A 40,742-nucleotide genomic window follows, 5' to 3' on the forward strand; every position below is an offset into this window, starting at 1 on the left:
TCCGCTACGTGGAGTCGGCACGCATGCTTCTGGGTGAAGCTGCCGAGCAGTCAGCGCAGTGAAACTCGCTCGACCTGCATACCTCCTAGAAGAGACGCTACGGGCATGGAGTTCTTCTGCTACCACCGCGACCGACCCGGCTCCGTGGCATTGCGCGACGAGCTACGGGAACAGCATTGGTCCTACATGGACCAGTACGCGAAGGAGCTGATCGCCCGGGGGCCGACCCTTACCGGCGACGGGGACGACGACGCTCCGACCGGCAGTGTGCACATCATCGACCTGCCCGATCCCGTCGCCGCCCGCGCGTTTGCCTTCGACGAGCCGGGCTACCAGGCCGGCGTCTACCGGGACGTGCTGCTGCGACGGTGGCGCAACACACTGGGGCGTAGCATGTGGGACTTCCCCGGTGGCCGGACCGGCGGCAACCGGTACTTGGTGCTCGGCCTCGGCACCGGGCAGGCCGCCGACCTCGCCGTGCCGACCAACCGGGACGAGCTGATCGCCTACGGGCCGCTGTTGTCCGACGACGGCACCACCTGGCTGGGCACGGCCGCGCTGCTCCGGGCGCCGGACCCGGATACGGCAGGAGCCATACTGACCCGGGACCGATACGCCGACATCGAGGTGCACGACTGGCAGTTCGGTGGGCGGCCGTCATCACCCGAGGACGTCTAGACCGACGTCACACCGGAAGCCTCGGATCGCTCCGCCCTCGTGTTTCATCCGAACCCACGGGGGCTCACCGGGCGCCGGCCCGACGTCGACGTGCGCCGGCAGGCGCGTCCGCTCGCAGCGGACGGCCAGGACAGCCCCGCGGTGTCCGCCACCGAGGTGTTCCGGGAAGACCACGCCATGTGCGTCTGCCCACAGCCCTCGCCAAGACCGTAACCGGTGACCTGCGGCAGGTTGGGCTCCTCGACGAGTTGGGCGCGGACTTCGTCCGCCATCCGCCATCCGCCATCCGTCATCCGCCACGCGCCGGAGCGTCCTGGCCGGTGCTGGTCGACGGCCTCGACGAGATCCCCGGCACCGATACCCGCAGCGCTGTTCTGACGGCGCTCTCCGGCGCGGCCGCGGCAGGGCGGGAGTTGCGACGCCAGGAGTCCACCGGGCGGGCACCAGCCGCACATGCTTTCACGGCACGGCGTCCCCGCTCGGGCAAGCATCACCGCGCAGGCGCGGGGCGGTGGTTTCACTCGTCCGGACGACAGACCCCGCCGCCTCCACGCGCGGCGCGCCACGTCACCCGAGGGCGTCTGTGCCGCGCGCTTAAGGTGACGCCCGGAGGTGGAGCATGCGAGTGGGGTTGCACGCGCTCGGTATCGGTGACGGTGCCCGTCCCGAGGTGATCCGCGCGGTGGCCGCAGCCGCGGAGACGCACGGCTTCGCGAGGCTCTGGTGCGGCGAGCACGTGGTACTCGTGGATGCGTTCGCCTCCCGCTACCCCTACTCCGTGGACGGCCGGATCGCCGTGCCCGCGGACGCGGACTGGCTGGACCCGCTGCTTGCCCTGACCTTCGCGGCGGCGGTCACCAGCCGGATCGAACTCGCCACCGGCGTACTCCTGTTGCCTGAGCACAATCCGATCGTGGTCGCCAAACAGGCCGCCACACTCGACGTGCTCTGCGCCGGGCGGTTCAGCCTTGGTGTCGGAGTCGGCTGGTCGGCCGAGGAGTTCGCAGCGCTCGGAGTCCCCTTCGCCAGTCGCGGGCGGCGGGCCGAAGAGTACCTCGCCGCGATGCGCACTCTCTGGGCCGAGGACCCGGCTTCCTTCGCGGGGGAGTTCACCCGCTTCGACGCGATCCGGGTCAACCCGAAACCACTGCGCGGCGGCCGGCTCCCGGTCGTGGTCGGCGGCAACAGCGACGCCGCCTTGCGCCGCGCGGCCACGCTCGCCGACGGCTGGTACGGCTTCAACGTCCCGGCGGCCGAGGTCCCGACGCGTATCGCCGTTCTCGCCGACGAGTGCGCCCGCCACGGTCGCGCTTTTGACGAGCTGACAGTCGCCGTCGCGCTGAGCGACGGCACCCCGGAGCACCTCCCCGCACTCGATGCGGCAGGCGTCACCGAACTCGTCGTCGTCGGCGCACCTCCGCCCGCTCCCGAGGCGGCGGCCACCTGGGTCGCGGAAATCGCCCAGACCTGGATTCGCCGCTAGGGCCTGTCCGGCATGATCCGCCGGGCGGCCCCTGACTAGCTGCCGGACAGGTGCTCGAGTGTGCCGAGGAAGTCGCGGAAGGCCCGGTCGGTGCGGGTGGTGTCGCCGGTGGCGTCGAGGTCCATGAGGAGACCACGGATGACAGCGAGGACGAGCGTCGCGAGATCCGGCCGACCGATGCTGCGCAGGCCGTCCTCGAGCGGCCCGAGCCAGTCGGTCGTCGCGGTGCGCCGGAAGTGGGGCCACAACTGCTGCTCCGCGCTCTCGCGCAGCTGACCGAACATCCGTAGGTACGGCCGCCCGTCCGGGCCGGTGATGGAGGTCCAGGCGCGATCAAGGGTGGCCGTGTAGGGCTCGTCGGGTCGCACCCGCAGGAGGGCGCCGAATGTGTCGAGTTGGCGTTGCCGCGCGCGCCCGAGGACGGCCCGCAGCAGGGCGTCGCGGGTGCCGAAGTGATAAATCAGCATGCGGGCCGAGGTGCCGGTGGCGGTGGCCAGCGGCTCGAGCCGGTCGGGGAGGCCGTGCGCCAGGGCGTGATCAGCGCAGGCATCGAGCAGCCTCTCCTTGATGTGCGGTTGCGGTCGTCTGCCCACGGCGCGACTTTTTCACGTAACAGCAGCTACGTCTACCGTTGATCGAAAGGCAGTCGAGGCAGTCGAGGCAGTCGTGGAGGTAGCGATGAGGGTCGTGTTCGTGCATGGGGCGTGCGTGCGGGACGGGTCGTGGTGGTGGCACCGCACCGCCGATCTGCTGCAGGAGCGAGGGGTGTCGAGCGTGGCCCCGGCGCTGCCGAGCTGCGGCGAGGCGGGCCTGCCCGGCGGCGTCGGCGGTCCGGGGCTGTCCGAGGATGTTGCCGCGGTGCGGCAGGTGCTGCAGGCCGGCGACGAGCCGACCGTCGTGGTCGCCCACAGCTACGGCGGCATCATCACCGCGGAAGCCGCCGCGGGAATCGGATCGGTGCGCCACCTGCTGCTGGTCTCCAGCTACCTGCCCGAGGTCGGGCAGAGCCTGTCGGAGTTCGGGGACGGCGGCCCCGCCCCGTTCCTCGACGTCGACACCGACGCCGGCACGTTCGGGGTCCGCCCCGAGCTGCTCGTGGACACGTTCCTGCAGGACTGCGACCCCGAGGTCCAGGCGCAGGCGGCGGACCACCTCGCCCGGCAGAGCGTCCAGGTGACCGGGCAGTCGGTCGGGGCGGCCGCATGGCGGCAGGTGCCCTCGACGTACCTCGTCTGCGCTCAGGACCGGGGCACCCCGCCGCGCCTGCAGCGCGAGTTCGCCCGCCGGGCCGGCAGCGTCGTCGAACTCGACGCCGGCCACCACCCGTTCCTGTCCCGGCCCGCCGCGGTCCGGGACCTGCTGCTGAGCCTGTGACGGCAGCCGCGGACGAGCCAGGCCGGCGATCCGAGGACCTCAAGGGCCCTCTCACCTGACGCGCGGCCCTCCAAGGTCAACCGCTTGGCGTTGTTCTTTCGCTGCAAAGGGAGCCCACGCGCTTTCCTGCATGTGGCGCGGATCACGTTGGGGGGAAAACCTGCGGCGCGACTCGGGCGTCTAGCCGGTGTGAGATCAGTCAGGAAGGCACCGCGCGCGCTGGACGAGGAACAGCTCGTCCGGCTGGTGGCGAGGGGTGACCGCGCGGCGTTCGAGGAGTTGTACCGGCGTACCGCGCCGTGGATGGCGTTGCGGCTGCGCCGTCGCTGCGCCGACGAACAGATCGTCGCCGAGGTCATGCAGGAGACGTATCTGGCGGTGTGGCGCGCGGCGGGGGCGTTCGCGGGGTCCTCGACGGGCGGGACGGCGGCCGGATGGCTGTGGACGATCGCGGCGCGCCGCCTCGTGGACGCCTTCCGGCGCAGAGCCCACCACGCCGAGCCGCCGACGGTCGCCGCTCTCCCCGACGCGGCGCCCGCCGCCGAGGAGGAGGCACTCGCGACGACCGTCGGCGGTGACGTCGGCGACGCGCTGCGGCACCTCGCGCCAGAACTCAGACAGGTACTGCAGGCCATGGTGCTCGACGGGCTTTCCGTCCGGGAGACCGCGGTCCTGCTCGGACTGCCCGAGGGCACGGTCAAGACCCGTGCCCGCCGGGCTCGTATCGAGATGCGGAAGGCGCTGGCATGAGCGGGGAACACGCGTCGACGCGGATCATCGACGGTTACGCACGCGGCGGCACGGACCTCGCCGCCGACGAGGTCTGGGCCCTGGAGGCCCATCTGGAGGCGTGCGGGGTGTGTCGTGACCGGCTGTCGGCCGCCGTCACCTTCGAGGTGCCCGCCGTGGCGGTGCTGGTCGGTACCGTGTGGGCCGACCTCGAACCCCAGCTGGCCGCCACCGCCACGATGCCGCGCCGACGGCGCCGGTCGGCGTGGTTGTCGAGGTGGATGACGCCCACGATGGTGCCGTGGCTGGCCATGGTCGTGAGCGTGACACTGCTCGCGCTCCTGCTCGACCTGGTCGGCACCGGCTTCGGCGAGGTGTCGCTGGTGCTGCTGCTCGCCCCGATCCTGCCCGTCCTCGGCGTCGCGGCGTCGTGGTCGCGCGGCCTGGACCCGGCGTACGAGCTGACGGCCTCCGTGCCGAGGGCGGGGCTGTACCTGGTGCTGCGGCGCACCGCGTCCGTGCTCGCCGTGGTCGTCCCCGCGCTGCTGGTGGCCGGGTGGACGACCGGTGTGACGGCCGGGCAGTGGCTGCTGCCCTGTCTGGCCTTCACCTCGACGACCCTGGCGCTCGGCGGTCTCGTCGGCGTGACCCGCGCCGCCGTCGCGCTGGCTGCCGTGTGGGTCGCGGCGGTCCTGGCGCCGACCCTGGCCACCAGCCGTACGGCCTTCACCCTGCAGACGGGCAGCCTGCCCGTGTGGGGACTGCTCCTCGCGCTCGGCACCGCCGTCGTGATCGCACGCAGGGGCGCGTACTCCGTGCTGGGAGCTCATCGATGACCATCGGAAAGGAACACCACACCATGTCCGCGGCAAACGCGGCCGACATCGCACCGACGGCCTACGCCTGGCAGATCCAGGCCACCGGGCTGAAGGTCAAGGTCGGCAGGAACCGGATGGCCGTCGACGGGCTCGACCTGTCGCTGGGCACCGGCGTGCACGGCCTCCTCGGCCCCAACGGGGCGGGCAAGACCACCCTCATCCGGACGCTCGCCACCGTACTGCGCCCCACCGAGGGCACCCTGGAGCTGCTCGGCGAGTCCGCGGGCGGCATGGGCGAGCATCGTGCGCTGCGCCGCCGTATCGGCTACCTGCCGCAGGAGTTCGGCTACTACAAGCGCTTCACGGTGCGCGAGTTCGTCGAGTACATGGCGTGGCTGAAGGAGGTGCCCAAGGCGGACATCCCCGCCGCCGTGCAGCGCGCCGTGGAGAGAGTGGGTCTGGCGGACCGCGCCGACGAGAGGATGAAGTCCCTGTCGGGCGGCATGGTGCGCAGGGCCGGCATCGCCCAGGCCATCGTCAACGACCCGACGATCCTGCTCCTGGACGAGCCGACGGTCGGCCTGGACCCGGCGCAGCGGCTGCGTTTCCGCGAGCTGCTGCAGGAGTTGCGTACGGACACCTGCGTGGTCGTCTCGACCCATCTGGTGGAGGACGTCGCCGCCGCCTGCACCGACGTGGTGCTCATCGCCGAGGGGCGACTGGTCTTCCAGGGCCCTCCGGACGAGCTGGCCTCGGTGGGCGGCCCCGAGCACGTGGGGGACAGCCCCCTGGAGCGCGGCTACTCGGCGCTGCTGCTCAACCCGGAGCAGGGAAGGGGCACTTGGTGAACGTCCGCGTCCTGCGTATCGAGCTGAAGCGTTCCGTCGCCCCGTGGGCCGGCGCGATGGTCCTGGCGCCGGCGCTGGCGTTCCTGTACCTGATTCCCGGATCGTGGTGGACGGGCACCACGGCGTGGACAGCCCAGTGGACGTCCATGGCCCTGTGGACCCGCTCCCTGTTGTTCTACCTGTGGCCGCTGGCCGTGGGGCTCGGGGCGCTGCAGGGCCTGCGCGACCACCGCTCGAAGATGTCCGAGCTGCTGACGAGCACGCCGCGGCCCGCCCGGCACCGCGCGGCCACGCTGGCCGGCGCGACGGCGATCACGCTGACCTCGGCCTTCGCGCTCCTCGTCCTCGTGGGCGCGGTCCAGGTGGTCGCCCACACCGAGTACACCCACCTCGGGTGGCTGCCGATCTCGCTCGTAGGGGCACTCTCCCTCGTCGCGGGGGCCGTGCTGGGCATGGGGGCCGGGCGGGCCCTGCCGTCCGTGCTCACCCCGCCCGCGCTGGCCATGGGCGCCTTCGTGTTCACAGCCCTCATGCAGATGTCGTTGGGCCGGACGGAGACGACCACGGCGACGGGACTCTCGAGCACGGAGCCGAACCAGGTCTCCCTGCTGTCACCGGCGGTGGGCGAGGTGCGCGACACACTCGTCACGCTCTCCGCCTCCGTTCACGTCGGGCAGACGATCTGGCTGCTCGCCATGGCCGCGACCGGCTTCGCGCTGCTGATCGCCGCGACCCCGCGCGCCCGGCTGCTCGCCCTGACGCCCGTCCTGGCGGGCGCGGTGATCGCTCTGCTCGTCCTCCCCTCCGACCCGCGCCGGATGTACGTCGTCGACCAGGCCGCCGCGGAGCCGGTGTGCGACGGCCCGGTGTGCGTGACGAAGACGCAGCAGGCACGACTCGCCGACCTCGCCGGTCCCGGCAAGGAGGCGCTGCGGCTGCTGCACGGCGCCCTGGGCAGCCAGGCGCCGGTCTCGGTCCGGGAGAACACCGCCGTACTGCCGCAAGGCTCCACACGGCACTGGTCCCGCAAGACCGTGCTCTTCGACTTCGACGACGACATCATCGCCGCCGCGAAGGGCGAGGAGCTGACCTGGGCCCTGATCGCCAAAGGCATGGTGCCAGGGTGCGCCCCCGTCGGCTGGAGCAGCTTCGGAGGAGATGAATTCGCGCAGACCGTCGCGGTGGGCTGGGTCCTCGGGGACCTCGGACCGCTTCCCGGCACCTGGTCAGCGAGTATGCGCCGCGAGGTCGACGCCGAGACCCGCCCGGTGTGGAAGAAACTCAAGGCGCTGCCGAGGGCCGAGCAGCTCTCCCGGATCAACGCGATGCGCGCCGCCGCGCTCTCCTGCAAGGGCGACGCGTTCGCCGCGCTGAAAGGCGGTGCGTCCCGGTGAGATGGCTGACGCTGTACGCGCGCTCGCGTCAGGTACCCGCGTCGCTCGCCGCGGTGGTGATCAGCGCGGTGGCGGTGTGGGCACTCGCCAGGGACGGCAGCGGGGTGACCGGTGATCCGCGGCTGCCCGTGCTCGCCCTCGCTACGGGGGCGATGGCAGCCTCGATCGGGCTCAGCGGGCAGGACCTCGCGCTGGACCGGACGGCCGCGATCCGCTGGGTGCCCCGCAGGACGGCACACGTGCTGCTCTCCGGCGCGGTCGTGGGCGCGGTGCTGCTGACAGTGCAGGCGATGGGCGAGGACATGGCCGCTACCGCGTTCGTCGTCCGGGACAGCGCGGGCCTGATGGGACTGGTCGCCCTGGGCGCGGCGCTCTCCGGCGGCCAGTACGCCTGGACGCTGCCGTTCGCCTGGCTCTCGTTCTCGTTCTTTGCCCCGCCCCCGACGAGTGCGCCGACGCGGGTGGCGAGCTGGATGCTGCTGCCGCCCGGCACGGCAGCGGGCACCTGGACGGCCCTGGTCCTCTCGGTGGCCGGCACCGCGGCCTACGCCGTCGCGGGACCGAGACGGTGACGACCGCAGCGCGGTCGCGTGCCGCACGCGCACGCATCGGATCGAGCGCCCACCACGCGGCCTCGAACATCCGCAAACCGGGAGTACTTCAGCGTGTCTCCGTGACCGATCCGTCAGCGGTGTCCGCCCAAGTGCGGGGGCGGGGCGGGCACCGCCGGGCAACCCACGGCTGGATGACGGGCGACTGCAGAGTCGCCCCGCCCCCGCACTGGCGCCCCTGGCGGATCGGCTGAGGGCGGGGGCGGGGCGAAGGCGTGGCCCTGCGGGAGGCCGGCGGAGGAGGCGGCGAGTACCGCGAGCTCCGGTGTTTCGTGGTTCGCCGATCGGCTGACGGTCACCAGTACATGACCGACGCGTTCCCGGAACCCCACGTGGAGTACATCCGGACACGGAGGACATACCGGCGTTGCTTGAAGAGTTTGACCTCGAAGCGGCCGTTGCGGTCCTCGCCGCTGTCGTCCTCGCCGGTGACGTAGTGCAGGTTCTCACCGTCGGCTTCCTCGAAGAGGACCATCTTCACATCGGCGTCCCCGAAGGTGCCGAACTGATACTTCTGGCTCTTCTCCGGGATCACCTCGTAATCGGCCTGCTTTCCTGAGCCTAGGCTGAGGACAGTCGATTGGTACGGCTTCAACTCGTCCATGTGAGGAGCGAGCGGCGGATACCACATGTTCACGTACTCTTTGTCCTGCTCGGACAGTTTGAGCGGGGAAGGAATGCCGCTCTGATAGGCCTCCGGTCGCTTGATCAGGCCGGGCCCGAACCCGTATTCCATGATCGACTTTACGTCCCACTGCGAACCGCTCACCTGGTCCGTGGAAAGTTTGCGGATGATGTTTTGGTAGGTCGTCTCCCGTGGCCAGAAATTGGGCGAGCCCGCCATGTACGCGTAGACCTTCTCCTCGTCCCACTCGATGCCGGCGAACGGATTCTGGTGCTCATGGCAGAAACCGATCGAGTGCCCTATCTCGTGCCTGACCGTGGCCTTGCCGTAGGGCGACGTCGGGTCCCACCCGAAGTTCATCGTGGCTTCTTCGGCGCTGATGCCGAGACAGTCCGTGCCGACGTACGACCAGGATCCGTCGTCGGCAAAGGCGATCCGGATCTCCGAGTCCGCAGGGTTGTCCGCGGGACGGAACTGCAATCCGATGCCAAGGCGCTCCCACTCCTCGAAACCGTTGTGGACCTCGGTCAACCACGCCTTCGGCACACCGTCGTCGGCGCCGTCGAGGAAGCTGTAGCGCAGTTGAGTGCCGTTCACCCACTTCGCATGATTGGCCAGTATCGCCCTGGTCCGCGGAAGGCTGAGGTCCGAGGGCAGCACGGGTATTCTCTGCGGAGGTTGGGCGCAGTACCGCTGAGCGTCCTTTTCCTGCTGAGCAGTCATGGTGATGTTCCTGACGTAGTTGCTTGTGGCGGGGGGCGAGGGGCGGGGAGCTCGCGCGTCCACGTTCACGCCATCGGGACAGGCGTACTGGTCGTGCTGGCGCATCGTCACCGTCTTCCAGGCACCGGTCGAGTCGATACCCAGGCAGGAGTCGAACGGGTACGACACGACGGGAGGCGGCTGCGCCGCCGCGGCATTGGCGTCACGGCCGCCGGGCTCTCGTCTTCATGGACTGTCGAGTCGGGCCCGCTCCAGGCGTCCTTCCCCGTTGCCTGTTGCCTCCTGGAGCAGTTCGACAGCTGGCTCGAAGTTCTGGAGCGGTGCCGGGACACCCGTCGGTTGATTGTTGGACATAGCGAAACACCCCATCGTTTCTGCTGATGGCGGCATTTCCCGGTGCGCGGCCGGGTCGAGAGTTATTGACCATTGAAAGGCCATTCCTGACCTGGCGTAGGATTCTGAAACGCTCGACGGGTGATTGCAGTCGGCGGATCCCGGTCGAACCAATGCCCCTGATTCGATGCTGCTCCAGATTTCGCTGTTGTGCATCCCGGGGAACCGCGTTCACCACGGTGTTCTCGGGCTCCGGCGGTTTGATGGAACTTTCACACGATCCCGTTCGGGACCGTCCGGATGTCCAGCTTCTTCCGGCCCCGCAGCGACTCAGCATGCGCGGCCGGTCACGCCGCATATTGGTCAGGGGGACGGCGTTCGCGATGCCTCGATGGGGCCGACGGCCGTCGTAGAAGCTTTCGAACTCCCGCAGCGCGTGGAGCAGATGGCGCTGGTTCCAGATCAAGGTCCGGGTCCGCTCAGGTGCGAGGAGCGCACGGTGCGCGGTCGGCCTGGGTGCTTCGGCCTGGACGTCTGCGCGTACCGACGTCTGACCAGGTCGCGGTGCCCACGCGGCACCGTGTCCGGGCGCACCAGCAGCCGCCATCTCCGCGCAACGTCCAAGGGCAGCGGGCACGGCAGCGCCGCTGGGAACGTCCGGTCGCTCGGAGTGAACCGCACGTTCCCTGCGCCGAGTTGGCGCTCCAGCACCGTGATCTGATGGCGCAGGACGAGGATTTTCGCGCCGTTGACACGATCGCTCATCGGCAGCAGCCGCAGCGTGGCGAACGCGTTCACCACGCCCAGGCGGGTCAGTCGGAGCAGCGCGGTCGATTGTCCTGCTGCGTTAGTCGCCAGCCGCGCGAGAATGCCGACTCGAGCGGTCCGGACCCAGGGCGCTACCAGATCAGGCACCAGTAGTTGCCGGCCTGCCCGGTGCCGACCGATGTGAGGCCCGTTGGAAGCTGCGCCGGGTCCGGCTCGCCGACGGCCGCCAGTGAACAGGCAGGATCGCCGACTACTCCTGCTGCGGCCATGCGCTGAGCAGCGGCCGTCGCTGCCGCGCTCGTGTACCACCGTGTCGGCGAGGGTGACGGCGACGGCGGCACGGGGGACACCGATGGCACGGGGGGCGGGGGCGATACCGATGGCAGGGGCGGCACGGGCGGCACAGGCGGAAGGGGCGGCACGGGCGACACGGGCGGCACGGGCGGAGGGGGCGACGCGGGCGACACGGGCGGCACGGGCGGCGGGGGCGACGCGGACCGCGACGGCGGTGGGGGCGGCGTGGACTTGGGCGTAGGCGGCGTTGGTGCTGGCTTCGGTGTTGTCGTAGGCGGCTTGGGCGCAGAAGGCCGTATCGGTGTGGGCCTGGGCGGGAGCGGCGCGCTCAGTGTGGGTATGGGCTTTGCTGTTGCTGTTGCAGTTGTCGGTGGTTTGGGTGATGGAGGCTGCGTGGGGGTGGGCGTGGGCTTGGGGGTGGGCTTGGGCAGGGACGGTGCAGGCGGTTTCGGCGTGGGCTTCGGCACTGCTGTTGCCGACGGTTTGGGCATGGGGAGCCGTGTTGCCGGTGGCTTCGGTTTCGGCCCCAACGAGGGGGCTGTCGCCGTCTTGTGGGGCGTCGGCTGAGGCCGGTTGCTCGAGGGTGCCGATTGCCGGGGATGAGCCGTGGCTGTCGGCTTGGGCTTCGGGGTGCGTGGAGACGTGGGCAGTGTTACGTGCGACGGCGTGGGCCGAGCGGCTTCATGGTCGGGCGTCACTGTCGCCCACACGCCGACGCCGATGCCACCGGCGACCAGCACGGCGGCACCGCCCGCGATCCAAGGGGCTCGACGGGGTGAGCGTCGGTGACGGTTCATATCTCTTACTGTCTGCAAGGGGTGGCGGTACCGCCACTTGGGTGAGTGGCGTCGGGGTTTCCAGCTGATGAGGGACACGGCCGTGAGAGCCGGTTGTCGCGATGAGCCGGTGGGGCCGTCGGCGAGACACTGGAGGCGCTGGAGCTCGGTGCACGAGGCAATCTCGAGAGGGCGGGCCGGGGCCAGCCGGCGACCGGACGGCAGACACTCCGTCCGCGGAACGGACGGCACGCCTGCATGCCGGACAGCACCGGCCGCAGTGACCATCACGACCAGCAGCAGTCCCAGGCAGTCACACGACGTGCCGCTTGGGCCCGCCCACCTTCTTCCCGTCCCATCACGCTGCTGCGGCCCGCAGCATCGTCTCCAGCCAGTAGGCCTGCGCAGTTGCTCACCCGTCGGCTGGAGGACTTTGCGTTGCCTGGCCTGCGACTTCGCGACCTTCCTCCTACGGCATTGCCGGCCTAAACCCTTTTCGGGCACCGTCGAAACGATGGTCAGAGCGGCGGCGCGCAGCCGATAGTTATGTCCTTTCCGTCGACCGGTTCAGACATAGGGGGAATGGCATGCGCAAAATCTTGCGCGGGGTCGCCGCGTTGGCGACCGCGGCGACAGCCGTCGTGGCGATGTGCGGCGCGGCGCAGGCGAAGCCCGCTGAAGGCGACTGGAATGGTTGCCCGTACGGTGCCGTCTGCATCTGGGGCCAGGACCGCAACCCGTACCTCGACCCCCACCCGACCAACGTGTACTGGAGCTACGGCGCCCACAACCTGAGCAATCAGTATGGCGACCATTACGTCTTCAACAACCAGTACGGCGGCGCCAGCATGAGCCTGTGCACCGGCTCCAACGGCGTTGGCTGCCACGTGGCGCTCAAGATGCAGGAAATCGGGAGCTTCAACCTGACGCCCTACAACTCGGTCACCCTCAACCGGTAGCCCATCCACTGCCCGGGGGCCGCATTCGAAACCGCGAACGGCGGTGCCGAATGCTACGCGTATGGCTGTCCGCTGACCGCTGACCGGTCAAGGTATCGGGAGGAGTGAGGAAGAGGGGGTGGCCTCAGCTGCATGCTGGGCCTCAGCGGGCCGTCATACGGTGATGACGACCTTCGAGCGCGCGTGCTCCACTTCGAGGTACCGAATGGCCTCGGGTACTTCACTCAACGGGTAGGTCCGGTCGATGACTGGGGTGAGTTTCCCAGACTCGGCGAGTTCTCTCAGCGCTGCCAAGTTCTCCTTGCTCGGCGTCGCCGTGAGGATGAGCAGCCGCTGGTGGACAAAGTGAGACATCACTTGCCCCTTGAGGATGAGACCCATCGGCCCGATAAGACTCCCGCCTTCGGATACGCCCCCACCGGAGAGAACGAGCCTCCCCGTGGGTGCCAGGGCACGGCGGCACTCGGTCAACGAATGGTTCCCCACCAGGTCGAACACGACGTCGTACCGCCGTCCGTTCCGGGTGAAGTCTTCCCGGGTGTAGTCGATGAGGTGATCCGCGCCCATCGACCGGATCAGTTCTATGTTTCTCGTACTGCACACGCCGGTCACTTCCGCGCCGAACGCCTTGGCGATCTGTACGGCGAAGGTACCTACGCCACCTGACGCACCATTGACCAGTACCTGCTGTCCCGGCTGTACCTGTCCCAGGTCGCGCAGGCCCATCAGTGCGGTGTTCCCCGCCAGCGGCACCGCGGCCGCCTGCTCGAACGACAGGCCGGCTGGTTTCGGCTCCACCACGTTGTCCTGGGCACACACGTACTCGGCAAATGCCCCGTCGACCTCACCGAATACCTCGTCACCGGGACGGAACCGCTTCACGTTCCTGCCCACCGCTTCCACCCGACCCGCGAAGTCCGTGCCCCGGATCTTCGTCTTTGGGCGGCTCAACCCGAGCACCAGGCGTGCCAGGTACGGGTCGCCCCGCATGAGGTGCCAGTCGCGGGCGTTGACCGCGGCCGCGTGGACTCGAACCAGTACGTCATGGTCGGCGACGACCGGCTTGTCGACCTCCCTGAGTTCCAAGACGTCAGGTGAGCCGTACCGGTCCTGGGCGATCGCCTTCATCGGGCCTCCACGGCATACGAGTTCGATGTGGATGGGATCGGCTGACCGGAAGTTCAGCACTACTCATGACGGTAGGCGAGCGACCTCGGTGCGGGCATCGGGGCGAATCCCTAGGTGACGCACAGAACCAGGCGGCGACGGGGCTGGTCTTGTGTCCCGGTCTTGTCGATGACGTCGGCGAACTCCCGGGCGAGGTCCGCGTCCAGGGCGGACGCGCACAGCAACAGGTGCGGCTGACGCGGAGTTTCGGGCATCTGGTGGATCCCGACGCCACGTCTGTGACCAACTGCGCCTGCCCCCACGCATCCTGGGCGCCACTGCCGTCAACCGACTTCCGCCGGCGGGACGACGACTTGCGCCGGAGAGGGGATCACCCGGCGGGCGGACGTCCCCGGACGGGCGGGGCGTCGAACGTCCGCATGCGATCGGGCTCGGTGTACAGGGGGGGAGAGCGGCCTGCTCGGCTCGGTGGCGCCTCAGGGTGCGCTGTCGACGTCCATGGCCGCCGGGTTCAGTGACGCCAGGAGTTTCAGGAGCAGTGAGTGGGCCTGTTCCTGCTCCGTCGGTGTGAGTACTTCCAGGGCTTCGGCGTGGGTGGCGTCCACGGCGGCGCCGGCCTCGGCCGCGAGCCGCAGGCCGGCCTCGGTGGCGTGCAGTCGATGCGTACGTCTGTCGCCGGGAGCGGTCCGCCGTTCCAGGAGCCCCCGCTCGACGAGCCCGTTGACGGCGGTTCCCATGGACTGGGGGGTGATCGCCGCCCGGCGCGCGGCGGTCGCGCTGGTGACGCCCGGGTCGAAGGCAGCCTGCACCAGGGCGCTGTTCTGGGCGAGGGTCAGCTGGAAGGGGCGCAAGCTGCGCTCGATCCGGGTCGCCATGATCTGGCCGATCTGCCAGGCCACATAGCCCGTACGCCGGTCGGGATGTTTCACGTGGCGGACCCCTTTTGTAAGGCAGCTGATTGTGGTGTAGAACAGATTATCAGTTGACTTCTATTCTTCCTATTCTTCGAGGATCCTGCCTCTGATGTCCCAGCACGCCTCCACCCGACAGCACCACAAGCACGCCCTGGACGTGGCCCATGCGCCGCCGCGCCCCGGGACCCCGCGCGCCGTCCTGGTGCCCGTGGCGGTCGTCCTGCTGATCGGCACCGTGTTCGTCAGCGTCTACCTCGCCGCCTTCCACGCGCCGCGCCCGCACGAGCTGCGGGTGGGCACCACGGAGATCGGTACCCATCAGGCAAGCCTGCGCCAGGACCTCGCGCGCGCGGTCCCGGACGGCTTCACCCTGGAGACCTACCCCGACGAATCCGCCGCCCGGCGCGCCGTCCAGGACCGGTCCGTCTATGCGGCCTACCTCGGCAAGGGGGATCTGCTCTACGGCAGTGCCAACGGAGCCGCCGTCACCGCCACCGTGACCACCGCGTTCGGCTCCGTGGCCCGCGCGGAACACCACCGCCTCTCCGTCGAGGACGTCGCCCCTGCGTCGGCGGGGGACACCCGGGGGCTGTCCGTCTTCTACGCGGCGTTCGGCCTGGTACTGGCCGGATACCTCTTCGGCATGACCACCTACCAGCTGGCTCCCCGCCTCCAGTACCGCTGGCGGATGGCCAGCCTGGCCTTGTTCGGTGTGGCCGGCGGCGTACTGGTCTCCGTCATCGCCGGAAGTACCGGCTTCGGCGCCCTGCCCGGCCCCTTCCTGCCCCTCGCCCTCGTCGTCGCACTGATGGGCGCCGCGGTCGGCGCCACGACCATGGTGCTGCTGCGCCTGTTCGGCTCGGCCGGCGTCAGTCTCGCCTCGATCCTGCTGCTGATCCTCGGCAACAGCAGCAGCGGCGGCATCATGCCCGCCGCCTACCTCCCCTCCTGGCTGCGCCCGCTGTCCGAGATCCTGCCCGTCGGGGTCGGCGTCCGCGCCATGCAGGGGCTCTCCCGATTCCAGGACGACGGCCTGGCCCGCGCCCTGGTGATCCTCCCGCTGTGGGTGCTGGGTGCCGCCGCCGTGCTCTACCTCAAGGACGTCTTCCGACGCGAGGCCGTGAGCCGCGTGCCGGACACGGCCGAGCCCCAGCCCGCAGCGGCCTGACAGGGGACGCTTCCGCACCCGGCCGTGGCGGCGACGGTGGCGGAATGAGCGCGGACGCGCAGTCGGGGATCGGGCGGGGCACGTCAGGATCGATGAGCCCGCCGTATGAAGAGCGGGGCCGCCGGCCGAGGGTTCCGGGACGACACCGGACGGCGGTGCCGCCCCTCAGCCGGATCAGTCGGCCCGGATGAAGCGGGCCATCCCGATGGACTTGGGCGCCCTGTCGGTGAACCCGAACTTCCGGTAGAGATGGTGGGCGTCGCCGTCGGCGATGAGGGAGACGTACGAGAGTGCCGGTGCGCGGCGTTCCAACTCGTCGTTCAGGGCCTGCATGATGCGGCGGCCCAGCCCGCGGCCCTGGTGCTCGGGCAGGACGCAGATGTCGACGATCTGGAAGAAGCACCCTCCGTCGCCGATGACCCGGCCCATGCCGATCGGATCGCCGTTGTGGACGGCCACCACCCCGTACCAGGTGTGGGCCAGCCCCACCGCCGCTCCCTCGTCGGACTTGTCGCTGAGACCGGCGCGGGTGCGGAGCCGGCGGTAGTCCTCCACCGACGGGACGCCGGGCTGGATCTCGTACGCGCTGGGATCGGGCAAGGCGGTTCCCCTCACGGATCGGTCATGGCTCGGTGTGACGCGGGGCGTAGTAACCCAGGAACATGTCTACCCCACCCGTGAGCAGACGGTCGGTGAGACCGTCGTCGATGTCGGTCCCGTAGGCACTGAAGACCAGGTACGGGAAGACCAGCAGGGAGGAGAGCTGGAGCACGGCCACCTCGATGTCGGGGACGTCGAGCCCGCCCTGCGCGACCAGCTGCCGGAGTGCTCCCGCGACGGCGGGGTAATGGCGCTCGGGACCGGCGTCGTGCCGGCCCCTGCCGAGTTCGGCGGTGGGTCTTCTACGTCAACGTGCCCGTCGGTGTCCTCGCGCTCGTCACGCTGCCGGGCCTGCTCCCGGCCCGTCCGCCGCGGCCGCTACCAGGTGCGCTGCTGGTCACCGCGGGCACCGGGGCGCTCATCCACGGCCTGGTCAAGGCGGGCGACACGCGCTGGAGCGGAACCGCCACACTCCTGTCGCTGCTCGCTGCGGGGCCGCCCGGGGGCGCTGGCGGTGCGAGTGGAGGCCGCCGACGAGGAGAACCTGCGGCGGTTCCAGGAACTCGTGGGCGGGCATGTCGAGAGGTTCGGGAGGCGCGAGCGGGTGAAGGTGGTGTGGCGAGGCGGCCTGGCCTCGACGGCTGTTCCCGGCAGCCCGGCCCGTGGTGCGGCTTCCACGACCGCGGGGGCGGTTTCCGCGACCGGCGGGGGTGTCACAAGGCGTCGATGGGTCGCCAGGACCACGGCTGTCGCGGCGGTCGGCGTACTGACCGTTGGCTGACATCCGCGTCGGCGCCACGTGATCCGGCTGCTGGTCAGGGTGCGGTGGAAGCAGGACGTGCCCGGCCCCGACGGCGGTGACGCCAGGGCCGGGCGTGACCGCTCCAGGCGCCTCACGGCGGCCGAGGGAGCCCGGAACGGTCAACGGGTACCGCGGATCAGAGCCGGCCGAGGATGCTCCGGAGTTGCTTGACCTCGGCGGACTGGCCCGTGACGATGGCGTCGGCCATCTTCTTGGCGTCGGCGTGCCGGCCGCTCTTCTGCTCGGTCTTCGCCATGGCGATCGCGCCGTCGTGGTGGTCGATCATCATCTGGGCGAACATCTTGTCGAACTCCTTGCCCTGCATGGCCTTGAGTTCCTTCATGTCCTTGTCGGACATCATGCCGTCGCCGCCCATGTCCATCCCGGGCGTGTCGCCCATCGCGGTGGGCTTGCCCCAGGACTTGAGCCAACCCGTCATGGTCTTGATCTCGGGATCCTGAGCCTTCTCGATCTTCGCGGCCAGGTCCTTGATCTCCGCGTCGGAAGCGCGGCCGTCGGCCAGTTCGGCCATCGCCACGGCCTGCTCGTGGTGGGGGATCATCATCTGCGCGAACGTGACGTCCGCCTGGTCGGCGTCACCGGCCTCGGCGGCCGCCGTCGCGGTCGCTGTGGCCGAGCTCTTGCTGCCGCCGTGGTCCATGCCGCTCATGCCGCTCGCGCCGTCGCTGCCGCAGGCGGAGAGCATCAGGGCCCCCGCGGCTACGACGCCGACGGCCGCGACACGGCGGACGGGCTTGCGGTGGAGGTGCTTGCCGTGGAAGGCGCGTGTGAAGGCAGTCATCGTGAACTCACCTCGTGTGTTGGTTCTTGCTGTGTGGGCGTACGCGTCGTCGCGGGAGCGCGCGTGGTGCGCGTCCGCGAGGGCGGTTCGGCCTACAGCCGCAGGACCGACAACTCGGTGAGATCAGGGCCGCGGGGTGGGGGATTGGGCCGCAGCACGACGGGCGCCTCGGCGAGGAGCTTCGCCAGCCAGTCCGGACGGCGGGCGAGGGCCCTCCTCAGCAGTGCCGTGAGTACCCACGCACCGAACATCACCGCCACGCACAGCGAGACCATGTCCATCGCCATGGCCGGCCTGTCCTTGGATGACGTGTGCGTGGAGTGCGCGGCGCTGCTCCGCTCCGGTGATGCCGGAGCCCCCATGGGGTCGTGGGCGGCCACCACCGTGGACGTCGTCGAGACCTGGGCCGCGGGGCTCATGCCGTCGCCGGGCGGCTGGTCGGGGTGTCCCACGGTGTGCATGACGAACACGCCCAGCGCGAGAACGACGACGAGCAGCAGGTGCCCGTAGGCCCCTCCCGCCCGTACGTATCGGTTCACGTGCACGTCGGCAGTCTCCGTCTGTGATCGCTCCGGGCCGGCTGTCCGACAGTATCGACTGGCTTTCCGACAATATCGAAAGGGAGTGGAGCGTGCCGTCATGGGCGCAGGGTTCCGGCCAGCGGGGCGTCCTTCACCCGGTCGGGCCAGGGCATGATCTTCAGTGAGCGGAGCGCGTTGGCTGCGATGAATGAATGACGGACCGACCGAGATGAGTGATGTGCGGACCGCCGTGGGTGACGTACGGCCCGGTCGGCTGAAGGTCTGTCTGGGTGCGGCCCCGGGGGTCGGCAAGACTCACCGCATGCTCGACGAGGCGCGCCGCCGGGCGGCACGCGGCGCCGACGTGGTGGTGGGGTTCGTGGAGTGCTACGGCCGCCCGGGCACGGAGGCGCTGCTCGACGGTCTGGAGGTCGTACCGCGTGCCCGCTGCGGCCACCGCGGCGGGGAGTTCGAGGAGATGGACCTCGCCGCGGTCCTCGAGCGCCGGCCGCAGGTCGCGATCGTCGACGAGCTGGCCCACACCGACGTCCCCGGCGACGGCCGCAACGCCAGACGTCGGCAGGACGTCGAGGAACTGCTCGCCGCCGGGATCGACGTCATCACGGCCCTCACCATCCGGCATCTGGAGTCCCTCAACGACGTCGTCGAGAAGATCACGCGGATGCCGCAGCGCGAGACGGTGCCCGACGAGGTCGTACGACGGGCGCAGCAGATCGAGTTCGTCGACATCACGGCGGAGGGACTGCGTCGTCGGATGGCGTACGGCAACATCTACGCCCCCGAGAAGATCGACGCGGCCCTGGCCGACTACTTCCGGCCCGGCAATCTGACCGCGCTGCGCCAACTGGCCCTGCTGTGGGTGGCCGACCGGGTCGACGAGGCACTGCAGTCGTACCGCTCGGAGCACGGCATCGGCGGGTGTGGGAGATCCGGGAGCGGGTCGTGGTCGCCCTCACCGGCGGGCCCGAGTGGGGCACCCTCATCCGGCGGGCCGCCCGGATCGCCGACCGGTCGGCGGCCGGGGCGTGGCCGCCGCCCTCTTCTTCGTACCTGCTCGCCGTGCATGTGACCCGCAGCGACGGTCTCGCCGCCGGCGCCTCGCACGCCTCACTCGGACCCCGGGGTACCGCTCGTCCAGCTCACCTCCGAGCGCCGCACCGTGGGGCGCCCGATCGCCGAGTACGTGGGAGAGGCGGCCGCCGCAGAGCCCGGCACCCGGGTCACCGTGCTGATCCCCGAGGTCGAGCCGGACCGGCTGTGGCTGGGGGTCCCCCGCGTGAGCGAAGCCGAGTGTGGGCGAGGCTGATGCAAACCAGCGGGGCGCGGTCGTCGCCCACGCGGTGCGCCGTGACACGGACGCGGTGATCTGCCGACTGCGGTTCCGCATCCACTGAATCCTTTGACGCCCTGCTCCGATGCCTTGCTCCGATGCCTTGCTCCGATGCCCTGCTCCGACGCCCCGCTCCGGACGGCGGGACCCGTTGCCGCACGTTGAGCAGTTGCCCGTAAGGGTTCCGTCAAAGGCGGACCGGCGGCCGTATGGGAGGTGTCAACGGCGGCCAGATCCGGCCAGAGAGGCGGTTACCTCTAACCGTCCGCTTCATTTCTGAACCTCACCCAGGAGTTCGCGATGGCCGATCTGGCCTTCGTCGTCACCACGATCGCGGTGTTCGCGCTGGTGGCCCTTGTCGCCAAGGGGGTGACGAAGCTGTGACCGCCGAGAACATTGTCGGCCTGGTCGTGGCCGTCGCCCTGCTGGGCTATCTCGTCCTCGCCCTGATCTTCCCGGAGAGGTTCTGAGAGCGCCATGAGTCCCGTTCTTGCCGGCGTGCTCCAGCTGCTCGCGCTCATAGCGGCACTGGCCCTCGCCTACGTCCCCCTTGGCGACTACATGGCCAAGGTCTACTCCTCCGACAAGCACTGGCGTGTGGAGAAGTGGATCTACAAGGGCATCGGCGCCAATCCGAACACGGAGATGCGCTGGCCCGCGTACCTGCGCGGCGTCCTCGCCTTCTCCGCCGTCAGTGTCCTCTTCCTCTACCTGCTGCAGCGCCTCCAGGGCCACCTGCCCGGCTCGCTCGGCTTTGCCGCCATCGACCCGGACCAGGCGTTCAACACCGCCGCGTCCTTCGTCACCAACACCAACTGGCAGTCGTACTACGGCGAGCAGGCCATGGGCCACGTCGTGCAGACCGGCGGCCTGGCGGTGCAGAACTTCGTCTCGGCCGCGGTCGGCATCGCCGTCGCCGTGGCGCTCGTACGCGGCTTCTCGCGCTCGCGCACCGGTGAGCTCGGCAACTTCTGGGCCGACCTGGTGCGCGGCACGGTCCGTATCCTGCTGCCGCTCTCGGTCGTCGCCGCGATCGTCCTGGTCGCCTGCGGCGCGATCCAGAACTTCTCCGGGATCCACTCCGTGGGCCAGTTCATGGGCGGCTCGCAGCAGTGGAACGGTGGCGCGGTCGCCTCGCAGGAGGCCATCAAGGAGGTGGGCACCAACGGTGGCGGCTACTTCAACGCCAACTCCGCCCACCCCTTCGAGAACCCCACCCCGTTCTCGAACCTCTTCGAGATCTTCCTGCTGCTGGTCATCCCGTTCGCGCTGACCCGCGCCTTCGGTCGCATGGTCGGCAGCCTGAAGCAGGGCTACGCGATCCTCGCCACGATGGCCACCATCTGGCTCGGCTTCATCGCCCTGATGATGTGGACCGAGTTCGCCCACCACGGTCCGGCGTTGCAGATCGCGGGCGGCGCGATGGAGGGCAAGGAGAACCGCTTCGGTGTCGGCGCCTCGTCGATCTTCGCGGTGTCGACCACCCTGACCTCGACGGGTGCGGTGGACTCCTTCCACTCCTCGTTCACCGGCCTCGGCGGCGGTATCACCATCCTGGGCATGCAGCTGGGTGAGATCGCACCCGGTGGTACCGGCTCCGGTCTCTACGGCATGCTGATCATGGCGGTCATCGCGGTGTTCATCGCCGGTCTGATGGTCGGCCGCACCCCCGAGTACCTGGGCAAGAAGATCGGCACCCGCGAGATCAAGTTCGCGGCCTGCTACATCCTCATCACTCCGGCGCTGGTGCTCGTCTTCACCGCCGCGGCGATGGCCCTGCCCACTCCGGGCCACTCCATGACCAACAGCGGGGCGCACGGTTTCTCCGAGATCCTGTACGCCTACACGTCGGGTGCCAACAACAACGGTTCGGCGTTCGCGGGTCTGAACGCCGACACGCAGTGGTTCAACAGCACGATCGGCATCGCGATGCTGCTGGGCCGTTTCCTGCCGATGGTGTTCGTGCTGGCGCTGGCCGGTTCGCTCGCCGAGCAGAGGCCCGTTCCGGAGACCGCGGGCACCCTGCGCACCAACAAGCCGCTCTTCGTGGGTCTGCTGGTGGGCGCGATCCTGATCATCACCGGTCTGACCTACTTCCCGGCGCTCGCGCTGGGTCCGCTGGCCGAGGGGCTGGCGTCATGACCACGCGCACAGATTCGCCTTCAGAAGAGGACTCGATGTCCACAGCCACTCCGACCCGGGCGCCGCACAGCGATGTGCCGACCGGTCACAAGGACGAAGACAAGGTCGGCGCGGGTCTGTTCGACCCGAAGCAGCTGCTGAGGTCGCTGCCGGACGCCTTCCGCAAGCTCGACCCGCGGGTGATGATCAAGTCGCCCGTCATGTTCGTGGTGCTGGTCGGCTCGGTCCTGACGACGATCTTCTCCTTCAAGGACCCGGGCGACTGGTTCGGCTGGGCGATCAGTGCCTGGCTGTGGCTGACCGTGATCTTCGCCAACCTGGCCGAGGCGGTGGCCGAGGGCCGCGGCAAGGCGCAGGCGGACACCCTGCGCAAGGCCAAGACCGACACGGTGGCCCGTCGCCTGACCGGCTCCGTCGAAGAACGGGTGCCCGGCACCGAACTGCGCGTCGGCGACTTGGTCGTCTGCGAGGCGGGCGACATCATCCCCGGCGACGGTGACGTCGTCGAGGGTGTGGCGAGCGTCGACGAGTCGGCCATCACCGGTGAGTCGGCCCCGGTCATCCGCGAGTCCGGCGGCGACCGCAGCGCCGTCACGGGCGGTACGAAGGTGCTCTCCGACCGGATCGTCATCAAGATCACGACGAAGCCCGGCGAGACCTTCATCGACCGGATGATCGCTCTGGTCGAGGGCGCGGCCCGGCAGAAGACGCCGAACGAGATCGCGCTGAACATCCTGCTCGCGTCGCTCACGATCGTCTTCCTGCTCGCGTGTGCCACGCTGCCGCCGTTCGCGGACTACGCGGGCACACACCTCACGATGGTCGTCCTGGTGGCCCTGCTGGTCTGCCTGATCCCGACGACGATCGGCGCACTCCTCTCCGCGATCGGCATCGCGGGCATGGACCGGCTGGTCCAGCGCAACGTGCTGGCCATGTCCGGCCGCGCGGTCGAGGCCGCCGGTGACGTCTCCACGCTGCTGCTCGACAAGACCGGCACCATCACCCTCGGCAACCGTCAGGCCTCCGAGTTCGTGCCGGTGTCCGGCACCACCGAGGCCGAGGTGGCCGACGCCGCCCAGCTGTCGTCGCTGGCCGACGAGACGCCCGAAGGCCGCTCCATCGTCGTACTGGCGAAGGAGAGGTACGGGCTGCGCGAGCGGCACCAGGGCGAGCTGTCCGGGGCCGAGTGGATCACCTTCACCGCCCAGACCCGTATGTCCGGTGTGGACGTCGACGGACGCAAGATCCGCAAGGGCGCGGCCGGTTCGGTCATCACCTGGGTCCAGGAGCGGGGCGGCGAGGTGTCAGCCGACGCCGACACCCTCGCGGGCCGTATCTCCGAAGCGGGCGGCACGCCGTTGCTGGTGGCCGTCGAGGACACCGACGGCGCGCGCGTCCTCGGAGTCATCCACCTGAAGGACGTCGTCAAGGCGGGCATGCGCGAGCGGTTCGACGAGCTGCGCCGGATGGGCATCAAGACCATCATGATCACGGGTGACAACCCGCTGACGGCCAAGGCGATCGCGGACGAGGCCGGCGTCGACGACTTCCTCGCGGAGGCGACTCCCGAGGACAAGATGGCGCTCATCAAGCGCGAGCAGGCGGGCGGCAAGCTCGTCGCGATGACCGGTGACGGCACGAACGACGCCCCGGCCCTCGCGCAGGCGGACGTGGGCGTGGCGATGAACACGGGTACGTCGGCCGCCAAGGAGGCCGGCAACATGGTCGACCTCGACTCGAACCCGACCAAGCTCATCGAGATCGTCGAGATCGGCAAGCAGCTCCTCATCACCCGGGGCGCGCTCACGACGTTCTCGATCGCCAACGACGTCGCGAAGTACTTCGCGATCATCCCGGCGCTGTTCGCGGCGGTCTACCCGGGCCTGGACAAGCTGAACATCATGCACCTGTCCTCGCCCGACTCGGCGATCCTGTCGGCGGTCATCTTCAACGCGCTGATCATCATCGCGCTGGTGCCGCTCGCCCTGCGGGGTGTGCAGTACCGGCCGGTGAGCGCCGACAAGATGCTGCGGCGCAACCTCGGGATCTACGGCATCGGCGGCCTGATCGCCCCCTTCATCGGCATCAAGGTCATCGACCTGCTCATCTCCCTCATCCCCGGGCTGTAACTTTCTGAAAGCGTGCTGATCGGCTATGAACAACTCGGTTACGAACACTGCCCGGTTGCTGTGGGCGGGCCTGCGCGCGCTCCTCGTGCTCACCGTGGTGACGGGCGTCCTGTACCCGCTCGCCATCACCGGGGTCGCCCAGGGCCTGTTCTCCGACAAGGCGAACGGCTCGGAGATCAAGGCGAACGGCAAGGTCGTCGGCTCCTCGCTGATCGGCCAGTCCTACAACCTGCCGCTGAAGAAGGGCCAGGAGACCCCGGATGCCGACCTGAAGTGGTTCCAGGGCCGCCCCGCGAACGGGCTGGGCGCCAACAGCGTCAACACCCGGTACAAGCTGATCCTGTCGGGCGCCACCAACCGTTCCGGTGACAACGCCGACCTGATCAAGTGGGTCAAGGACGCCAAGGCGGCCGTCATCAAGGACAACTCGGTGAACGGCTACACGGTCAAGCCGTCCGACGTGCCCGCCGACGCGGTCACCTCGTCCGGCTCGGGCCTGGACCCGGACATCTCCCCGAAGTACGCCGACATCCAGGTGCACCGGATCGCGGAGAAGAACGGCCTGTCCGTCGCCCGGGTGCAGAAGCTGGTCGACGAGCACACCGACGGCCGCACCCTCGGCTTCATGGGCGAGCCCCGCGTCAACGTGCTGGAGCTCAACATCGCGCTCAAGGGACTTGTGGCGAAGAGCTGATGGACTTAGGGCCTGTCCGGCGGATCATGCCGCAGACGCGGGGTCTGGCACGCCCATCTGCGGGAGTTGGCGGACGGGGAACAGACCCCGGTTCGTCAACTCCCGCGTTCACGAGGCCGGTTCCGCGGGTTCCGGCCCGCCGTACAACAGGAAAGGCACACACCGATGACCCGGGTACTGGTGGTGGAGGACGACCCTCAGCTCGTCCGGGCCCTCGTGATCAACCTGCAGGCCCGCAGGTACGGAGTGGACCCGGCCCCCGACGGCACCACCGCCCTGCGCATCGCCGCCGCCCGGCAGCCCGACGTGGTCCTGCTCGACCTCGGACTGCCCGACATGGACGGCACGGACGTCATCAGGGCCCTGCGCGGCTGGAGCCGCGTACCGATCCTCGTCCTGTCCGCCCGCCGGGCCTCCGACGAGAAGGTCGCGGCCCTGGACGCGGGCGCCGACGACTACATCACCAAGCCGTTCAGCATGGACGAACTCCTCGCCCGGCTGCGCGCCGCCGTCCGCCGCACGGACGACGTTCCGCTGGCCCCCGAGGCGACGCTCGTCATGACGGACGGCTTCACCATCGACCTGCTCGCCAAGAAGGCCACCCGCGCCGGACACGACGTACGCCTCACACCCACCGAGTGGCATCTGCTGGAGATCCTGATCACCAACCCCGGCCGGCTCATCACACAGAAGCACCTGCTGGCCGAGGTGTGGGGAGTCAACCAGAGCAACAAGACCAACTACCTGCGGGTCTACATGGCCCAGCTCCGCCGCAAACTGGAGGCGGACCCCGCCCACCCCCGCTATCTGATCACCGAGCCGGGCATGGGATACCGCTTCGAGAGCTGAAGCGTGCGTACGAAACCGACGAAGAGAAGAGAAGACGGCACGCGGCAAGCTTCGGATCTACCTCGGTGCGGCACCGGGCGTCGGCAAGACGTACGCGATGCTCTCCGAGGCGCACCGCCGGTCGAGCGGGGCACCGACTGCGTGGTGGCGTACGTGGAGCACCACCACCGGCCGCGCACCGAGGTGATGGTGCACGGCCTGGAGCAGGCGCCCCGCAAGGAGTTGGAGTACCGCGGCACCACGTTCGGCGAGATGGACATCGACGCGGTGCTGGCCCGCCGCCCCCACGTGGCCCTGGTCGACGAGCTGCCCCACACGAACATCCCCGGCTCCCGCAACGCCAAGCGCGGGCAGGACGTCGAGGAACTCCTCGCCGCCGGGATCGACGTGGTCTCGACCGTCAACATCCAGCACCTGGAGTCACTGGGCGGCATCGTCGAGTCCATCACCGGCATCCGGCAGCAGGAGACAGTCCCGGACGAGGTCGTACGCCGGGCCGACCAGATCGAACTGGTCGGCATGTCACCGCCCGCGCTGCGCCGCCGTATGGCGCACGGCAACATCTACAAGCCGGACAAGGCCGACGTGGCCCTGTCCCACTACTTCCGGCCCGGCAATCTGACCGCGCTGCGTGAGCTCGCCGTGCTGCGGGTGGCCGACCGGGTCGACGAGTACCCGACCGCTGCCCAATGACGGCTGACTGACCCTCAACTACCGCTGTACGCACCCGAGTTCAACCCTGCCCGGGATGTGTGGTTCAACCCCGTCCAGGATGTGTGGTTGCCGGCGTCCCTGCCCGTGAACCCGCCCGCGGTCGTCGCGCTGCTCGATGGCGCCGGCGCGGTCCGGCGGCAGAACGTCGCAGCCATGGTGGTCTGCCGCACCCGCCAGGATCTCCCCAGCGGAACACGACCGAGCTCGGACCAGCAGTCACGCATCCCTCCGCCCGGATGCGACGGGTGAGGCGGAGGCGCATGGTGGTTTTGGCGGCATATCTCGCTGGAGGTAAGGGTGATGAGGCATCCGCTCACTACTATGACTACTGCCGCAGTCCTACTGGTCTCCATCGCTTCTGCGGGAGGCGTGGGGACCGCGGCCGAGGCACAGACGGCCCGGGCCTCTGCTCCGGCGACACTGTGCACGTACCGTGACGCATTCCCGCCCGCCGGCGGCACCAACATCGGAGGTGCCCCGACTCGGTACCGGCATACGGGCAGCCCGTACGTCGGCGCCCGCTTCGACGGCTGCACCAACACGCTCAAGCTGTACTACGGCGGCTTTTCCAGCCCCCGTTACGCCTACTACGACGTCCGCTACACCTATCCGTCACAGCTCGGCTGGTTCAGCTGGCAGATGCAGATGGGGCCGAACAGGGTCGCGACGCTCCGCGCGCCCGCTCACGGCGACTGGAACTTCAAGGTGCGGGCCTGCGCCAGAACGATCGACGGCCCGGGTCCCGGCACCTGCACGGCGTGGTCGCCGCAACTCTTCCTGCACGCCGTCTGAACGCACCGGAGCGGGGTGACGTCGTCCTCCGGCTGGCCACAATCCCGGCCCATGGTCCTCAGTCGCTGCCACGCCACTGGAGCAGATCGAGGGCGACGGCCACCTTGACGGTGTTGTCCTCGAGTGGCTTCGGGAGCAGTTGGTCGGCTCGGTCGAGCTGCCGGAGCAGGGTGTTGCGGTGGGTGTAGAGCCGGCCGGCGGCGCGGGTCGTGTTGCACTGGGCCTGGACGTACGTGAGGACGGCGTGCCTCAGTTCCGGGCTCGCCGTGGCGAGGTCGCCGAGGGTGGCCTTGACGAAGTCGTCGGCCTGTTCGACGTCCTGGCTGATCAGGCTGCTGAGCTGGACGTCGTCGAAACCGGCGACACGACGCGGTGAACGGAGCCTGGCGAGCATGCGCTGGGTGGTCAGCGCGGCGAGGTGGCTGCGCCGGAAGCCTTCTCTGCCCCCGGCGGGCGGGCCCACGGCGATCCGGACGCCCGGCAGCGGGTCGAGGAGCCGGCTCAGCAGGCCGGTGTCGGGTGCGGCGGGTCCGGGCAGCCACACCCACGAAGTGGCAGCGCCGACGATCACGGTGAGCGGTTGCTGCACTCCGGCCGTCTGCGCCAGAGCCTCGGTCGCACGCTCGAGGTGGCCCGGTTCGGGGGACGGTTCCTCGCTCCACACGACGGCGGCGGTGTGTGTCCGGTCGAGGGCGTAGCCCAGGCGTGCTTCCGCCCGTTGCCGGCTGATGGGTGCCCCCTCGACGAGCAGGGTGACGACCTCGCGACGTTCGGCGTGGGTGCCGTGGGTCAGCTCTTCGCGCTCGGCGGCCATGCGTGCGGCGATGTCGACGATCGTGGCGTCGAGGAAGCCCGAGACGGAGCGCGCCGACACATCGAGCAGCTCGCGCAGTTCGTCGGGGTCGGAGGTCAGGGTGAAGGCGGTCTGCATCCAGCGCCGCCAGGCCGCGTTCTGTCCGACGCGGTAGGAGTCGAGGGCCGATTCGTCGAGCCCCCGGCGCACCAGGTCGCGGGCGTGGCTGAGACTGTCCGGGCCGGTGTACGCGGGTACCGGCGCGCCGGGGTCGCGCACGGTCTCCGACGCCCAGAACGCCAGGTGGGCGCGGTTGATGCGCCGTGTGGCGGCGCGCAGGGCGGGGTCCTGCGCGATGGCTCGCATGGTCGCCGCCGCCAAGGTCGCCTCGTCGATCTCGTCGAGCCACTCCTGCAGACTGTTGAGTGCGATCGCCGCACCCTGCCGAAGCAAGTCGCTTGTACGTTCGGAAGGGCGCTGCCAGGTCATGTCCGCACGTTAGCCCGCAGTGGTGCAAAATGCACTGGTCTTTTCCGATGGAGGTGCGAACTGCCACACCGTACTGGCCGGTATGCGAGGTCATCATCGAGGCACCACCCAGCGAACGCCTCATCAACGGAGTTCCCGCCCATGACCCGTCAGAGCGAGCACATCGACGTGCTGATCATCGGCGCCGGCATTTCCGGCATCGGCGCTGCCCACTACCTGCAGACCGAGCGGCCGGGCAGCAGCTACGCGATCCTGGAGGCCCGTGGTGTCTCCGGCGGCACGTGGGCGCTGTTCCGCTATCCGGGCATCCGGTCGGACTCCGACCTGCACACCTTCGGCTACGCCTTCAAGCCGTGGCGCAACGACAAGTCGATCGCCACCGCCGATCTGATCCTCGACTATCTGCGGGAGACGGCGGGGGAGAGCGGCATCGAACAGCACATCCGCTACCACCACAGGGTGCGCGGCGCGGCCTGGTCCACCGCCGAGGCCCGCTGGACGGTGGAGATCGAGCGCGCCGACACCGGTGAGACGCTGTCGATGACCGCGAACTGGCTGTTCTGCGCCGGTGGTTACTACCGCTACGACGAAGGGTTCACCCCCCGGTTCGAGGGCCGGGAGCGGTTCGCCGGGCCGATCGTGCACCCGCAGCACTGGCCGGAGGACCTGGACTGCGCGGGCAAGAAGGTCGTGGTGATCGGCAGCGGTGCGACGGCCGTCACGCTGATCCCGGCGCTGGCGGACACGGCAGGCCATGTCACCATGCTCCAGCGTTCGCCCACCTACATCCTTCCGGTCGCGTCCGAGGACGTGATCGCGAACACGCTGCGCAAGGTGTTGCCCGCCGGCCTGGCCTACCGGCTCACCCGGCGCAAGAACATCGCCATGCAGCGCTTCGTCTGGCAGACCTCGCAACGCCACCCACGGGTCGTGCGACGTCTCATCCGCGCCGTGAACATCAGGCAACTGCCGGCCGGTTATCCCGTGGACGAGCACTTCAACCCGTCCTACGACCCCTGGGACCAGCGGCTGTGCGCGGTCCCCGACGCGGACCTGTTCAAGGCGCTCAAGAAGGGCACGGCCTCGGTCGTCACCGACCGGATCGCGACGTTCACCGAGACCGGCGTCCGGCTCGAGTCCGGTCGTGAGCTCGACGCCGACATCATCGTCACCGCCACCGGGTTGAACGTGCAGCTGTTCGGCGGGATGGCGCTCTCGGTGGACGGCGAACCCGTCGACTTCGCCGACAAGGTGGCCTTCAAGGGCATGATGCTGAGCGGCGTTCCGAACTTCGCCTTCGCGATCGGCTACACGAACTCCTCGTGGACGCTCAAGGTGGGCCTGCTGTGCGAGCACTTCACCCGGCTGCTCGGACACATGGACGCCACCGGCACGGACATCTGCTGCCCCGAGCTCCCCGACCCGGCCATGCCGACCCGTCCGCTGCTCGACTTCGGTGCCGGCTACGTCAAGCGGTCCCTCCACATGATGCCGCGTCAAGGACTCGCCTATCCCTGGCTCATGTCGATGAACTACCACTCCGACGTCAAACTGCTGCGCGGCGGCCCCGTCGAGGACGACAACCTGCGCTTCACCTCCGTCGCACGCCAGGCGAAGGCCCAGACGTCGGCCTGAGCGATGGCTGCTTCGCTTCCCTCGGACGCGACATCACCCCGTACCACCGGACGCACGGCGACGACCGACGGCCGCGTCGGCCGGAGCTTCTTCGGCAGACGCGTACGGCCTGGGAGACCCGGCTCAGGACACCACCGGATCGCTCGACCATCTCGGTGTGGCGGTCGCCGTCGTGGCCGGCGCGGACCCGGCCGCCGGGGCCGGTCCCGTACGCGCGCTGCCCACCGGTCTATCGAGCGGTGAGGTCCAAGGGCTTCGCCGACGGGCCGGGGCGGGTGCGTGCCTGAGGCGGGACGAGGGTGCCGTGTCCCGCGGAGCAGACGACCACGGTCTCGACCGGCGCGCCGCAGCCGGCGTGCGTGACCTCCAGGGGCGGGCCCTCGGGATCCGCCGCGTGGCGGTCTCCCCACTGCTTGAGGGCGATCATCGCCGGCCACAGCTCCCAGCCCTTGCGGGTGAGCCGGTACTCGTGGCGGGTGCGGCTGCCGGGCTCGTTGTAGGGGACGGTGTCCAGGATCCCGGCCGCGACGAGCTTCCGCAGCCGGTCGGCGAGCACGCTCTCGGACAGTCCGACGTGCCGGCGGAAGTCGTCGAAGCGCCGTACGCCGTTCATGGCGTCCCGCAGGACCAGCAGCGACCACTTCTCGCCCACCAGGTCGAGCGTCCGCTGGACCGTACAGTTCTCGGTGCTTGTCTCCAGCCACGTCATGCGGCCCATCGTAGGCTGGCTTCGACGTTGACATCCAGACCTCGTGCTGGCTAGCTTCGAATTTCACATCCAGATCATCGAGGGAGCGACATGGGCAGGTCACGCACGTACGACTGGGAGGACCCCGCCGTCTCCGCCGCCGCCGTCGGGCAGTACAGCGGTCTCGACTTCCTCCGCGAGGTGCAGGCCGGGCGGCTCCCCGCCGCGCCGATCGCGGCGACCCTCGGGATGACGTTCGAAGAGGTCGAGCACGGCCGGGTCGTCTTCGCCCTCGTCCCGGGCGAGGAGCACTACAACCCGATCGGAAGCGTCCACGGCGGTGTGTACGCCACCCTGCTCGATTCGGCGGCGGGCTGCGCGGTGCAGTCGGTCCTGCCGCAGGGGATGGGGTATACCTCACTCGATCTGAATGTGAAGTTCCTGCGCCCGGTCACCGTGGACACCGGCAAGGTCCGTGCCGTGGGCACCGTCCTCAACAGCGGACGTCGCACCGCCCTCGCGCAGGCCGAGCTCTTCGATTCCGGGAACCGGCTGCTGGCGCACACCACCAGCAGCTGTCTGCTGTTCCCCGTCTGAGCGACCGCCCGCACAGGAGCGCGACGTACGGAAAGCAGGCAGCCATGACGGTGTACGACTACGACCGGCGCCGGACGGGGGTTCTGCTGGTCGATCCGCTGAACGATTTCCTCGCCGACGAGGGCAAGCTCTGGCCGCGTATCGCGGAGGTCGCGCGGGAAGTCGACCTGCGGGCCCATCTGTCCGAACTGGTGTCCACCGCTCGTGACGTCGACGTGCCGGTGTTCTATGTTCCGCATCACCGCTGGACACCGGGGTTGTACGAGTCCTGGTCCCACCCGAACCCCTCACAACGCGCCGTGGACAAGCATCAGCTCTTCGCCCAGGACGCGTTCGGCGGGGACTGGTACCCGCCCCTGCGGCCCGAGCCCTCGGACACGGTGGTCGCACAGCACTGGGCCCAGAGCGGGTTCGCCAACACCGACCTGGAGATGCGCCTGCGTCAGCGTGGCGTGGATCACGTGATCGTCGTCGGACTGCTCGCGAACACCTGCATCGAGACCACGGCCAAGTACGCGATGGAACTCGGATTCCATGTGTCGCTGGTGACCGACGCCACCGCGGCGTACTCGAGCGAACTCATGAGGGCCGCCCATGAATTGAACGGTCCGACCTACGCGCATGTCATCACGGACACGAAAAGCGCCGTAGCGGCACTGACGACATAAGGTCACAGGGTCAGATGGTGCAGAGGATGTTGGACCGGCTGTGAGCCGGGCTTCACCGGAAGGATCCACTCATGGACGAGCGCTTCGACGTGGTCGTACTCGGAGCAGGACCGGGCGGCTATGTCGCCGCCATCCGTGCCGCGCAACTCGGCAAGCGGGTCGCGGTCGTCGAGGAGCGGTACTGGGGTGGTGTCTGTCTGAACGTCGGCTGCATCCCCACGAAGGCGCTGCTGCGCAATGCCGAGCTGGCGCACATCTTCACGCGGGAGGCGAAGACCTTCGGCATCAAGGTCGACGGCGAGGTCTCCTTCGATTACGGCGAGGCGTTCCGGCGCAGCCGCCGGGTCGCGGACGGCCGTGTCAAGGGCGTCCACTTCCTGATGAAGAAGAACGCGATCACCGAGATCGACGGCCGCGGCACCTTCCTCGACGCCCACACGCTCCAGGTCGCCCTCGCCGACGGCACCACGAAGACGGTCGGATTCGACGACTGCGTCATCGCCACCGGCGCCACCCCCAAGTTGCTGCCCGGTACCCGGCGCAGCGACCGTGTCGTCACCTACGAGGAGCAGATCCTCGCCGAGGACCTGCCGCGCTCCATCGTGATCGCGGGCGCCGGGGCCATCGGCATCGAGTTCGCGTACGTCCTGCACAACTACGGCGTGAAGGTCACGGTCGTCGAGTTCCTGGACCGGGTCGCCCCGCTGGAGGACGCGGACGTCTCCGCCGAACTCGCCAAGCAGTACCGCAAGCTGGGCATCGACGTGCTCACCTCGACGCGTGTCGAGTCGATCGACGAGTCGGGCCCGCAGGTGCGGGTGACGGTCACCGGCAAGGACGGTGCGCAGAAGGTGCTGGAGGCCGACAAGGTCCTCCAGGCGATCGGCTTCGCGCCGAACGTCACCGGGTACGGCCTGGAGGCCACGGGTGTACGGGTCACCGAGCGCGGCGCGATCGACGTCGACGGCCGCTGCCGTACGTCCGTGCCGCACATCTACGCGATCGGGGATGTGACCGCGAAGCTGATGCTCGCGCACAACGCCGAGTCCATGGGGATCATCGCGGCCGAGACGATCGCGGACGCGGAGACCATGGAGCTGGACTATGTGATGATCCCGCGTGCCACGTACTGCCAGCCGCAGATCGCCAGTTTCGGCTACACCGAGGCACAGGCGAAGGAGCGGGGCTACGACGTCAAGGTCGCCAAGTTCCCCTTCACGGCCAACGGCAAGTCGCACGGCCTGGGTGACACGGTCGGCTTCGTGAAGCTGATCAGCGACGCCAAGTACGGCGAGCTCCTGGGTGGCCATCTGATCGGCCCGGATGTGACGGAGCTGCTCCCGGAGCTGACACTGGCGCAGCAGTGGGACCTGACCGTGCACGAGGTCGCCCGCAATGTCCACGCCCACCCGACCTTGGGTGAAGCGGTGAAGGAGGCCGTGCACGGCCTGGCCGGACACATGATCAACTTCTGATTCCGTACGGGGCGCCGGAGCACCGGCTGCGCGAGGATGTCGCCCACCCCGCGGTGACTTCCACCGCGGGGGTCCTCGGGCTCCTGCGCACCCCGCGGCCTCGCTCCGCCTCTGCGCGACGCGAACGGCATCCTCAGGGGCGCAGCACCAGGCGGATCGGATCGCCCTTCTTGTGCTCCAGCCGTTCGACGGCTTCGGCCGCCCGCTCCAGGGGCAGTACGTCCGAGATGGAGCGGGAGAAGTCCAGCCGCCCGTTCTCGGTGAGGTGGATGAGCTGCGCCACCGCGTTCGCGCCGGAGCCGTAGTGGCCCAGGAGCCGTAGCTCGCGGGTACTGAAGGTGGTGCTGTCCGCGATGGTGACCGGCTTTCCGCTCAGGCCGACGAGGACCAGCTTGCCGCCGTCGGCCAGCACGGACAGGGCCTGTTCGCGCACCGGGGTGACGCCGGCGAAGTCGAAGGCGGCCTCGATGCCGGCCCCGCGGGTGGCGGCGGCGACCTTGTCCGCCAGAGCAGGGTCGGCCGGATCGAGGGCGAGGTCCGCTCCGAAGGCGAGGGCGCGGTCGCGGGCGGCGGGGGAGGGGTCGACGGCGATGACGGGGCAGGCGCCCACCATGCGCAGCAGTTGCACCCCGTGCGCGCCCAGACCGCCGATGCCCCACACCCCGACCGCCTGGCCGGGGCGGATGCCGGCGGTGTCGGTGATGGCGCCCCACGGGGTGGAGACCGCGTCGGGGATGACCGCTCCCTGCTCGAAGGGGATCGAGTCCGGGAGCGGGACCAGGGTGTCCGTCCGGGCGAGTGCGAACTCGGCCCAGCCTCCGTCGTAGTCGACACCACGGGTCCAGCCCCGCCCGTCGCGGTACTCGCCGGCCTGTAGGACGACGCGGTCGCCGACCGCCCAGCCGTCCGCGTCCGGACCCGGCTCGGCGACGGTGCCGGCCACCTCGTGGCCCAGGGTCACCGTGTCGCCCCGCAACAGCGCTGGTGTGCCGCCGAGTTCCCCGGAGATCAGGTGGACGTCGGACAGACACACCCCGGCCGCTTCCACCTTGACCAGGACCTCTCCCGCACCGGGGGTGGGCCGTTCGACCTCCTCGACCCGCAGCTCGTGGGTCGGGAAGTGCAGACGAACTGCGCGCATGACAGCCATGGCGGCTTCCTCTCCGTACGTGATCCGTGCCGTGATCCGTACCGTGAAGTGTCGCCGTTGATGCCGCGGTTGAGGTCCGTTCTACGATCCCGGGCATGACGACTCCCCCCTGCTACGCATGCGACAAGGAAGCGCGGTTCGACGAACTTCCGCCACGCGAACGCATCGCGTTCGACCCGTACTGGCGGGTGGCTCACAGCTTCAACACCGCGGTGCCCGGCTGGCTGGTGCTGCTGCCGCGACGGCACGTCACGGCCGTCCATGACCTCACCGACGCCGAGGCGGGGGCCCTTGGGGTCTGGCAGGTCGGGCTCTCCAGGGCGCTGCGCGGGGTGACCGGTTGCCTCAAGACCTACGTCGTCCAGTTCGCCGAGTCCGAGGGCTTCGCGCACGTGCACTTCCACATCGTGCCGCGCAGGGCGGATCTGCCCGTCGCACACCGTGGGCCGGGCATCTTCGGGCTCCTGGACCGCCCGGAGCCGGAGCGGGTGACAGCGGAAGGCGCGGACCGTATGACCCGCGCCCTGCGGGCCCGGCTTCACGGGCTCCCGCACTCCCAGGTCCGCAGACCCTAGTTCTGAACCCTGAGGGTGCCCCGGTCGCTCTCCCGAAGTGCGCGACCGATGATCAGGCGCTGGATCTGGTTGGTGCCCTCGAAGATCTGCATGACCTTGGCCTCCCGCATATAACGCTCGACCGGGAAGTCGCGGGTGTAGCCGGCGCCGCCGAGGACCTGGACGGCGTCCGTGGTGACCTTCATGGCGTTGTCCGTGGCGATCAGCTTGGCGATGGACGCCTCGCAGGCGAACGGGAGCCCCTGGTCCTTGAGCCGGGCGGCGGCGAGTGTGGTGGCCCGGGAGGCCTGGACCGCCGCGGCCATGTCCGCGAGGACGAACGCCAGGCCCTGGTGCTCGATGATCGGGCGGCCGAAGGTCTCCCGTTCGCGCGAGTAGCGCAGCGCGTGGTCCAGCGCTCCCTGGGCCAGGCCCGTGGCCACGGCCGCGATGCCCAGTCGTCCGCAGTCCAGCCCCGCGAAGGCGATCTTGAGTCCCTGGCCCTCCTCACCGATCCGGCGATCCGCCGGGACGCGCACGTCCTCCAGGCGGATGGTCGCGGTGGCCGACCCGGTCAGACCCATCTTGTGCTCGGGCGGATCGGCTATCAGGCCGGGGGTGTCGGCCGGGACGAGGAAGCAGGAGATCGCGCCCGAGCCCGCGTCGGACGTACGCGCCATGATCGTGTAGAAGTCCGCGTGCCCACCGTGCGTGGTCCACGCCTTCGCGCCGTTCAGGACGTAGTCGTCGCCGTCCCTGACAGCCCGCGTACGCATCGCGGCGGGGTCGGAACCGGCGTGGGCCTCGGACAGGCAGTAGGCGCCGAGCAGCTCGCCGCTGAGCAGGTCGGGCAGCCACTCCTTGCGCTGCTCCTCGGTGCCGAAGGCGGCGAGGGCGAAGCAGGACAACGCGTGCACCGAGATGCCGACCCCGACGCTGGCCCACACGGCGGCGATCTCCTCGAGGACCTGGAGGTAGACCTCGTAGGGCTGGTCCCCGCCGCCGTACTCCTCGGCGTAGGGCAGGCTCAGCAGGCCCGCCCGGCCGAGCGTGCGGAAGACCTCGCGGGGGAACTTCTCCTCGGCCTCCGCCTCGGCGACGCGGGGCGCGAGCTCCTTCTCGGCGAGCTCACGGGTCAGGCCGATCAGGTCGACTGCTTCCGGGGCGGGAAGCGTGCGGGTAGCTGGCATGGGATTTCCTCGGTCGCTCGGAAATTAATGATACGGCGAGCGATACAACAGTATCGTTTTTGGTACCGTGATGCCATGCAGTCCAGCGATGGATCCGCCGGTCCCCTCGTCGGCCTACGCGTCCTCGAACTCGCGGGACTCGGGCCGGCTCCGCACGCGGCCATGGTGCTGGCCGATCTCGGCGCCGACGTGGTGCGCGTCGAGCGGCCCTCGGGCCGAGCGCTGCGACTCGGCCCGGAGGAGGCGAACGACATCGTGCGGCGCGGCCGCCGGTCGGTCTTCGCCGACCTCAAGGAGTCCGAGGGACGTGCGCTGGTGAGGGCGCTCGCCTCCCGTGCTGATGTGCTGGTCGAGGGCCTCCGGCCGGGCGTCGCCGAGCGCCTCGGCGTCGGCCCCGAGGACTGCGGCAGGGACAATCCGGGGCTCGTCTACGCACGCGTCACCGGCTGGGGCCAGGACGGCCCACTCGCCCAGGATCCCGGGCACGACCTGAACTACATCGGTCTCACCGGACTGCTCCACGCGATGGGCCGTGCCGGTGATCCGCCGCCCCCGCCGCTCAATCTGGTCGGAGATTTCGGGGGCGGGTCCATGCTCCTGGTCATCGGTGTCCTGGCCGCGCTCTGGGAGCGCACACGCTCCGGAGCCGGACAGGTCGTGGACTCCGCCATGGTCGACGGGACCGCCCTGCTCGGTCAGATGACGTACGCGCTGCGCGGCATGGGCCAGTGGTCGGACGAACGGAGCGCCAACCTCCTCGACGGGGCCGCCCCCTTCTACGACACCTACGAGTGCGGCGACGGCAAGTACGTGGCCGTCGCCGCACTCGAACCGCAGTTCTTCGCGGCGCTGCTGGAGGGACTGGGGATCGCCGGGGCCCATCTGTCCGCCCAGGGCGACCGTGGCGGCTGGCCCGCGCTGCGTGCCCGGTTCGCGCGGCGGTTCGCCTCCCGTACGCGCGACGAGTGGGCCGCGCACTTCGCCGGCACGGACGCGTGCGTCACCCCCGTGCTGACGTTCGAGGAGGCGGGAGCGCATCCGCACGTGGTGGCCCGCAGCACCCTCATCGAGGTCGACGGCATCCTCCAGGCCGCCCCCGCCCCGCGCTTCTCGCGCACGCCCAACCGGCGGCCCTCGGCTCCGGGCGAGCCGGGGGCGGACACCGAGTCGGTGCTGCGGGACTGGGGTGTCGGCTCCCCGGCCGCCACCCCCGCGCTCAGGGGGAGACCGCGTGCACGATGAGCGACGCCAACTCGGCGTACGCCTCCGCGTCGGTCAGCCCCGTGCGCGCGGACACCTCGCCGCGCTGGATCTCCTGCATGGTGGCGGCGACGACCTCGCCAACGAAGGCCGCGTGGACGTCACGGAACGCGCCGGCGGCGACGCCGTCCGCGATCAGGTGTCGGATCCGGCCCGCGGCCAGGCGGGTGTTGGCCTCGTACACCTCGCGGGCCGGTTCGAATCCGGCCATGTCGTCGAGGAATCGCCGGGACAGCGGCCTCAACTGCTGGGCGACCGCGTTCAGGTAGACCACCACGCGCTCCGCGGGCGCGGAGGTGTCCGCCACCTGCTTCTCGATGGCCTCGGCCGCGCTCCGGAAGTAGTGCTTCACGGCCTCGCGGACCAACTCCTGCTTGCTGCCCGCCAGTTGGTACAAGGTCGTCTTCGAGCAGCGCAGCCGCTCGGTCAGCTCGTCGAGCGTGAACGAGGCGAAACCTTCCGCCGCCAGCAGGGCGACCAGCCTTTCGAGCAGGTCGGTCTGGCGCGCTGTGCGACGTGTGGACGGCATGACCTCAGCGTAACCGTTCACCTTTACTCGGCAGGAGGTGCTGTCAGCGGGCGGTCCAGCCGCCGTCGACGACGACCGTCTGCCCGGTGACGTAGCTTCCGGCGTCGCCGACGAGCCACAGGACCGCGCCGACGATGTCGTCGGCGGTCCCCTCCTTGGGCAGCGGGGTGTTGCGGCGCAGGTACTCGGCGGCGCGCTCACCCTCGTAGAGCGGGCCGGTGATCTCGCTGCGGAAGAAGCCGGGGGAGACCGTGTTCACCCGGATCGAATGCCGCGCCCACTGCACCGCGAGTTCGGCGCTCAGGCCGGACAGGCCGGCCTTGCTCGCCGCGTACGAGGCCTGCGGGATGCCGGGGATGCCGACCCGGCCGCTGATGGACGAGACGTTGACGATCGCGCCCCGGCCCAGGGCACGCATGTGGGGGAAGACGGCCTGCGCGAGCAGCAACGGGGCCAGCAGGTTGAGGTCCACCGTCCGGCGGATGGCGTCGAGCGGCTCGGATTCGGCGCGCTCGGTCGTGAACATGTTCCCGGCGGCGTCGACGAGGATCTCCGGCGGTCCCAGTTTCTCGACGACCGTGGGCACCACGGAGCCGATCCGGTCGAGGTCGGACAGGTCGCAGGGGACGGCGAGGCCGTCGATCGCCTGGGCGAGCTCGGCCAGCCGGTCGTGACGGCGGGCCACCACGGCGACCCGGGCGCCGAGCGAGGCGAGTGCGTGCGCCACCGCCGCTCCCAGCCCCGACGAGGCACCGGTCACGACCGCCACCCGTCCAGGTTCCGGCGAAGGCAGGTCCCACCGGCTTCCCCGGGGCCACGGGCGAGGTCGACACGGGCGTGTGCGTGCGCCGCTCCGTTACGGTCACGGCGACCAGGGCGATCGGGATCGATGGCACGCAGGTGACGTACGGGCCGCAGGGTGACACCACGACGACCGCGGGGCCGGGGTTCCCCCTGCAGGGCGTGCCCAAGTGGTCGCTGATCGGGCGGATCGGGAACGGGCCGTGGCAGTACATCGGGGTGGGACCGACGACGCTGGTGAGTCGCGGTGAGCTGTACCTCGCGGTGAACGACGACTTCCTCTCCGACAACAGCGGATCCTTCATGGCGAACATCTCGCTCTGCGGCTGCGGTGACCATTTCTGGTCGGCGATGGACGCGCTGGCCCGATGACGGCCTTTCACAGGGCGGGATCCGGCTGACCCTCTACGGCCACGACACCCTCGCCTACGGCCAGTCCCGTCCCCGGGCCGAACCCTCTGTCAGCAATGCAGACCCGGACCGGCAGCTGGTGGAGCTGATTCCGTCGCAGATGGCGGCGCTGCGGGTGTTTGTCGGCCTCACCGGCCGGCTCCTGGTGGCGCGCGCTGATGGGCTGGCTGAGCAGGTCAGGGCGGCCTCGTGCGACCACGGGATCAAGCGGTGGCGGCTGTATCTGACGCCAGAGCAGATGAAGTCCGTGGCGTATGGGTTGTGGCTGCACCGGATGACGGGCTCGGCCGCGGAGGCCAACCGCTTCGGCCGCGAGTACGGCGTCGTGCACAGCCCGTCCGGGGCGGGGGGCGAGGGATCTCCGGCTGGCGACGGCCTGCCGTTGGCAGCCGGAGCAACTGCGCGCGGTGCGGGGGTCAGCGGGCGAGGGTGACGGTGATGGGCGCGGCCTCCTGGACCCTGGCTGCTCGCGCTGCGCTCCTGGGAGAGAACTGCAGGGCCCCTGTGCCGCATGGGCGCAGATGGTCCCCCTCTGGATCCCATCACGCGGCGCGGCCTACGGCCTCACTGGAGGTCAGCCGATGCCGGTGACCTGAAGTGCGGTGGTCCAGTTGTTTTTGATGGCGCTGCGGGCGGCGGACAGGGTGATGGTGCCGTTGCAGACGGCGTTCTTCAGTTTCGTCTCGGTGCCGTCCTTGGTGTAGGCGGTCTTCGTGCCGTAGTGCGGCTCGGGCCACAGGTTGCCGGGGTCGCGGGGTGCACCGCTGAGTTCCAGCGGCACGAGGTGGTCCTCCTCGTAGTCCGACATGGTGGTGTCGGAGTACCCGTAGTCGATGATGCCCTGCGCCGTGAGAGGGTTGGTGTAGGACGTGGGGGGCCGGACGGTGGCGGTCCAGCCGGACACGCAGATGGTGCTGCCTATGTTCGACTGGGTGACGTTGGGGTGTAGGAGCCGGGTGTGCAGGAGGAGTCGGGCAGCGGTAGGTAGGACCGGGAACAGGTGGAGGCGTGCGCGGTACCGGTCGCAGCGATGATGAGGCCGGCGGCGGCCATGCCGAGGGCGGTGGTGGTGGCGGTGACGTGGTGCAGAGGTCGCATGTGGCGGTCTCCCGTTTTTAGCCCGGAGGCGAGGTGCCGGGCGGCTGACGGAATGACAGCACCGGCAGGGTCTATGCGGGTAGACGCAGGCGGTGAACATCTGGTGACCTGCACCTTCTCCATACCAGGGCAGGGGCGAGCCTTGCCCAAAGCCGCAGTTTCGCTTGGGACTTGAGCCGAAGAACGTGGCCGCGGCGAAAGTCTCAAAAGCCTTGGGCACCTCCCCGGCACCCTGCCGCTGACCCGCTGACCCGCTGACCCGCTGACCCGCTGACCCGCTGACCCGCTGACCCTGCCCTTGTCGAATACCTCATCCATGTTGGTCAGGACGCGTGGGCGTACTTGTGCAGGGTGCCGCCGAGTCGTGAGTGTCGTCGTAGGTCAA

At 69.7% G+C, this 40,742-nt stretch carries 43 protein-coding genes and 4 pseudogenes; 28 read left to right on the forward strand and 19 right to left on the reverse strand.

Features of this window, described 5'->3' with window-relative positions:
- The first annotated feature begins 105 nt into the window (after positions 1–105).
- Complete coding sequence (locus tag ACIRA5_RS04345) at positions 106–678, forward strand: YciI family protein (RefSeq protein ID WP_403687086.1); 573 nt, start codon at positions 106–108, stop codon at positions 676–678.
- A gap of 44 nt (positions 679–722) precedes the next feature.
- Here the strand turns inward: ACIRA5_RS04345 and ACIRA5_RS04350 are convergent, their stop codons facing one another.
- Positions 723–950 (reverse strand): hypothetical protein, encoded by a 228-nt coding sequence (locus ACIRA5_RS04350; protein WP_403687088.1) that lies wholly within the window; start codon positions 948–950, stop codon positions 723–725.
- 347 nt (positions 951–1,297) lie between these two features.
- Between ACIRA5_RS04350 and ACIRA5_RS04355 the strand changes: the two genes are divergently transcribed.
- Positions 1,298–2,161: an LLM class F420-dependent oxidoreductase gene (locus tag ACIRA5_RS04355; RefSeq protein WP_403687089.1), complete on the forward strand. Its 864-nt coding sequence runs from the start codon at positions 1,298–1,300 to the stop codon at positions 2,159–2,161.
- A 35-nt stretch (positions 2,162–2,196) separates the two neighbouring features.
- Here ACIRA5_RS04355 and ACIRA5_RS04360 read toward each other — a convergent pair whose 3' ends face one another.
- Positions 2,197–2,754, reverse strand: coding sequence for a TetR/AcrR family transcriptional regulator (locus ACIRA5_RS04360; protein ID WP_403687090.1), 558 nt, complete (start codon positions 2,752–2,754; stop codon positions 2,197–2,199).
- Positions 2,755–2,839: 85 nt separating this feature from the next.
- On the opposite strand from ACIRA5_RS04360, the gene ACIRA5_RS04365 reads away from it, so the two are divergent.
- The 6 genes from ACIRA5_RS04365 (at position 2,840) to ACIRA5_RS04390 (ending at position 7,896) form a co-directional block, all read left to right on the forward strand.
- Positions 2,840–3,535 (forward strand): alpha/beta fold hydrolase, encoded by a 696-nt coding sequence (locus ACIRA5_RS04365; protein ID WP_403687092.1) that lies wholly within the window; start codon positions 2,840–2,842, stop codon positions 3,533–3,535.
- A gap of 189 nt (positions 3,536–3,724) precedes the next feature.
- The gene (locus tag ACIRA5_RS04370; RefSeq protein WP_403687095.1) at positions 3,725–4,285 is read left to right on the forward strand and encodes an RNA polymerase sigma factor; all 561 of its coding nucleotides are present in this window, start codon (positions 3,725–3,727) and stop codon (positions 4,283–4,285) included.
- Positions 4,282–5,100 carry a zf-HC2 domain-containing protein gene (locus ACIRA5_RS04375; protein ID WP_403687096.1) on the forward strand — a complete coding sequence of 273 codons (819 nt, stop codon included), beginning with the start codon at positions 4,282–4,284 and terminating at the stop codon, positions 5,098–5,100. The genes ACIRA5_RS04370 and ACIRA5_RS04375 overlap by 4 nt, the downstream gene beginning before the upstream one ends.
- Positions 5,097–5,930, forward strand: a complete 834-nt coding sequence (locus ACIRA5_RS04380; RefSeq protein ID WP_403687099.1) for an ABC transporter ATP-binding protein — start codon at positions 5,097–5,099, stop codon at positions 5,928–5,930. Before ACIRA5_RS04375 ends, ACIRA5_RS04380 begins: the two co-directional genes overlap by 4 nt.
- Positions 5,927–7,324 carry a hypothetical protein gene (locus ACIRA5_RS04385; protein WP_403687102.1) on the forward strand — a complete coding sequence of 466 codons (1,398 nt, stop codon included), beginning with the start codon at positions 5,927–5,929 and terminating at the stop codon, positions 7,322–7,324. The genes ACIRA5_RS04380 and ACIRA5_RS04385 overlap by 4 nt, the downstream gene beginning before the upstream one ends.
- Positions 7,321–7,896 carry a hypothetical protein gene (locus ACIRA5_RS04390; RefSeq protein ID WP_403687104.1) on the forward strand — a complete coding sequence of 192 codons (576 nt, stop codon included), beginning with the start codon at positions 7,321–7,323 and terminating at the stop codon, positions 7,894–7,896. The genes ACIRA5_RS04385 and ACIRA5_RS04390 overlap by 4 nt, the downstream gene beginning before the upstream one ends.
- 334 nt (positions 7,897–8,230) lie before the next feature.
- Here ACIRA5_RS04390 and ACIRA5_RS04395 read toward each other — a convergent pair whose 3' ends face one another.
- Complete coding sequence (locus ACIRA5_RS04395; protein WP_403687106.1) at positions 8,231–9,352, reverse strand: M12 family metallopeptidase; 1,122 nt, start codon at positions 9,350–9,352, stop codon at positions 8,231–8,233.
- A 726-nt stretch (positions 9,353–10,078) separates the two neighbouring features.
- On the reverse strand, positions 10,079–10,417 hold the full coding sequence (locus ACIRA5_RS04400) for a hypothetical protein (protein ID WP_403687108.1): 339 nt from the start codon (positions 10,415–10,417) through the stop codon (positions 10,079–10,081).
- A gap of 1,624 nt (positions 10,418–12,041) precedes the next feature.
- On the opposite strand from ACIRA5_RS04400, the gene ACIRA5_RS04405 reads away from it, so the two are divergent.
- A complete protein-coding gene (locus tag ACIRA5_RS04405) occupies positions 12,042–12,413 on the forward strand; it encodes a hypothetical protein (protein WP_403687111.1) in 372 nt (123 codons plus the stop codon).
- A gap of 153 nt (positions 12,414–12,566) precedes the next feature.
- On the opposite strand, the gene ACIRA5_RS04410 is transcribed toward ACIRA5_RS04405, so the two are convergent.
- The 3 genes from ACIRA5_RS04410 to ACIRA5_RS04420 all read right to left on the reverse strand — a co-directional run bounded on the left by ACIRA5_RS04410 (position 12,567) and on the right by ACIRA5_RS04420 (position 14,470).
- Complete coding sequence (locus ACIRA5_RS04410) at positions 12,567–13,541, reverse strand: NAD(P)-dependent alcohol dehydrogenase (RefSeq protein WP_403687113.1); 975 nt, start codon at positions 13,539–13,541, stop codon at positions 12,567–12,569.
- 110 nt (positions 13,542–13,651) lie between these two features.
- The gene (locus tag ACIRA5_RS04415; RefSeq protein WP_403687115.1) at positions 13,652–13,795 is read right to left on the reverse strand and encodes a hypothetical protein; all 144 of its coding nucleotides are present in this window, start codon (positions 13,793–13,795) and stop codon (positions 13,652–13,654) included.
- A 222-nt stretch (positions 13,796–14,017) separates the two neighbouring features.
- Positions 14,018–14,470: a MarR family winged helix-turn-helix transcriptional regulator gene (locus ACIRA5_RS04420; RefSeq protein ID WP_352052197.1), complete on the reverse strand. Its 453-nt coding sequence runs from the start codon at positions 14,468–14,470 to the stop codon at positions 14,018–14,020.
- Positions 14,471–14,564: 94 nt separating this feature from the next.
- Between ACIRA5_RS04420 and ACIRA5_RS04425 the strand changes: the two genes are divergently transcribed.
- Positions 14,565–15,623, forward strand: coding sequence for an ABC transporter permease (locus ACIRA5_RS04425; RefSeq protein WP_403687118.1), 1,059 nt, complete (start codon positions 14,565–14,567; stop codon positions 15,621–15,623).
- Between the two features lie 174 nt (positions 15,624–15,797).
- On the opposite strand, the gene ACIRA5_RS04430 is transcribed toward ACIRA5_RS04425, so the two are convergent.
- Positions 15,798–16,223 (reverse strand): GNAT family N-acetyltransferase, encoded by a 426-nt coding sequence (locus tag ACIRA5_RS04430; protein ID WP_403687120.1) that lies wholly within the window; start codon positions 16,221–16,223, stop codon positions 15,798–15,800.
- A gap of 22 nt (positions 16,224–16,245) precedes the next feature.
- A pseudogene (locus ACIRA5_RS04435) lies at positions 16,246–16,455 on the reverse strand (TetR family transcriptional regulator); the annotation flags it as partial.
- A gap of 15 nt (positions 16,456–16,470) precedes the next feature.
- Between ACIRA5_RS04435 and ACIRA5_RS04440 the strand changes: the two are divergent.
- Positions 16,471–17,004, forward strand: a complete 534-nt coding sequence (locus tag ACIRA5_RS04440) for a DUF2218 domain-containing protein (RefSeq protein WP_403687121.1) — start codon at positions 16,471–16,473, stop codon at positions 17,002–17,004.
- Between the two features lie 157 nt (positions 17,005–17,161).
- On the opposite strand, the gene ACIRA5_RS04445 is transcribed toward ACIRA5_RS04440, so the two are convergent.
- Together ACIRA5_RS04445 and ACIRA5_RS04450 are read right to left on the reverse strand one after the other, a co-directional pair.
- Positions 17,162–17,827, reverse strand: a complete 666-nt coding sequence (locus tag ACIRA5_RS04445; protein WP_403687122.1) for a DUF305 domain-containing protein — start codon at positions 17,825–17,827, stop codon at positions 17,162–17,164.
- Between the two features lie 92 nt (positions 17,828–17,919).
- Positions 17,920–18,372: a DUF6153 family protein gene (locus ACIRA5_RS04450; RefSeq protein WP_403687123.1), complete on the reverse strand. Its 453-nt coding sequence runs from the start codon at positions 18,370–18,372 to the stop codon at positions 17,920–17,922.
- A 226-nt stretch (positions 18,373–18,598) separates the two neighbouring features.
- Between ACIRA5_RS04450 and ACIRA5_RS04455 the strand changes: the two are divergent.
- The 9 genes and pseudogenes from ACIRA5_RS04455 to ACIRA5_RS04495 all read left to right on the forward strand — a co-directional run.
- A pseudogene (locus ACIRA5_RS04455) lies at positions 18,599–19,482 on the forward strand (histidine kinase); the annotation flags it as partial.
- Between the two features lies 1 nt (position 19,483).
- Positions 19,484–19,763 (forward strand): annotated as a pseudogene (locus ACIRA5_RS04460) (hypothetical protein); the annotation flags it as partial.
- Positions 19,764–20,079: 316 nt separating this feature from the next.
- Positions 20,080–20,169: a K(+)-transporting ATPase subunit F gene (gene kdpF / locus ACIRA5_RS04465; RefSeq protein ID WP_016434100.1), complete on the forward strand. Its 90-nt coding sequence runs from the start codon at positions 20,080–20,082 to the stop codon at positions 20,167–20,169.
- Between the two features lie 7 nt (positions 20,170–20,176).
- A complete protein-coding gene (kdpA, locus tag ACIRA5_RS04470; RefSeq protein ID WP_403687126.1) occupies positions 20,177–21,841 on the forward strand; it encodes a potassium-transporting ATPase subunit KdpA in 1,665 nt (554 codons plus the stop codon).
- A 35-nt stretch (positions 21,842–21,876) separates the two neighbouring features.
- Positions 21,877–23,970 (forward strand): potassium-transporting ATPase subunit KdpB, encoded by a 2,094-nt coding sequence (kdpB, locus tag ACIRA5_RS04475; RefSeq protein WP_403687128.1) that lies wholly within the window; start codon positions 21,877–21,879, stop codon positions 23,968–23,970.
- A 25-nt stretch (positions 23,971–23,995) separates the two neighbouring features.
- Positions 23,996–24,664: a potassium-transporting ATPase subunit C gene (locus ACIRA5_RS04480; protein WP_403687130.1), complete on the forward strand. Its 669-nt coding sequence runs from the start codon at positions 23,996–23,998 to the stop codon at positions 24,662–24,664.
- Between the two features lie 165 nt (positions 24,665–24,829).
- Complete coding sequence (locus ACIRA5_RS04485; RefSeq protein WP_403687131.1) at positions 24,830–25,513, forward strand: response regulator; 684 nt, start codon at positions 24,830–24,832, stop codon at positions 25,511–25,513.
- A gap of 55 nt (positions 25,514–25,568) precedes the next feature.
- Positions 25,569–26,188, forward strand: a pseudogene (locus tag ACIRA5_RS04490) (histidine kinase); the annotation flags it as partial.
- 360 nt (positions 26,189–26,548) lie between these two features.
- On the forward strand, positions 26,549–27,019 hold the full coding sequence (locus tag ACIRA5_RS04495) for a hypothetical protein (RefSeq protein ID WP_403687134.1): 471 nt from the start codon (positions 26,549–26,551) through the stop codon (positions 27,017–27,019).
- A 58-nt stretch (positions 27,020–27,077) separates the two neighbouring features.
- Here the strand turns inward: ACIRA5_RS04495 and ACIRA5_RS04500 are convergent, their stop codons facing one another.
- On the reverse strand, positions 27,078–28,301 hold the full coding sequence (locus tag ACIRA5_RS04500; RefSeq protein WP_403687135.1) for a PucR family transcriptional regulator: 1,224 nt from the start codon (positions 28,299–28,301) through the stop codon (positions 27,078–27,080).
- 141 nt (positions 28,302–28,442) lie between these two features.
- Here ACIRA5_RS04500 and ACIRA5_RS04505 point away from each other — a divergent pair, with 141 nt between their 5' ends.
- Positions 28,443–29,936 (forward strand): flavin-containing monooxygenase, encoded by a 1,494-nt coding sequence (locus ACIRA5_RS04505; protein ID WP_403687137.1) that lies wholly within the window; start codon positions 28,443–28,445, stop codon positions 29,934–29,936.
- Between the two features lie 229 nt (positions 29,937–30,165).
- Here ACIRA5_RS04505 and ACIRA5_RS04510 read toward each other — a convergent pair whose 3' ends face one another.
- Positions 30,166–30,645, reverse strand: coding sequence for a winged helix-turn-helix transcriptional regulator (locus tag ACIRA5_RS04510; RefSeq protein ID WP_403687138.1), 480 nt, complete (start codon positions 30,643–30,645; stop codon positions 30,166–30,168).
- A 90-nt stretch (positions 30,646–30,735) separates the two neighbouring features.
- On the opposite strand from ACIRA5_RS04510, the gene ACIRA5_RS04515 reads away from it, so the two are divergent.
- The 3 genes from ACIRA5_RS04515 to lpdA all read left to right on the forward strand — a co-directional run bounded on the left by ACIRA5_RS04515 (position 30,736) and on the right by lpdA (position 33,364).
- Positions 30,736–31,221: a PaaI family thioesterase gene (locus tag ACIRA5_RS04515; RefSeq protein ID WP_067377836.1), complete on the forward strand. Its 486-nt coding sequence runs from the start codon at positions 30,736–30,738 to the stop codon at positions 31,219–31,221.
- A gap of 44 nt (positions 31,222–31,265) precedes the next feature.
- Positions 31,266–31,889: an isochorismatase family cysteine hydrolase gene (locus ACIRA5_RS04520; RefSeq protein ID WP_403687140.1), complete on the forward strand. Its 624-nt coding sequence runs from the start codon at positions 31,266–31,268 to the stop codon at positions 31,887–31,889.
- A 71-nt stretch (positions 31,890–31,960) separates the two neighbouring features.
- Positions 31,961–33,364, forward strand: coding sequence for a dihydrolipoyl dehydrogenase (gene lpdA, locus ACIRA5_RS04525; protein WP_403687143.1), 1,404 nt, complete (start codon positions 31,961–31,963; stop codon positions 33,362–33,364).
- 133 nt (positions 33,365–33,497) lie between these two features.
- Here the strand turns inward: lpdA and ACIRA5_RS04530 are convergent, their stop codons facing one another.
- Positions 33,498–34,514, reverse strand: coding sequence for a zinc-binding dehydrogenase (locus ACIRA5_RS04530; RefSeq protein WP_403687144.1), 1,017 nt, complete (start codon positions 34,512–34,514; stop codon positions 33,498–33,500).
- Positions 34,515–34,609: 95 nt separating this feature from the next.
- Between ACIRA5_RS04530 and ACIRA5_RS04535 the strand changes: the two genes are divergently transcribed.
- Complete coding sequence (locus ACIRA5_RS04535; RefSeq protein WP_403687147.1) at positions 34,610–35,089, forward strand: HIT family protein; 480 nt, start codon at positions 34,610–34,612, stop codon at positions 35,087–35,089.
- Here the strand turns inward: ACIRA5_RS04535 and ACIRA5_RS04540 are convergent.
- Positions 35,086–36,258 (reverse strand): acyl-CoA dehydrogenase family protein, encoded by a 1,173-nt coding sequence (locus tag ACIRA5_RS04540; protein WP_403687149.1) that lies wholly within the window; start codon positions 36,256–36,258, stop codon positions 35,086–35,088. The genes ACIRA5_RS04535 and ACIRA5_RS04540 overlap by 4 nt on opposite strands.
- 75 nt (positions 36,259–36,333) lie before the next feature.
- Between ACIRA5_RS04540 and ACIRA5_RS04545 the strand changes: the two genes are divergently transcribed.
- Positions 36,334–37,500: a CaiB/BaiF CoA transferase family protein gene (locus ACIRA5_RS04545; RefSeq protein WP_403687151.1), complete on the forward strand. Its 1,167-nt coding sequence runs from the start codon at positions 36,334–36,336 to the stop codon at positions 37,498–37,500.
- On the opposite strand, the gene ACIRA5_RS04550 is transcribed toward ACIRA5_RS04545, so the two are convergent.
- On the reverse strand, positions 37,475–38,047 hold the full coding sequence (locus tag ACIRA5_RS04550) for a TetR/AcrR family transcriptional regulator (protein ID WP_403687153.1): 573 nt from the start codon (positions 38,045–38,047) through the stop codon (positions 37,475–37,477). The two genes, ACIRA5_RS04545 and ACIRA5_RS04550, sit on opposite strands and share 26 nt — an antisense overlap.
- A 43-nt stretch (positions 38,048–38,090) precedes the next feature.
- Positions 38,091–38,816, reverse strand: a complete 726-nt coding sequence (locus ACIRA5_RS04555) for an SDR family NAD(P)-dependent oxidoreductase (protein WP_403687155.1) — start codon at positions 38,814–38,816, stop codon at positions 38,091–38,093.
- Between the two features lie 74 nt (positions 38,817–38,890).
- On the opposite strand from ACIRA5_RS04555, the gene ACIRA5_RS04560 reads away from it, so the two are divergent.
- Positions 38,891–39,220, forward strand: coding sequence for a hypothetical protein (locus ACIRA5_RS04560; RefSeq protein ID WP_403687156.1), 330 nt, complete (start codon positions 38,891–38,893; stop codon positions 39,218–39,220).
- Positions 39,180–39,692, forward strand: a complete 513-nt coding sequence (locus ACIRA5_RS04565) for a DUF6417 family protein (protein ID WP_403687158.1) — start codon at positions 39,180–39,182, stop codon at positions 39,690–39,692. The genes ACIRA5_RS04560 and ACIRA5_RS04565 overlap by 41 nt, the downstream gene beginning before the upstream one ends.
- A gap of 141 nt (positions 39,693–39,833) precedes the next feature.
- On the opposite strand, the gene ACIRA5_RS04570 is transcribed toward ACIRA5_RS04565, so the two are convergent.
- Both ACIRA5_RS04570 and ACIRA5_RS04575 read right to left on the reverse strand, forming a co-directional pair.
- Entirely contained in the window at positions 39,834–40,163 is a 330-nt protein-coding gene (locus ACIRA5_RS04570) for a hypothetical protein (RefSeq protein ID WP_403687159.1), read from the reverse strand.
- 14 nt (positions 40,164–40,177) lie between these two features.
- Entirely contained in the window at positions 40,178–40,357 is a 180-nt protein-coding gene (locus tag ACIRA5_RS04575; RefSeq protein ID WP_403687161.1) for a hypothetical protein, read from the reverse strand.
- Positions 40,358–40,742 lie beyond the last annotated feature (385 nt).

Source organism: Streptomyces sp. NPDC096311 (assembly GCF_044763085.1).
In the GTDB taxonomy this organism is placed as follows: domain Bacteria; phylum Actinomycetota; class Actinomycetes; order Streptomycetales; family Streptomycetaceae; genus Streptomyces.

What these genes read in the sequence shown, in the direction of transcription:
- ACIRA5_RS04345 (WP_403687086.1), top strand. Translation starts at nt 106, where the DNA reads ATGGAGTTCTTCTGCTACCACCGCGACCGACCCGGCTCCGTGGCATTG.
- ACIRA5_RS04350 (WP_403687088.1), bottom strand. Translation starts at nt 950, where the DNA reads ATGGCGGACGAAGTCCGCGCCCAACTCGTCGAGGAGCCCAACCTGCCG.
- ACIRA5_RS04355 (WP_403687089.1), top strand. Translation starts at nt 1,298, where the DNA reads ATGCGAGTGGGGTTGCACGCGCTCGGTATCGGTGACGGTGCCCGTCCC.
- ACIRA5_RS04365 (WP_403687092.1), top strand. Translation starts at nt 2,840, where the DNA reads ATGAGGGTCGTGTTCGTGCATGGGGCGTGCGTGCGGGACGGGTCGTGG.
- ACIRA5_RS04375 (WP_403687096.1), top strand. Translation starts at nt 4,282, where the DNA reads ATGAGCGGGGAACACGCGTCGACGCGGATCATCGACGGTTACGCACGC.
- ACIRA5_RS04380 (WP_403687099.1), top strand. Translation starts at nt 5,097, where the DNA reads ATGACCATCGGAAAGGAACACCACACCATGTCCGCGGCAAACGCGGCC.
- ACIRA5_RS04405 (WP_403687111.1), top strand. Translation starts at nt 12,042, where the DNA reads ATGCGCAAAATCTTGCGCGGGGTCGCCGCGTTGGCGACCGCGGCGACA.
- ACIRA5_RS04410 (WP_403687113.1), bottom strand. Translation starts at nt 13,541, where the DNA reads ATGAAGGCGATCGCCCAGGACCGGTACGGCTCACCTGACGTCTTGGAA.
- ACIRA5_RS04415 (WP_403687115.1), bottom strand. Translation starts at nt 13,795, where the DNA reads ATGCCCGAAACTCCGCGTCAGCCGCACCTGTTGCTGTGCGCGTCCGCC.
- ACIRA5_RS04425 (WP_403687118.1), top strand. Translation starts at nt 14,565, where the DNA reads ATGTCCCAGCACGCCTCCACCCGACAGCACCACAAGCACGCCCTGGAC.
- ACIRA5_RS04440 (WP_403687121.1), top strand. Translation starts at nt 16,471, where the DNA reads ATGGCGCTCGGGACCGGCGTCGTGCCGGCCCCTGCCGAGTTCGGCGGT.
- ACIRA5_RS04445 (WP_403687122.1), bottom strand. Translation starts at nt 17,827, where the DNA reads ATGACTGCCTTCACACGCGCCTTCCACGGCAAGCACCTCCACCGCAAG.
- kdpA (WP_403687126.1), top strand. Translation starts at nt 20,177, where the DNA reads ATGAGTCCCGTTCTTGCCGGCGTGCTCCAGCTGCTCGCGCTCATAGCG.
- kdpB (WP_403687128.1), top strand. Translation starts at nt 21,877, where the DNA reads ATGTCCACAGCCACTCCGACCCGGGCGCCGCACAGCGATGTGCCGACC.
- ACIRA5_RS04480 (WP_403687130.1), top strand. Translation starts at nt 23,996, where the DNA reads ATGAACAACTCGGTTACGAACACTGCCCGGTTGCTGTGGGCGGGCCTG.
- ACIRA5_RS04485 (WP_403687131.1), top strand. Translation starts at nt 24,830, where the DNA reads ATGACCCGGGTACTGGTGGTGGAGGACGACCCTCAGCTCGTCCGGGCC.
- ACIRA5_RS04495 (WP_403687134.1), top strand. Translation starts at nt 26,549, where the DNA reads ATGACTACTGCCGCAGTCCTACTGGTCTCCATCGCTTCTGCGGGAGGC.
- ACIRA5_RS04500 (WP_403687135.1), bottom strand. Translation starts at nt 28,301, where the DNA reads ATGACCTGGCAGCGCCCTTCCGAACGTACAAGCGACTTGCTTCGGCAG.
- ACIRA5_RS04505 (WP_403687137.1), top strand. Translation starts at nt 28,443, where the DNA reads ATGACCCGTCAGAGCGAGCACATCGACGTGCTGATCATCGGCGCCGGC.
- ACIRA5_RS04510 (WP_403687138.1), bottom strand. Translation starts at nt 30,645, where the DNA reads ATGACGTGGCTGGAGACAAGCACCGAGAACTGTACGGTCCAGCGGACG.
- ACIRA5_RS04515 (WP_067377836.1), top strand. Translation starts at nt 30,736, where the DNA reads ATGGGCAGGTCACGCACGTACGACTGGGAGGACCCCGCCGTCTCCGCC.
- ACIRA5_RS04520 (WP_403687140.1), top strand. Translation starts at nt 31,266, where the DNA reads ATGACGGTGTACGACTACGACCGGCGCCGGACGGGGGTTCTGCTGGTC.
- lpdA (WP_403687143.1), top strand. Translation starts at nt 31,961, where the DNA reads ATGGACGAGCGCTTCGACGTGGTCGTACTCGGAGCAGGACCGGGCGGC.
- ACIRA5_RS04530 (WP_403687144.1), bottom strand. Translation starts at nt 34,514, where the DNA reads ATGGCTGTCATGCGCGCAGTTCGTCTGCACTTCCCGACCCACGAGCTG.
- ACIRA5_RS04535 (WP_403687147.1), top strand. Translation starts at nt 34,610, where the DNA reads ATGACGACTCCCCCCTGCTACGCATGCGACAAGGAAGCGCGGTTCGAC.
- ACIRA5_RS04540 (WP_403687149.1), bottom strand. Translation starts at nt 36,258, where the DNA reads ATGCCAGCTACCCGCACGCTTCCCGCCCCGGAAGCAGTCGACCTGATC.
- ACIRA5_RS04545 (WP_403687151.1), top strand. Translation starts at nt 36,334, where the DNA reads ATGCAGTCCAGCGATGGATCCGCCGGTCCCCTCGTCGGCCTACGCGTC.
- ACIRA5_RS04550 (WP_403687153.1), bottom strand. Translation starts at nt 38,047, where the DNA reads ATGCCGTCCACACGTCGCACAGCGCGCCAGACCGACCTGCTCGAAAGG.
- ACIRA5_RS04575 (WP_403687161.1), bottom strand. Translation starts at nt 40,357, where the DNA reads ATGCGACCTCTGCACCACGTCACCGCCACCACCACCGCCCTCGGCATG.